Annotated in this window: 54 protein-coding genes, 6 tRNA genes, 2 rRNA genes and 6 pseudogenes (2 of these 68 cut by a window edge); 42 read left to right on the plus strand and 26 right to left on the minus strand. The window is 41.1% G+C overall.

The features are described 5' to 3' along the window. The 7 genes and pseudogenes from OO773_RS04385 to OO773_RS04415 all read left to right on the plus strand — a co-directional run. On the plus strand, positions 1-599 hold the final stretch of the coding sequence (locus OO773_RS04385; RefSeq protein WP_264828718.1) for a PBECR3 domain-containing polyvalent protein. 5,137 nt of this gene lie to the left of the window's left edge; the window shows 599 of its 5,736 coding nt (coding positions 5,138-5,736); the start codon falls outside the window, past its left edge; the stop codon is at positions 597-599. A 90-nt stretch (positions 600-689) separates the two neighbouring features. Next, complete coding sequence (locus tag OO773_RS04390; protein ID WP_034375311.1) at positions 690-938, plus strand: hypothetical protein; 249 nt, start codon at positions 690-692, stop codon at positions 936-938. A gap of 520 nt (positions 939-1,458) precedes the next feature. Continuing rightward, positions 1,459-3,267: pseudogene (locus tag OO773_RS04395) on the plus strand (portal protein). Positions 3,268-3,455: 188 nt separating this feature from the next. Beyond that, positions 3,456-3,683 (plus strand): hypothetical protein, encoded by a 228-nt coding sequence (locus tag OO773_RS04400; protein ID WP_034375309.1) that lies wholly within the window; start codon positions 3,456-3,458, stop codon positions 3,681-3,683. A 203-nt stretch (positions 3,684-3,886) separates the two neighbouring features. Continuing rightward, positions 3,887-4,060: a hypothetical protein gene (locus OO773_RS04405; RefSeq protein ID WP_264828719.1), complete on the plus strand. Its 174-nt coding sequence runs from the start codon at positions 3,887-3,889 to the stop codon at positions 4,058-4,060. Between the two features lie 59 nt (positions 4,061-4,119). After that, positions 4,120-4,458 carry a hypothetical protein gene (locus OO773_RS04410; protein ID WP_264828720.1) on the plus strand — a complete coding sequence of 113 codons (339 nt, stop codon included), beginning with the start codon at positions 4,120-4,122 and terminating at the stop codon, positions 4,456-4,458. Positions 4,459-4,462: 4 nt separating this feature from the next. Further along, positions 4,463-6,073, plus strand: coding sequence for a hypothetical protein (locus tag OO773_RS04415; RefSeq protein ID WP_073117130.1), 1,611 nt, complete (start codon positions 4,463-4,465; stop codon positions 6,071-6,073). Between the two features lie 395 nt (positions 6,074-6,468). Here OO773_RS04415 and OO773_RS04420 read toward each other — a convergent pair. After that, a pseudogene (locus tag OO773_RS04420) lies at positions 6,469-6,987 on the minus strand (RNA-guided endonuclease InsQ/TnpB family protein); the annotation flags it as partial. Positions 6,988-7,051: 64 nt separating this feature from the next. On the opposite strand from OO773_RS04420, the gene tnpA reads away from it, so the two are divergent. Beyond that, positions 7,052-7,480 (plus strand): IS200/IS605 family transposase, encoded by a 429-nt coding sequence (tnpA, locus tag OO773_RS04425; protein ID WP_034376438.1) that lies wholly within the window; start codon positions 7,052-7,054, stop codon positions 7,478-7,480. 19 nt (positions 7,481-7,499) lie between these two features. Here tnpA and OO773_RS04430 read toward each other — a convergent pair whose 3' ends face one another. Next, the gene (locus OO773_RS04430; RefSeq protein ID WP_081255409.1) at positions 7,500-7,844 is read right to left on the minus strand and encodes a helix-turn-helix domain-containing protein; all 345 of its coding nucleotides are present in this window, start codon (positions 7,842-7,844) and stop codon (positions 7,500-7,502) included. A gap of 207 nt (positions 7,845-8,051) precedes the next feature. Between OO773_RS04430 and OO773_RS04435 the strand changes: the two genes are divergently transcribed. From OO773_RS04435 to OO773_RS04495, 12 genes and pseudogenes are all read left to right on the plus strand, one after another. Continuing rightward, positions 8,052-8,129, plus strand: a tRNA-Pro gene (locus tag OO773_RS04435). Positions 8,130-8,142: 13 nt separating this feature from the next. Then, positions 8,143-8,219 (plus strand) — tRNA-His (locus OO773_RS04440). A gap of 41 nt (positions 8,220-8,260) precedes the next feature. Next, positions 8,261-8,337: transfer RNA gene (locus OO773_RS04445), tRNA-Arg, on the plus strand. Position 8,338: 1 nt separating this feature from the next. Then, a tRNA-Arg gene (locus OO773_RS04450) sits at positions 8,339-8,415 on the plus strand. Positions 8,416-8,493: 78 nt separating this feature from the next. Next, positions 8,494-12,045 carry a proline dehydrogenase family protein gene (locus OO773_RS04455; protein WP_073115700.1) on the plus strand — a complete coding sequence of 1,184 codons (3,552 nt, stop codon included), beginning with the start codon at positions 8,494-8,496 and terminating at the stop codon, positions 12,043-12,045. Next, on the plus strand, positions 12,035-13,510 hold the full coding sequence (putP, locus tag OO773_RS04460; protein ID WP_006564900.1) for a sodium/proline symporter PutP: 1,476 nt from the start codon (positions 12,035-12,037) through the stop codon (positions 13,508-13,510). Before OO773_RS04455 ends, putP begins: the two co-directional genes overlap by 11 nt. A 40-nt stretch (positions 13,511-13,550) precedes the next feature. Beyond that, positions 13,551-13,751, plus strand: coding sequence for a hypothetical protein (locus OO773_RS04465; protein WP_034375776.1), 201 nt, complete (start codon positions 13,551-13,553; stop codon positions 13,749-13,751). 458 nt (positions 13,752-14,209) lie between these two features. Beyond that, positions 14,210-17,094 (plus strand): 23S ribosomal RNA (locus tag OO773_RS04470). Between the two features lie 398 nt (positions 17,095-17,492). Next, positions 17,493-17,608, plus strand: a 5S ribosomal RNA gene (rrf, locus tag OO773_RS04475). Between the two features lie 153 nt (positions 17,609-17,761). Further along, positions 17,762-18,253: a hypothetical protein gene (locus tag OO773_RS04480; RefSeq protein WP_006564688.1), complete on the plus strand. Its 492-nt coding sequence runs from the start codon at positions 17,762-17,764 to the stop codon at positions 18,251-18,253. A gap of 161 nt (positions 18,254-18,414) precedes the next feature. After that, positions 18,415-19,412: pseudogene (locus OO773_RS09975) on the plus strand (adenine-specific methyltransferase EcoRI family protein); the annotation flags it as partial. Between the two features lie 97 nt (positions 19,413-19,509). Further along, the gene (locus OO773_RS04495; RefSeq protein ID WP_264828723.1) at positions 19,510-19,686 is read left to right on the plus strand and encodes a hypothetical protein; all 177 of its coding nucleotides are present in this window, start codon (positions 19,510-19,512) and stop codon (positions 19,684-19,686) included. Positions 19,687-19,892: 206 nt separating this feature from the next. Here OO773_RS04495 and OO773_RS04500 read toward each other — a convergent pair whose 3' ends face one another. From OO773_RS04500 to OO773_RS04525, 6 genes are all read right to left on the minus strand, one after another. After that, complete coding sequence (locus tag OO773_RS04500; RefSeq protein ID WP_264828724.1) at positions 19,893-20,048, minus strand: hypothetical protein; 156 nt, start codon at positions 20,046-20,048, stop codon at positions 19,893-19,895. Between the two features lie 65 nt (positions 20,049-20,113). Then, on the minus strand, positions 20,114-20,575 hold the full coding sequence (locus OO773_RS04505; protein WP_264828725.1) for a glycosyltransferase family 9 protein: 462 nt from the start codon (positions 20,573-20,575) through the stop codon (positions 20,114-20,116). Next, the gene (locus OO773_RS04510; protein WP_158656532.1) at positions 20,520-20,858 is read right to left on the minus strand and encodes a hypothetical protein; all 339 of its coding nucleotides are present in this window, start codon (positions 20,856-20,858) and stop codon (positions 20,520-20,522) included. Before OO773_RS04510 ends, OO773_RS04505 begins: the two co-directional genes overlap by 56 nt. Before the next feature lie 141 nt (positions 20,859-20,999). Next, the gene (locus OO773_RS04515) at positions 21,000-21,248 is read right to left on the minus strand and encodes a hypothetical protein (RefSeq protein WP_073117145.1); all 249 of its coding nucleotides are present in this window, start codon (positions 21,246-21,248) and stop codon (positions 21,000-21,002) included. 78 nt (positions 21,249-21,326) lie between these two features. Continuing rightward, a tRNA-Ala gene (locus OO773_RS04520) sits at positions 21,327-21,402 on the minus strand. Positions 21,403-21,408: 6 nt separating this feature from the next. Then, a tRNA-Ile gene (locus OO773_RS04525) sits at positions 21,409-21,485 on the minus strand. A 146-nt stretch (positions 21,486-21,631) separates the two neighbouring features. Between OO773_RS04525 and OO773_RS04530 the strand changes: the two are divergent. The 12 genes and pseudogenes from OO773_RS04530 (at position 21,632) to OO773_RS04585 (ending at position 31,124) form a co-directional block, all read left to right on the plus strand. Further along, positions 21,632-22,585 (plus strand): annotated as a pseudogene (locus OO773_RS04530) (alginate lyase family protein). A 67-nt stretch (positions 22,586-22,652) separates the two neighbouring features. Beyond that, positions 22,653-23,366, plus strand: a complete 714-nt coding sequence (locus tag OO773_RS04535; RefSeq protein ID WP_196757931.1) for a TIGR00366 family protein — start codon at positions 22,653-22,655, stop codon at positions 23,364-23,366. Beyond that, on the plus strand, positions 23,293-23,982 hold the full coding sequence (locus OO773_RS04540; RefSeq protein ID WP_196757930.1) for a TIGR00366 family protein: 690 nt from the start codon (positions 23,293-23,295) through the stop codon (positions 23,980-23,982). The genes OO773_RS04535 and OO773_RS04540 overlap by 74 nt, the downstream gene beginning before the upstream one ends. An 89-nt stretch (positions 23,983-24,071) precedes the next feature. After that, positions 24,072-24,680 carry a DUF3943 domain-containing protein gene (locus OO773_RS04545; protein WP_006564135.1) on the plus strand — a complete coding sequence of 203 codons (609 nt, stop codon included), beginning with the start codon at positions 24,072-24,074 and terminating at the stop codon, positions 24,678-24,680. A gap of 34 nt (positions 24,681-24,714) precedes the next feature. After that, positions 24,715-25,299, plus strand: a complete 585-nt coding sequence (gene ribA, locus OO773_RS04550; protein ID WP_006564136.1) for a GTP cyclohydrolase II — start codon at positions 24,715-24,717, stop codon at positions 25,297-25,299. A 7-nt stretch (positions 25,300-25,306) separates the two neighbouring features. Beyond that, entirely contained in the window at positions 25,307-26,500 is a 1,194-nt protein-coding gene (locus OO773_RS04555) for a molybdopterin molybdotransferase MoeA (protein WP_040499138.1), read from the plus strand. A 10-nt stretch (positions 26,501-26,510) separates the two neighbouring features. Further along, positions 26,511-26,732, plus strand: coding sequence for a MoaD/ThiS family protein (locus OO773_RS04560; protein WP_006564137.1), 222 nt, complete (start codon positions 26,511-26,513; stop codon positions 26,730-26,732). Then, on the plus strand, positions 26,733-27,173 hold the full coding sequence (locus OO773_RS04565) for a molybdopterin synthase catalytic subunit (RefSeq protein ID WP_006564138.1): 441 nt from the start codon (positions 26,733-26,735) through the stop codon (positions 27,171-27,173). It abuts the gene before it with no gap. After that, on the plus strand, positions 27,170-27,700 hold the full coding sequence (gene mog, locus OO773_RS04570) for a molybdopterin adenylyltransferase (RefSeq protein ID WP_006564139.1): 531 nt from the start codon (positions 27,170-27,172) through the stop codon (positions 27,698-27,700). Before OO773_RS04565 ends, mog begins: the two co-directional genes overlap by 4 nt. Continuing rightward, on the plus strand, positions 27,700-28,173 hold the full coding sequence (gene moaC / locus OO773_RS04575) for a cyclic pyranopterin monophosphate synthase MoaC (RefSeq protein WP_006564140.1): 474 nt from the start codon (positions 27,700-27,702) through the stop codon (positions 28,171-28,173). The genes mog and moaC overlap by 1 nt, the downstream gene beginning before the upstream one ends. A 17-nt stretch (positions 28,174-28,190) precedes the next feature. Next, positions 28,191-28,997: an HpaA family protein gene (locus OO773_RS04580; protein WP_006564141.1), complete on the plus strand. Its 807-nt coding sequence runs from the start codon at positions 28,191-28,193 to the stop codon at positions 28,995-28,997. Positions 28,998-29,000: 3 nt separating this feature from the next. Continuing rightward, positions 29,001-31,124 (plus strand): LTA synthase family protein, encoded by a 2,124-nt coding sequence (locus OO773_RS04585; RefSeq protein ID WP_006564142.1) that lies wholly within the window; start codon positions 29,001-29,003, stop codon positions 31,122-31,124. Here the strand turns inward: OO773_RS04585 and flgL are convergent. Next, positions 31,111-33,642, minus strand: coding sequence for a flagellar hook-associated protein FlgL (flgL, locus tag OO773_RS04590; protein ID WP_006564143.1), 2,532 nt, complete (start codon positions 33,640-33,642; stop codon positions 31,111-31,113). The genes OO773_RS04585 and flgL overlap by 14 nt on opposite strands. 118 nt (positions 33,643-33,760) lie before the next feature. On the opposite strand from flgL, the gene rplU reads away from it, so the two are divergent. From rplU to obgE, 8 genes and pseudogenes are all read left to right on the plus strand, one after another. Then, on the plus strand, positions 33,761-34,075 hold the full coding sequence (gene rplU / locus OO773_RS04595) for a 50S ribosomal protein L21 (protein ID WP_034375692.1): 315 nt from the start codon (positions 33,761-33,763) through the stop codon (positions 34,073-34,075). A 9-nt stretch (positions 34,076-34,084) separates the two neighbouring features. Then, a complete protein-coding gene (rpmA, locus tag OO773_RS04600) occupies positions 34,085-34,360 on the plus strand; it encodes a 50S ribosomal protein L27 (protein WP_006564145.1) in 276 nt (91 codons plus the stop codon). Then, on the plus strand, positions 34,357-35,925 hold the full coding sequence (locus OO773_RS04605; RefSeq protein ID WP_006564146.1) for an ABC transporter substrate-binding protein: 1,569 nt from the start codon (positions 34,357-34,359) through the stop codon (positions 35,923-35,925). Before rpmA ends, OO773_RS04605 begins: the two co-directional genes overlap by 4 nt. A 1-nt stretch (position 35,926) precedes the next feature. After that, positions 35,927-36,931, plus strand: a complete 1,005-nt coding sequence (locus tag OO773_RS04610) for an ABC transporter permease (protein WP_006564147.1) — start codon at positions 35,927-35,929, stop codon at positions 36,929-36,931. Then, on the plus strand, positions 36,931-37,788 hold the full coding sequence (locus tag OO773_RS04615) for an ABC transporter permease (protein ID WP_006564148.1): 858 nt from the start codon (positions 36,931-36,933) through the stop codon (positions 37,786-37,788). The genes OO773_RS04610 and OO773_RS04615 overlap by 1 nt, the downstream gene beginning before the upstream one ends. Beyond that, positions 37,785-38,642: an ABC transporter ATP-binding protein gene (locus OO773_RS04620; protein WP_050780160.1), complete on the plus strand. Its 858-nt coding sequence runs from the start codon at positions 37,785-37,787 to the stop codon at positions 38,640-38,642. Before OO773_RS04615 ends, OO773_RS04620 begins: the two co-directional genes overlap by 4 nt. Further along, entirely contained in the window at positions 38,636-39,406 is a 771-nt protein-coding gene (locus OO773_RS04625) for an ATP-binding cassette domain-containing protein (RefSeq protein WP_006564150.1), read from the plus strand. Before OO773_RS04620 ends, OO773_RS04625 begins: the two co-directional genes overlap by 7 nt. Beyond that, a pseudogene (obgE, locus tag OO773_RS04630) lies at positions 39,407-40,327 on the plus strand (GTPase ObgE); the annotation flags it as partial. Positions 40,328-41,174: 847 nt separating this feature from the next. On the opposite strand, the gene OO773_RS04635 reads toward obgE, so the two are convergent. The 13 genes from OO773_RS04635 to OO773_RS04695 form a co-directional block, all read right to left on the minus strand. Beyond that, the gene (locus OO773_RS04635) at positions 41,175-42,215 is read right to left on the minus strand and encodes a phage head morphogenesis protein (RefSeq protein WP_073115565.1); all 1,041 of its coding nucleotides are present in this window, start codon (positions 42,213-42,215) and stop codon (positions 41,175-41,177) included. Beyond that, positions 42,202-43,440 carry a phage portal protein family protein gene (locus tag OO773_RS04640; protein ID WP_370412917.1) on the minus strand — a complete coding sequence of 413 codons (1,239 nt, stop codon included), beginning with the start codon at positions 43,438-43,440 and terminating at the stop codon, positions 42,202-42,204. Before OO773_RS04640 ends, OO773_RS04635 begins: the two co-directional genes overlap by 14 nt. Then, the gene (locus tag OO773_RS04645; protein ID WP_141556972.1) at positions 43,440-43,841 is read right to left on the minus strand and encodes a Mu-like prophage major head subunit gpT family protein; all 402 of its coding nucleotides are present in this window, start codon (positions 43,839-43,841) and stop codon (positions 43,440-43,442) included. The genes OO773_RS04640 and OO773_RS04645 overlap by 1 nt, the downstream gene beginning before the upstream one ends. A gap of 44 nt (positions 43,842-43,885) precedes the next feature. Beyond that, positions 43,886-44,530 carry an ABC transporter ATP-binding protein gene (locus tag OO773_RS04650; protein WP_034375636.1) on the minus strand — a complete coding sequence of 215 codons (645 nt, stop codon included), beginning with the start codon at positions 44,528-44,530 and terminating at the stop codon, positions 43,886-43,888. After that, complete coding sequence (locus OO773_RS04655; protein ID WP_034375634.1) at positions 44,521-45,141, minus strand: ATP-binding cassette domain-containing protein; 621 nt, start codon at positions 45,139-45,141, stop codon at positions 44,521-44,523. The genes OO773_RS04650 and OO773_RS04655 overlap by 10 nt, the downstream gene beginning before the upstream one ends. Continuing rightward, entirely contained in the window at positions 45,134-45,925 is a 792-nt protein-coding gene (locus tag OO773_RS04660) for an ABC transporter permease (RefSeq protein ID WP_040499144.1), read from the minus strand. Before OO773_RS04660 ends, OO773_RS04655 begins: the two co-directional genes overlap by 8 nt. Beyond that, positions 45,913-46,182 (minus strand): ABC transporter permease subunit, encoded by a 270-nt coding sequence (locus OO773_RS04665; protein ID WP_264828446.1) that lies wholly within the window; start codon positions 46,180-46,182, stop codon positions 45,913-45,915. The genes OO773_RS04660 and OO773_RS04665 overlap by 13 nt, the downstream gene beginning before the upstream one ends. Next, complete coding sequence (locus OO773_RS04670; protein WP_264828447.1) at positions 46,179-46,868, minus strand: ABC transporter permease; 690 nt, start codon at positions 46,866-46,868, stop codon at positions 46,179-46,181. Before OO773_RS04670 ends, OO773_RS04665 begins: the two co-directional genes overlap by 4 nt. Continuing rightward, entirely contained in the window at positions 46,868-48,403 is a 1,536-nt protein-coding gene (locus OO773_RS04675; RefSeq protein WP_034375630.1) for an ABC transporter substrate-binding protein, read from the minus strand. Before OO773_RS04675 ends, OO773_RS04670 begins: the two co-directional genes overlap by 1 nt. 144 nt (positions 48,404-48,547) lie before the next feature. Beyond that, positions 48,548-49,687: a glycosyltransferase gene (locus OO773_RS04680; RefSeq protein ID WP_006564173.1), complete on the minus strand. Its 1,140-nt coding sequence runs from the start codon at positions 49,685-49,687 to the stop codon at positions 48,548-48,550. After that, on the minus strand, positions 49,684-50,109 hold the full coding sequence (locus OO773_RS04685) for a PaaI family thioesterase (RefSeq protein WP_264828448.1): 426 nt from the start codon (positions 50,107-50,109) through the stop codon (positions 49,684-49,686). The genes OO773_RS04680 and OO773_RS04685 overlap by 4 nt, the downstream gene beginning before the upstream one ends. A gap of 8 nt (positions 50,110-50,117) precedes the next feature. Further along, entirely contained in the window at positions 50,118-50,915 is a 798-nt protein-coding gene (gene cmoB, locus OO773_RS04690) for a tRNA 5-methoxyuridine(34)/uridine 5-oxyacetic acid(34) synthase CmoB (protein ID WP_006564171.1), read from the minus strand. Then, positions 50,905-51,423, minus strand: coding sequence for a hypothetical protein (locus tag OO773_RS04695; RefSeq protein ID WP_264828449.1), 519 nt, complete (start codon positions 51,421-51,423; stop codon positions 50,905-50,907). Before OO773_RS04695 ends, cmoB begins: the two co-directional genes overlap by 11 nt. A gap of 22 nt (positions 51,424-51,445) precedes the next feature. On the opposite strand from OO773_RS04695, the pseudogene OO773_RS04700 reads away from it, so the two are divergent. Continuing rightward, positions 51,446-51,598: pseudogene (locus tag OO773_RS04700) on the plus strand (class I SAM-dependent methyltransferase); the annotation flags it as partial. Here OO773_RS04700 and OO773_RS04705 read toward each other — a convergent pair. Further along, positions 51,582-51,836 (minus strand): hypothetical protein, encoded by a 255-nt coding sequence (locus OO773_RS04705; RefSeq protein ID WP_264828748.1) that lies wholly within the window; start codon positions 51,834-51,836, stop codon positions 51,582-51,584. The pseudogene OO773_RS04700 and the gene OO773_RS04705 overlap by 17 nt on opposite strands. After that, complete coding sequence (metG, locus tag OO773_RS04710; protein WP_231102930.1) at positions 51,833-53,683, minus strand: methionine--tRNA ligase; 1,851 nt, start codon at positions 53,681-53,683, stop codon at positions 51,833-51,835. The genes OO773_RS04705 and metG overlap by 4 nt, the downstream gene beginning before the upstream one ends. A gap of 62 nt (positions 53,684-53,745) precedes the next feature. Between metG and OO773_RS04715 the strand changes: the two genes are divergently transcribed. Next, positions 53,746-54,912 (plus strand): class I SAM-dependent methyltransferase, encoded by a 1,167-nt coding sequence (locus tag OO773_RS04715; RefSeq protein ID WP_006564168.1) that lies wholly within the window; start codon positions 53,746-53,748, stop codon positions 54,910-54,912. A 450-nt stretch (positions 54,913-55,362) separates the two neighbouring features. Here the strand turns inward: OO773_RS04715 and OO773_RS04720 are convergent, their stop codons facing one another. Continuing rightward, positions 55,363-56,568, minus strand: a complete 1,206-nt coding sequence (locus OO773_RS04720; RefSeq protein ID WP_176485279.1) for an acetate kinase — start codon at positions 56,566-56,568, stop codon at positions 55,363-55,365. Next, positions 56,568-57,671, minus strand: partial view of a phosphate acetyltransferase gene (gene pta / locus OO773_RS04725; RefSeq protein ID WP_073115568.1) — the 3' portion only. The gene runs 393 nt beyond the window's last position; 1,104 of the gene's 1,497 nt are visible here — the last part of the coding sequence; the start codon falls outside the window, past its right edge — the gene reads right to left on this strand; its stop codon occupies positions 56,568-56,570. The genes OO773_RS04720 and pta overlap by 1 nt, the downstream gene beginning before the upstream one ends.

The following is a 57,671-nucleotide window of genomic DNA, read 5'->3' on the forward strand; positions in this document are numbered from 1 at the left end:
CAGGAATACATTTTACAAACAATGCAGACCCCAGCCAGCCTAAGCGTTATATGCTTGAGGAGTTTAAAGTTAGGGAAGTCAAAGAGAAACCCGCATTAAGTAGAAGTGAGGGAAAGACTTCCACTACTAAATCAGAAAATCAAGAAATCCCCCATAATAAAGCCTTTGGTACAAACTTTAAAGAGTTTTACCATGATCCTAAAGGGGCAATTGCTAAACTCATAGAGGTTAAAGAAGGCCAAGTTGCAGGGGCATTTTATAGAGAGGATTTAGGCGATATAGATTTGGTGTGGGGGGAAATTAGAGATCAAGGTGGTAAGCTTAAAGGGCATGGACTAGCTAAGATCGTAGAAAAACACCTTGATGACTTTAAAGGGTTTGAGGGGAATAGTGCACTTGAGAAGTTAGGTAGGGGGTTGGAGGAAATAGTAGAAAATGGAAAAGTAGTTATGCAAGAAAACCAAAGAGCTACGATTGTATGGCACGAAGGGAAACACTTATACAAAGTGGGACTTAAAAATAATTGGATGGGCAAACCAACTAAAAATAGATGGATTGTAACCGCCTATCAAGATAACAAGGTGAAGGAGAAGCCTTAAAGATTATCCACTCCAAAGGCTTTACTAGTAACGAGACTCTGTTACTAAACTCCAAAAGAAACATTACCATAACACCCCTTAAATCCTAACATGAATATCAAACTTACCACCACCCTAACCTTGTTACTCACCGCCTGCACCCCCCGCGTTATCTACCAAAAGGTTTATATCCCCACTAAGTGTAATATTATTAAGCCAGAGAGACCGCCTAAAAGTTTGCACTTTATAGATTATCTGAAAGAGTTGTTGATCTACACTGAAAGGCTAGAAAAAGATTTAGAGTTTTGCACAAAAGAGATTAAGCCCACACCTACAAACCCCGCACAAGTGGCACAATAACCATATCTAAACCATTAGAGAGCTAAAAAAGAGAAAAGGGGCAGAGTGTTGGAGGGGCTTAAATGGGGCTTAAATAAGAGAGATTTAAGCTTATAGAATTAGGCTTAGCTAGCTTGAGTGTGATAGGCTAAAGTTAAAAACACATAACTATGGACACTTGCTACAAGTGAGGCGCATTAATTAGCCTAGAGCTCCACACCGCCCAACAAATGCCCATAACAACGCGGGTTTAAAGGTGTGTGAGAGCTCTACTAGGTGAAATAACACCCTTAGAAAGCCCCTAAAATAGGGGGTTGGGCTAGGCTAGAGCTCTTGCAAGACCTACAAGTGGGCGCTAGAGCCCCGCATTCACTCCCTACAATTCACAAATCCTAACCCTTTAAAGATTTTACAAACTTTGCTAATCTAGCTAAATCCGTTGCTGATTATTCCTTTGTAGAACGGATCTTGTGGCGGGTAACCCTAAACCTTCTAAATGGCACTTAGAAACACACTCTCCCGCCACAAGTAAAGGTTAAGAATGAAAAGTTACACAGAATTAGAACAAGATTTTAGAACCGATTTTAACCACGCACAAACCAGCATTGAGGAGTTTAAAAAGGCTAAAGCTTATTATCACGGGGAACAACTCCCCCCCGATGTGTTAAATATCATTGAGGAGCGTGGACAGACCCCGATTGTGGAAAATATCTACAAAATGATCATTAACAAGATTTTAGGCTATAAGATAAGTAGCATTCAAGAAGTTAGGCTAACTCCTAGACAAGAACAAGACAAGCCCTTAGCTGATCTGCTAAATGACTTACTCAAATACTTTTCCCAAAAGCGCAACTATGATAAGGAGATTATTAAGCGGGATAGAGATTTGTTAATGGGCGGGTTAGGCGTGATTGGGTTGTGGACAATAGGCGATAGTGAGGGCAATATTGATATTGAAATTAAGGCAATTAGCCCTGAGAGTTTCATTATTGATTATTTTAGCACCGATAGCAATGCCTTAGATGCTAGGCGCATGCATAAGATGTTAGTTGTAGATGAGGAAAGCCTAAAAAGATTATTGCCCGGTGTGGAAGTGGTGTATAACTACAGCCACAAGGAACGGCTAGCTAAGATTATTGAGAGTTGGTATATTGAATTTGAGGAAGCTAGTGGGGAATTAGTTTGGAACAGATATATTTGGGGACTAGAGGGGGGCGTGTATAAAGTTGAATCTAAACCCTTCAAAAATGGCTTAAACCCCTTTGTGGTGGCTAAATATTATGTAGATCAAAATAACAACTATTACGGCTTATTTAGAGACATTAAGCCCATGCAGGAATAACAACATCATATCAACTATGCGGAGAATCGCATGGGAAATATGATGGGGAGCTTTAAGGCGATGTTTGAGGAGGATAGCGTACTTAACATTGATGAGTTCGTAGAAAACATGGCTCTAGATAATGCTATTGTAAGAGTGCGCCCCGGAGCGCTAAAAGACGGCAAAATCCAATTTATGAATAATCAAGCCGACATAGCCGCGCTAAGTGCTAAGGCTGAACAAAAACGCAACCTTTTAAAGATACTAGCGGGGCTAAATGATGAAAGTTTAGGCATGGCTATAAATAGACAAAGTGGAGTGGCCATAGCCCAGCGCCGCGAGAGTGGGCTTATGGGATTGCAAAACTTTTTAAAAGTCAGTGATGACATGGATAAGCTGATCTATGAATTAGCGGTGTCTTTAATTAGCCACTACTTTACTAAAAAGCAAGTCTTTAGAATTGTAGATAAGAAAGTTGGCGATCGCTACTTTGGCATTAATGATAACCCTACTAACATGATCAGGCCTTGTAAGTTCGATCTTATCTACAAAACCCAACTCAAAATAGAAAGTAAAGATGAAAGATTTAGCCAATGGAATGAGTTACTCAAAATGCTTAGTGGTATTAGACCTGATCTAGTTCCTAACTTATTGCCGCTTGTGCTAAATGATTTAGATAGCCCGATAGTGGCTGATGTTGAGGAGGTGATAGCTCAGGCTCAAGAGGCACAGCAACAACAAGCAGAGGCACAAGCGCCTTATCAGCAACAACTCCAAGCCCTAGAAATGCAAAAGATAGCTGCACAAATTGCGGAGTTACAAGCTAAAGCCCAAAAATACAGCCAACAAGGCGCTTTAGTAGAGGCTCACACGGCTAGCGAGCAGATCAACCAAAATTTAGACTTAGCTAACTTAGCTGCAGCTCAAGATCAAGGCGTTCAAAACCCACAAGTTAGCCCCACAAAGCCCACCCATGCACAAGGGAGTAAATGGCAAAAGTATTTTAGTGCCCAACACCTAGAGTATTAGGCTAAAAAGAGGAAAGGAGCGGCGCAAAAATGCTAAAAAACCTTGAAAATCTTAAAGGTATACTTGATAGTAATAGGATTAAAAAAAGATAGGGAGAAAGAGGGCAATATACTAAGTTAAGGCTATCAAGCGAAACATACCCAAATATTTCACGCTAAACCATTCTACCTTATTAGCTAGGAGTTAACATGCAACCCCATATAGAATTTGACCGCGAGAAAATTAGAAAAGATTTTGGAAGTTTGCCTAAATTTGCTAAGGCTTATGGAATAAGCTTTGGAGTGCTTAGATACCGCCTTGATAACCCCTATTATATCCGTATGTTGGTATCCGATAAGGTATTTAGAGCCTTTGAGCAAATGGAAAAAGATGGCTATGTGCGCATAGTCAAATGGCTACAAAAGCCTAACCCTTGATAGATCGCTTAAATCTTAGCTAAATCCTTATCCAACCTAAACTCAAGGAAGTAGCATGGATAACCTAACACCACACGAACAAGCCCTTTTAGAACAATACGACGACTATTTAGCCTAGCTTCTTTGAATTTGGGTAGCTTGACTTGTTTTTACGATGATGATCAGAGCTTTAGCCAAGATAGCTCACCAAACAAGGATCAATAATGGCTAAAGCGATCTTAGAAACTAGCGGTAAATGTGAAAGCAATACCAGTTATGCACTCATTGAGGCTAACCGCGTCAAAGATATTTTTAAGGGCTCTAGTCTACCTAGCTACAACACGCAACACATCAAGCTCTTTGCTAGTGAGCGCCTTTTGCATGCTAAAATGCTATAGGACAAGCGCTAAATGAGAATGGCGAGCTTGAGGAGCTTAGCCTAGATCAAGCTAAGGCCATGCAAATTAGCAAAGTGATAAGTGCCTTTGAGCTTGAGGTGGCTAGAGTGCAAAAAGAATACATCCCCTTAGATGAAGTGCTAACCTTTGAGTTGCAGTATCAAGAAGCCATGTTAGGCATTACCCAAAATACGCCCTTTATCAATGAATTAGCTAAAGTTAGAGGAGAAAACCGCATTGATCTAATCAATAAGATTAAAGAGAAACACGAGACCTACACTACAAAGTTAGCCACACTGCTAGGGAGCAAAGCTAAGGCCGTTAAGCAAATTGAAAACGCTAGCAACATTGAGGAAGTCATTAAGATCAACTACAGCGCCCCTCAACCAACTACCTAAATAAATGCCTTTAATCTTTGATAGAGGCGATAAGAAGTATAAGGCTTATGTGCGCAACTGGACAGCGCATTATAAAAGGCTTTATTGTGAGACCCGCGATAACTACAACCTAAGAATTGATGATTATACTTGTGAATGTAACGCTATTAGAGTGGCTAAGGCAAAGGCTGATGAACACTTTCAGGTATTTAGCGATGCCTTTAGAGGCGGCAATATCGGCAATATCATAGGCGCATTTATCAGTGCTATTATTGGCATAGGACTAGCGGTATTTACAGGAGGGGCTAGCCTAGTAGCAACTATTGTTAGCACCACTGCAGCTGTAACTAGTGCAGTTACTGCTATTGTGGGTAGTATTGCTATGGGAGTGCTCAATGAACATTCTAAGAATGCTATTAGATACTATCAAAACACCACTAGCAATATTGGCATAGCCACACAGATAGCCAAAAGCCAAACAAGCGCTAAAAATCCCCGTGTCAATGCGCTAATCTATCACCCCTACGAAATTCTAGCCGAAGGCAGTATCTACAAGGACGGAGCTCCGGGCAGTGTTAGCTATATTGGCATTGAGGCCTTTAACCCCATGCGTGGGATATTAGGCACTAAATCTATTAATGTGCTAGGTGAGAAAATTAACAACCGCGCCCATAGGCATATGGCAGGAAATGCCTACTATGACGGGCTAAATTTAGACATGCCAAAAGCCCAACATAACCTTTATAATCCAAAGAATATTGAGTATCTTAAAATTAAGATTGATAGCCGCATTAAGCAACTAGAACAAGGCTTTAAAATCCCAGCAGAGAACTACTTTGGAGCGTTTGATGAAGGAGGAAATCCACTGGGGAGAATGTATGAGGAACATAGCAAAGCTGACATTACACCCATAGTTAATCACATCAATACAGAAAGCTTTATTATCCAAAACCAATACTACCGCGAGGGAAAAAGACTACCACTATTTGAGAAAATGAACCCTCCGGGCAAAGTGCGAATCAGAAGTTTTTACGAATCTAAGGGATTAGTGCATGTTAGCCAATGGCGACAAGATTATGAATTTAGTAGGAAGTATTGGTATTGGTATGATTACGCCATTGATCAAGACGGCTATATCCAATATAAAAAACGCAATGATGAAAGCTATAATGAAGGCCATAAGGTTGGCGCTAAGGTGCTAGCCTTGCTGTGGTATGAACAAAACAGAGAACCTCCAAACATAAGCGAACTAGCCCAACGCTACCTAGACAAAGAGAAACTTAACCTAAGTGTAGATGAGGAATATAGCGCGCAAAGAGCTTATGAGGACTACCTAATAGAATATTGGCACTGCTTTAGCGTATATCTACTAGATGAGACCACTAATTTAAGGCCAAATGATAGCGCTTATAGAGATTGGTATTATTGGAAATATGAGGCGATAGTAGGATTTGATAATAAACGACAGAACTACTATGATACCATTATTCAAGTGCAAAGCTGGGATCAAGTCTTTTTCAACAGCATAGTAGAACAAAATGTATCACTTAATGAAGTGGAGATTAGAAAGCAAAACACCTTTAAAGCCTTTATACGGGCTAAACTAGCGGAGCAAGAAAAAGCCATATTTAACTGAGATCAATAAGAGGCCTAAAGTGTGGCACTTGTAATAAAACCAAGAACTGCTAAACTAGTGAACCAAAAAGATAGGGAGAAAGAGGGCAAGCTTAAAAATAGCTTAAATTAGCTAGATTTAAGGGTTACATAGGTGGCGCTAGCGCGCTTAAAAATATAGCCAAACTAGATTAATACAGCCCACGCAGAGCCACACAAAAGGCCTTGACAATCCCCAACCACTATACATACACTATCAAAGGCCTTAGAATGGCTTTAAAAGTGCTTTAGAGGCTTGACAAGTTGGCTTTAAATAGCTATGATCAAAAGCGTTAAAGTTATAGGTGAGCCGAGCGTGTGCCAATGTGCCAAAGTTAGGCTAAATTGGGAGGTTTAGGGAAAAGGTTAAGCCCCTAAAATGGGGCTTAGGGTGGAATGGGGGGAGGGTGGAAGATAGTATTTATCTGCTACACAAGAGATAAACCCCTGTTTGACGATAGAGTTTGTAGGCAAATGCCTATGAAACTTGGCTTTAATAGCTTCTTTGAATTTGGGTAGCTTGACTTGGTTGTTGCCTAAATCCATCTCTAAGTGTTGCGGGACACAGAAAGACTGCTTAGAATGCTTTTTAGATTTGAATCTAGGATAATCTGCCAGCTTAGAGAAAAACCTATCAAAGGCTGTTGTCAGCTGTCTTAGTGCCATTTGCAAGCTTTGAGAGTTGCATTCACTTAGGTAAGCGTAAGCCTCTTGTTTTTTGAGAGTAGTGAGCGCCTTTTGCATGCTAAAGTAATTTTCTCTAATGCCTTGTGCGTATTGCTTTTGGCGGTATACTAAAAAGTAGTTATAGACCACCCTAGCACAGCCAAAGTGCTTGTGTATCAAGGTTTTTTGCTCTATGGTGGGATAAATTCTAAACTTTATTGCTTTAAGCAATTTCTTACGCCTTAACTTTACACCTGCTTGGAAGGATCAAGAAAGCCGCTTTTTAAAGAGTTTAATGAAAGAAAACCATTACAAACTCAAAGGCTATTTGTCCACAAACAGGAGCAAACATAATCTAAAAGCCCATTTGATTTTAGTGTGTAAATACAGAAAAAAGTTGCTCGTAGGAGATGTGGCTATTTTTATAAAGTCTGTGCTTGAAGAGATAGAGGAAAGTTCAGATTTTATCATCATAGCAATGGAGACAGATAAAGATCATCTACACCTGATGATTCAGTATATCCCTAGGGTGTCTATCAGTTCCATTATCTTGCGGATCAAGCAGATGACTACTTATAGAGTTTGGAGAGAACCAAGATTTATCCCGTTCTTACGCAAGCATTTTTGGAAAGAACAAAAATTTTGGACAGATGGATTTTTTGCCTGTTCCATAGGAGAAGCTAACCCAGAAACCATCAAAAGATACATAGAAAATCAAGGGTAGGGGGCATTCATCCCACCCGCTAAAGACGAGTGGGATTTCTGCCGGAGAGTCTTAAAAAGGATTTGCTCAAAGGCAGAAAAGTCATTTTATCCTTATCCTCCGGGCTATTGCTAGTGCCCACTTTAATATCCCTAAAATAGGGCACCATCACGGTGTCTTTTACCTCTTGGTGGGTGGAGGTGAAAAAGTACAAATCAGTATTGAGGGCGTGGGCTAACTTTTCTAAAGTTTCTAAAGTGATATTGCTTTTGTGCTCATTCTCATAGCGCTTAATGCTTTGTAGACTAATCCCACATTTTAAGGCTAACTCCTCTTGGGTTAAGTTATTGGCACTCCGTAATTGTTTTAGTTTTTCTTTTAGCATAAAAACTCCCTTCTTGTATCTTGCATTTTTGTGTACCTAAATAAAACATACCTAACCCTCTTCATCGTCTCGTTTAGAGGCTTTATGCGGATAATTTATACAAGTGAGTAATTTAAAATATGTTTAAAGTGCCTATCTTTGAGCTATAAAAACCTTAGCTTGACAAGATAACCATATTTAGGATAAAATGCCCCTTTGTGAGAATTTCGGGGCGTAGCGCAGCCTGGTTAGCGCACTTGGTTTGGGACCAAGGGGTCGAAGGTTCAAATCCTTTCGCCCCGACCAGCAAGGTTTTATGGTGGGTGTAGCTCAGTTGGTTAGAGCACCAGATTGTGGTCCTGGGGGTCGTGGGTTCAAGCCCCATCACCCACCCCATTTTGCTTCAACTTCTGCTTATTTCCCCTTTCTTGCATTTTGCGCTTGTAGCTCAATTGGATAGAGCACCAGACTTCGGATCTGGGGGTTAGGGGTTCGACTCCCTTCAAGCGTACCACGCGCTTGTAGCTCAGTTGGATAGAGCAACGGCCTTCTAAGCCGTAGGCCGCAGGTTCGAGTCCTGCCAAGCGTACCAACCCCTTAAACACCATTGATTAACTTAAACACCCTACAATACGGCAGGTTTTTTATTCATTGATTAAACGGAGTTATCATGCCAGCACAGCCTCTTGAGGAAATTATCCGCTCAACTTGTACCCTTGCCCGCACCTTGCAACAACGCATCAGCCAGAAACTCAGCCACACCGAGCGTTCTTTCCATGACAAGATGCAAAAACTCTTAAGCAACCCGTCTAATAAAATTATGTTGATTGAATTACTTGATCGTAGTTTTCGTTGCCAAAACAACCGCGCCCGTTTTGATCTCATTGAACATACATTAAAAGAGCATGGCATCGCAGATTTTTTTAGCGGCTTTGAAAAATTCTTACTTGTGGCCTTTTTGAGTGTGGGTAAAATCGCCCCCTCTATCAGCGTCCCCTTTTTCATTAAAAAACTCCGTAAGGACACAGAAACGCTTGTTTTAGACGAGGAGGGTGCGAGCTTACGCCAAAAAATTGAATCACGGCGCGAGGCGCATATCACGCTTAATATTAATCTCATCGGGGAGGAAGTGCTAGGTGAGATAGAGGCTTCTTATCGCATGCACAAATACCAAGAAGCGATTAAGACTAGTTTTATTGAGTATATCTCCATTAAAATCACCACGATTTTTTCTCAGATCAATATTTTAGACTTTGAACGCTCTAAACAAGAGGTGGTTAAAAGGCTAGATATTCTCTATAGTTTAGCTTTAGAGCAAAAGGAAAAACATGGGCGGGATAAATTTATCAATCTGGACATGGAGGAATATAAAGATTTAGAGCTCACCGTGGCTGCGTTTATGGAATCTATTGCTAAATTTCCTATCAGTGCAGGCATTGTATTACAGGCCTATATCCCTGATTCTTATGAATATCTTAAAAAATTACTAGCCTTTTCTAAAGAGCGGGTTTTAAGCCAACTCCCCCCTATTAAAATCCGCTTTGTTAAAGGCGCGAATATGGAAAATGAGGAAGTGGTCGCGGCGATGAAGGGCTGGGAATTACCCACCTTTAAAAGCAAACAAGACACAGACTCTAACTATAATAAAATGCTTGATTTGATCTTAGAAGATGAGAATTACAAATACATTCATATTGGTATCGCTTCGCATAATCTCTTTGAGATCGCCTATGCCTATACCCGTATCCACACACTCAACGACCCCATAGCACAGGAACATTTTACCTTTGAAATGCTTGAGGGAATGAGTTTACAGGCTAGCTATGAACTTAAAGAAATGCACAAACTCATTTTATACGCCCCCGTTTGTGATGCCAAACATTTTAATAACGCCATTGCCTATCTTGTCCGCCGTTTAGATGAAAACACCGCAGCCGATAATTTTATGAAAGCCTACTTCAATCTCACCGTAGACTCCCCTGCTTGGAAGGATCAAGAAAGCCGCTTTTTAAAGAGTTTAGGGGGTATGGCCACTATCCAAAACATTCCCTACCGCACTCAGGATAGAAACAGCGCACAAAGTGGGCATTCTACTTATCCAGATAATCCTTTTAGAAACGAAAGCGATACGGATTTTATTTTAAAGCCTAACCGGCAATGGGCACAAAAAATCGTGGATAAAACCAGAAATGCACCCATTATAGAACTCTCCCCTGTGATTGGCCGTTCCTACAACGCCCAAGACCTTAAAACCTTAATTATCCAAGATAAAATCGCCCATAAAAAAATCGCCACTGTAGCTTTGGCTAATGAAGCTGTGATCAAAGAAGCGCTTGAATCTGTAGGACAAAGTTCTTTTTCTGAAAAAAGCTTTAGTGAAATCCACGCCCTGTTAAGCCAAACAGCCCAGTATTTTAGAGAGAGGCGAGGCGATTTAATTGGTTTGAGTGCGCTAGAGGTGGGTAAAACCTTTGTAGAGAGCGATGCGGAGGTGAGTGAGGCGATAGACTTTTTAGAATATTACCCCCATAGTTTGCAACAACTCCTCAAACAACACCCCGAAGTGCGATTCCAGCCTAAGGGGGTGGGGGTTGTGGTGGCCCCGTGGAATTTTCCTATTGGTATTTCTGTAGGTACAATTGCTGCGCCTTTAGCGGCGGGTAATCGTGTGATTTATAAGCCTTCTAGTTTAAGCGCTGTGGTGGGGTATCGTTTGTGTGAATGTTTTTGGGATGCGGGGATTCCTCGCGATGCACTTCTTTATCTACCCTGTAGAGGCGAAGATGTGAGTAAACACCTACTTAAAAGTCCTCTCATTAGCTTTGCTGTTTTAACCGGATCAGAAGATACAGCCAAACGCATGTTAGAGGCTAGCCCCACTTTGGCTTTAAGTGCAGAAACGGGCGGGAAAAACGCCACCATTGTAACCAAATTTGCCGATCGCGATCAAGCAATCCGCAATGTCATTCATTCAGCCTTTAGTAACTCCGGCCAAAAATGCTCGGCTACTTCGCTTTTGATCTTAGAAGAGGAAGTTTACAACGATATAGACTTTAAAAAGACTTTAATAGACGCGGCTAAGTCTATGAGTGTGGGCGATCCTTTGGAGTTGTACCACAAAATAGGCACTTTAGCCGATCTACCTAGCCTTAAAGTTAAAAAAGCACTTGATCATATTGAAGATCACGAGGAGTGGGCTATTAAACCTGTTATTCTGAATGATAACCCCTATTTAATGCCCCCTTGTATCAAATATGGCACTCGCTTAGGCGATTACACCCACACCACCGAGCTTTTTATCCCCTATCTTTCTGTGATGAAAGCCAAAGATTTAAAAGAAGCTGTAGAAATAGCTAATGCTACAGGTTATGGGCTTACAGGGGCTTTAGAATCTTTAGATGAGAGGGAGTGGGAATATTATGTTAATCACATTGAAGTAGGCAATATCTATATCAACAAACCCACCACAGGGGCTATTGTGTTACGCCAACCCTTTGGCGGGATTAAAAAATCTGCCGTAGGTTTGGGGCGCAAAGTAGGGATTTATAATTATGTAACCCAATTTGTGCGCATTGAGGAAATCCCCGATCTCATCACCCAAAGCGCCACTACTCCCTTTTTACAAGCCCTTGAGTCTTTTAATGCCCAGAACAACCATAGTTTTAAGGAAGCTGTACAACTAGCGCGCAACTACGCCTACTACGAACAAGAGGAGTTTAGCCAAAAGCGCGACTTTGTACAAATTAGAGGCGAGGAAAATTGGTTTTCATACACCAAAGTTTCTAGCATTGGTTATCGTGTATGCCCTACAGATAGCCCTTTAGAACTCTTTAGCGTTTTAATGGCTGCAGCGGTGTGTGGCATTCCACTTACAATTAGTACAGCCAGCCAAACAGAAAACCCACATTTTGAAAAACTTCTAGCCTGTTTAGAATGCCTCAAACACCACTTTAGCCCTACAATTTGCTATGAAAGTTTGGAGGATTTTAGCGCTAAATTAGAAAGCTTTGGGCGGATACGCTACTTTAGCGAGTCATTAGACCCTCTTTATGAGGCCGCCAGCGCTTTAGCCATTGTGCTAGCTACAGCTAAGCCTCTTAGATGTGGGCGCTTTGAATTGCTCAATTACCATTTAGAAAAATCGGTGAGTATTTCTTATCACCGCTATGGCAATCTAGGCGCAAGAGGCTTAAAAATGCAAAAGTCGGCCCATGCAGATTAATTATCAGGTTTTTACCGTCTTTGTTCTCTACTCTGTTTTAATGCTAGCCATTGGTTTTTATTTTTATAAAAAGAATGAAACCACAGAGGATTACTTTTTAGGCGATCGTTCTATGGGACCAGTTGTCAGCGCACTAAGTGCGGGGGCAAGCGATATGAGTGGTTGGCTTTTAATGGGCTTGCCCGGGGCTTTGTATGTAAGCGGATTGATCAATAGCCATATTGCCATTGGTTTAACAATCGGGGCATGTATTAACTGGATTTTAATCGCTAAACGACTCAGGGTTTATACAAGCGTAATTGCTAATTCTATTACTATCCCGGATTATTTTGAAACCCGCTTCAGCGATGATAAACACATTTTACGGCTTTTATCGGCTATTGTAATTTTGATCTTCTTTACCTTTTATGTTTCCTCTGGGCTAGTGAGTGGGGCTAAGCTTTTTGAAGCTACCTTTGGAGTGAAATACAACCATGCCCTCATTACCGGGACGCTTATCATTGTAACTTATACCTTTTTGGGCGGTTATAAGGCGGTGTGCTGGACAGATCTCCTTCAAGGACTTTTGATGATGGGGGCCTTAGTAGCCGTGCCTTGCATGATGCTTTATCACTTAGGCGGATTTGGTCATAGCTTTGATCTTATCGCACAGGTTAAACCAAATAATCTTACCTTTTTAGAGGGTACTTCTCTAGTAACCATTATCTCTAGTTTGGCTTGGGGTTTGGGTTATTTTGGTCAGCCCCATATTTTAGTGCGTTTCATGTCTATTCGTTCTATTAAAGAAATCCCCCAAGCCACAGCAGTAGGTATCTCGTGGATGGCAATTAGTTTGATTGGTTCTTGCTTAATTGGTTTACTTGGTGTGGCCTATGTAGCCAAATTCCATTTAAGCTTAGATGATCCAGAAAAGATTTTTATCCACATGAGCGCTACCCTCTTTAACCCATGGATTAGCGGGGTACTTTTAAGCGCCATTTTAGCTGCAGTGATGAGTACGGCTAGCTCGCAATTATTGGTGAGCTCTTCTACCATTGCTGAGGATTTTTACTCTAAGATTTTTAACAAGCAAGCCCCCGTTCAAGCCGTGATGTTGGTTAGTCGCGCAGCAGTCTTAGCCGTAGCCTGTATTGCCTTTCTTATCTCTACCGATCGCAACGCTAGCGTACTTAAAATCGTATCTTATGCGTGGGCGGGCTTTGGCGCTAGCTTTGGCACTGTGATTTTATTTTCCCTCTTCTGGGCACGCATGACAAGAATAGGGGCGATTATGGGAATGATTTTTGGCGCAAGCACGGTGATTTTATACGATAAATTTGGGAAGGTTTATTTAGACATCTATGAAATTGTACCCGGGTTTATCGCCAGTTCCCTAGCCATTGTGATTTTTAGCCTACTAAGTTCTGTGCGCCCGGGCACAAAAGATGCTTTTGATTTAGTGGTGCAAGAAATCAATAAGGAATAAAATTTGAAACTCCATTTCCACCACTTCACAAGGATGCTCCATGAAAGCAGAAAATAACACCCAAAACATTGATGAACTCTTTGAGGAATTTGAAGAAATCAAAGATGATTTAAGCCATGTAGAGGAACAGCTTGCACAGATTGCAAGTGAACTCAAAGAGATAGGCCATGATTTAGACACACTGGATAATCTGTTAAACCAAGATAATCCCCAACAAGGTAATTCTCAAGGTAATTCTTAAACTTAATAACCCTATTATAGTAGCCAACACTAAAAATCTTAAAGATCAAAATAGTAAGCCACAATAGCGAGCCACTCACCCTAGCTACCACAAATGCTTTAACCCTAATAATATCCAAAAAGCTTTATACCCAACAAACCTTCCTAAACATTTCAGCATGCCTTAAGTTTATCAACGATAAAATCAGCTTTTGCTTCTAAGAAAGCTAGCATTTTAAAGGGTTTTAGGGTTAAGTTTTAACGAGAATAAGCCTTATAGATTGTGTTAAGTTGCAAAGATTGAGGTTTTGATCGCTTTTCTCTTTTTCCTTTAAAGATTGGTTTTTAAGTTGTCTTTAATTATTTGGTTTTTTATTGTTAATAGCCTATGTAAAGGGTAAACTACAAAGCCAAAAGAATTACACTCAATAAGGCGGTGAGCTGATGCAACACTTTAGCGGATATGTTAAAGTGGCAAGCAGATAAGCTTTCCCTGAAGCTCGCATGAAGACTACATGTTTGATAGGGTGGGTGTGTAAGTTGCGATAAGCTACGAGGAGCTGTCAAGGAGCTTTGATTCGTAGATCTCCGAATGGGGCAACCCAGCTTATGGCAACATAAGCTACTCTATTTAATAGAGGGCGAACCTAGCGAAGTGAAACATCTTAGTAGCTAGAGGAAAAGAAATCAAGTGAGATTCCCTAAGTAGTGGCGAGCGAAAGGGGAAAAGGGCAAACCGCGTGCTTGCATGCGGGGTTGAGGACTACAAGATTCTAAGAAAAATTAAAGCAGAAGTGCTTGGAAAAGCATGCCATAGAAAGTGATAGCCTTGTATGCGAAAAGTTTTTTCAAAGATAGTAGAATCCAGAGTAGGTCAGGACACGAGAAATCCGGGCTGAAGCTGGGGAGACCACTCTCCAACCCTAAATACTCCTCTTTGACCGATAGCGCACAAGTACCGTGAGGGAAAGGTGAAAAGAACCGTGGGTAACGGAGTGAAATAGAACCTGAAACCATCTACTTACAATCATTCAGAGCCCTATGATTTATCAGGGTGATGGACTGCCTTTTGCATAATGATCCTGCGAGTTGTGGTGTCTGGCAAGGTTAAGTGAAAACGAGCCGTAGCGAAAGCGAGTCTGAATAGGGCGTTTTAGTCAGATGCTGCAGACCCGAAGCCAAGTGATCTATCCATGGCCAAGTTGAAGTAAGTGTAATAGCTTATGGAGGACTGAACCCGTGCCCATTGAAACGGGCTGGGATGAGCTGTGGATAGGGGTGAAAGGCCAAACAAACTTGGTGATAGCTGGTTCTCTTCGAAATATATTTAGGTATAGCCTCAAGTGGTAGCAAGAGGGGGTAGAGCTCTGATTGGACTAGGGCTGCTCGCCGCAGTACCAAACCCTGTCAAACTGCAAATACCTCTTGTTCTAGCTTGGGAGTCAGGCGGTGGGTGATAAAATCAATCGTCAAGAGGGAAACAACCCAGACTACCAACTAAGGTCCCCAAGTTCTATTCTGAGTGGAAAAAGATGTGTGGTTACTCAAACAACCAGGAGGTTGGCTTAGAAGCAGCCATCCTTTAAAGAAAGCGTAACAGCTCACTGGTCTAGTGATCATGCGCTGAAAATATAACGGGGCTAAGATAGACACCGAAGTTGTAGATTGCACTTTTGTGCAGTGGTAGAAGAGCGTTCTGTGCAGCGTTGAAGGCATACCGGTAAGGAGTGTTGGAGCGCACAGAAGTGAGCATGCAGGAATGAGTAGCGATAAGATGCGTAAGAATCGCATCCGCCGTAAATCTAAGGTTTCCTACGCGATGTTCGTCATCGTAGGGTTAGTCGGGTCCTAAGCCAAGTCTGAAAAGGGTAGGCGATGGCAAATAGGTTAATATTCCTATACCAATTAGGGTGTGCGATGGGAGGACGCATGAAGTTAGGTGAGCCAGCGGATGGAAGTGCTGGTCTAAGGGTCATAGATTAGGAGAGAGGCAAATCCGCTCCTGTATTCAAAACCTAAATAGGCTCCTGGAGATCTTCGGATCAAAGGGAGAATCACTGATACTTTGTGCCAAGAAAAGTCTCTAAGTTTAGCTCTAATTGTCCGTACCGCAAACCGACACAGGTAGATGAGATGAGTATTCTAAGGCGCGTGGATGAACTCTCTTTAAGGAACTCTGCAAACTGACACCGTAAGTTCGCGATAAGGTGTGCCTACGCAAGTAGGTCTCAGCAAAGAGTCCCTCCCGACTGTTTACCAAAAACACAGCACTTTGCTAACTCGTAAGAGGAAGTATAAGGTGTGACGCCTGCCCGGTGCTCGAAGGTTAATTGATGGGGTTAGCAGTGATGCAAAGCTCTTGATCGAAGCCCGAGTAAACGGCGGCCGTAACTATAACGGTCCTAAGGTAGCGAAATTCCTTGTCGGTTAAATACCGACCTGCATGAATGGCGTAACGAGATGGGAGCTGTCTCAAAGAGAGGTCCAGTGAAATTGTAGTGGAGGTGAAAATTCCTCCTACCCGCAGCAAGACGGAAAGACCCCGTGGACCTTTACTATAGCTTAGCACTGCTAATGGGAATGCCATGCGCAGGATAGGTGGGAGGCTTTGAAGCAGATACTTTGGTGTCTGTGGAGCCATCCTTGAGATACCACCCTTGGCGTTTTTGTTAGCTAACTGGCTAGAGTTATCCTCTAGCAGGACAATGTTTGGTGGGTAGTTTGACTGGGGCGGTCGCCTCCTAAAGAGTAACGGAGGCTTACAAAGGTTAGCTCATGGCGGTTGGAAATCGCCAGTTGCGTGTAATGGCATAAGCTAGCTTAACTGCAAGAGAGACAACTCAAGCAGAGACGAAAGTCGGTCATAGTGATCCGGTGGTTTCGTGTGGAAGAGCCATCGCTCAAAGGATAAAAGGTACCCCGGGGATAACAGGCTGATCTCCCCCAAGAGCTCACATCGACGGGGAGGTTTGGCACCTCGATGTCGGCTCATCGCATCCTGGGGCTGGAGCAGGTCCCAAGGGTATGGCTGTTCGCCATTTAAAGCGGTACGCGAGCTGGGTTCAGAACGTCGTGAGACAGTTCGGTCCCTATCTGCTGTGGGCGTAGGAAAGCTGAGGAGAGCTGTCTTTAGTACGAGAGGACCGAGATGGACATGCCACTGGTGCACCAGTTGTTCTGCCAAGAGCACCGCTGGGTAGCTACGCATGGTTGTGATAAGAGCTGAAAGCATCTAAGCTCGAAGCCAACTCCAAGATAAGCTTTCCCTGAAGCTCGCATGAAGACTACATGTTTGATAGGGTGGGTGTGTAAGTGCAGCAATGCACTCAGCTAACCACTACTAATAGAGCGTTTGGCTTGTTTGCATGCTAGGTTACACCGCCTTATTGAGTGTAAGACTTTGTAGAGACTTTACATGGCTATTTAAGTGTGGCTTTTTAAGGCTTAAGGCTTTAAGCTTGTTAGCTTTCTGTGTAGCTTTTTTAATAAAGCTTTGGCTTTTTCTATAGCTTTTTTAAGCATAATTTAAGCAACATCTGCTTAGAGAAATTGCCTAAATTAGAAAAAGCTTAAAGTTTTAGCTATTTAGGCTTTTGTGTATAGCAAAGTTGCAGGGAAGGTAAAGCTTACTTTTTGCAAAAGCTTATTAACTTGCAAGAGCTTTAAGAGGAAAGCTATACTAGTAAAGTTTTACTAAAGAAAAAGCTACACTGAAGAAAGCTTTGCTACAAAAAAGCTTCGCTGAGAAAGCTACGCTTTTTTCTCCCGTGTCCCTAGTAGAGAGGAAATACCCAGCTCCATCCCGAACCTGGAAGTCAAGCTCTCTAACGCCGATGATACTGCTCTTTGCAAGAGTGGGAAAGTAGGGTGATGCGGGGGATTTTAATCCACTTAACCTTATCATCAAATTCATTTTTTCTTTCTTTTAAACGATTCTTTTGTAATTCCCTTTTGTGTTGCATTTATGTTTTAAGCCATTGTGTAGGATAATCCCTAGTCTTTATGTTCAAATGCAAAGATTAGGAGGTTTTTATGTTTTGGCACATGCAAATGCATCCAGGAGGAACGCCTGGACAACTATGGAAAGAGCGTGAAATTTTAGAAAAATATAGTTTCATTGGCTTGCATGGTCTGACAGAAAATTGGAAGAATAAGAGAGCATTTGTATTCATCAGAGATTTTCTCAATGCAATGCGAGTTAATGACATTGTGGCGGTAAGAAAAGGCAATAAACTCATCGCCTTAACGCAGGTCATCGGCACAGCATATGATATTAGAAAAGACAGAAGCTTATGCATGGTTGAAAAGGAAGACGACCTGGTAAGCTGGATTACCTACAGAAGACCTGTTAAAATTTTAGATATAATACATGAGGAGATGAAAGTCGGTCTAAAACCCCCAAGATTGCAAGATACTTTAACCAAATGCACAGCAGATGCACCAATCTCACAAATCATTACAGCGTGGTATGAAAAGGTACAAGACTCTTTAAAAGCCAAAGGTAAGGAGATTGTTTTAGTTTAAAAATATCCTATGCCTGCTCTTTGCAAGAGTGGGAAAGTAGGGTGATGCGGGGGATTGTTAAAAAACTAATAGCTATTTATACTCATTAATCTATCAATCTATCAGTGCTTCGTGTGTGTTAAAATGCTAAAGAACTTTTTCTTTAAACCTTTAGGAAGCGCATGAAACAATATCTCTACATAGTCCAATCCAACCTAGAAAAGAGCAAGTGTAAAATAGGTATTACAAATAATTTAGAGAGGCGGCTGAAAGAATATAACCACATCACAGGTAAGTCAAGTGAGCAGACCTATAGCTATCTTTTTACATGTGAGGTTGCTAACATGCGCGTAATTGAGCAAGATATGAAAAACGCGTTTGCACATTTAAGAGAGCAGAATAATAGAGAGATTTATTTTTTTAACCCAAGTCTTTTTGAAACCTATGTTAGCTTTATTAGCGCGCATGCACATTTTATCGCTAAGGTTAGTAGCAAGCCACCCAAGCAAAAACAAGAAGTCAAGCCCATCACCACGCCTAGTTAAATTTAAATCAAGTAACATAACCCCAGTGATTTTCACTTGAACAAGAAAGTTAAAGGCAAGTTAGTGAGAAAACTTATTTTACCTGTAGAAAAAGAGTTAGCAAACTATCCTTTAAAAATATGGCAAGATAAAGTTGTGTTTTGTAACTGCGATGATGCTATAGGAGAGAGGAGAGACTATACAGATTCATCTGCTTTTGCCCTGTATTTTTTAAGGCATTTCTTTAGATTAAAGCTTAAAAAACTCATTTGCACCCATTATGGTAGCCAACAGGATTTATTTAATGCAGGAGTGAAAGGTTATATTTTCACCAAAGAGGGAGCGCATGAAATAAAGCACACCCCACCTAACTATAGAGGTGGTTTTGAAGAAAAGGAGTCGCTAAGAATCTTAAATGAGGAAGCCGACATAGTTTGTACCAACCCACCCTTTTCGCGTGCTATTGAATATTGGCAGATTCTTATTAAAAGTAAAAAGAAGTTTATCATTCTATCTAGCATTACTAACTGCGTTAATACGGCTTTTATCTTGAATACTAACCATATTTTTATGGGGAAGGGTATACCCGTGTGGATTGGTTTCTTACCCCTAAACGCCAGTTAGTGCGCGCAGAAGTGCATTTTTTACTAAAGAGTGGATATTAACAGCTATAGATAATAATGGGGTGATTGAAAGTGCCATCAGCGGGAGTGATACAAATAACTACCATTTGATGATAGCGGGACTTTACTCGTGGATAATAGCTATATCCCTAACGACTACGATTTACCCTTTGCAGTGTCAACCAATCCTATTTTAAATGGTGTGTTAGAGTGTGGGTTTAAAATTGCAAAACTAACGCAGTATATGCCCTATATTGGAGGCAAGTCAAAGTTTAAACGCATGCTAATCCAAAAAGTAAGCTCATGAAATTTTTCCTAAAAGACTTTTTTAATTCTAGCGCGGTTAGCCTTGTGAGCGTAAATAACAAAACAACACCTAGCAAATCCTAAAAATTAAACGAGGCTAAGGCGCAGAGTGAAGGGCGGTGGTAGGAGAGAGTGTTATTTTGAGATAGCGCTTGGGGTTTAAAGCTACCGGTTAGTGGGTAAATTGTTTAAAGGGATTTTTAATGGTTAAATGGCTGGTTGTAGCGCTACAAAATTACTTCCCTCTCCTTTTATTTTTGCTATTCTTTTAACCGCTATTGCGCTTTTAGGGGCTTTTTTGAGTTTATAATGGATAGAAGTACTAGCTTTAAGAGCCACCACCCTACCTAACCAACCTCCCATCCACAGCTTTCATTTTTTCAGCTACTTTCTCAGAAAATCCAGGGCAGTAGATTCTTAGATCTAGTCTATGTTGCTAATAAGGCTTCCATTTTAGGATGGTAGATCACATGGTAATTAGCTTGTATATATTCTGGATAGGGGACAAACTGGACGAGAGCATTGGCGTTAGGGATTATAAAAATTGGACCTAAGCCTAAAGCTACAGCATAGTGAGGTATTGCTGTTTCTACAGAAACAATAAAAGAGGCTTTAGAGAGGACATGTAAAAGTTCTATAAAGGCGGTTTTTCCTACAAGATTAATAGCCTTAGGGAAACCTAACATGATCTCTTGTGCCTCATCTATCTCTTCCTTTGAACCACAAAGTACAATTTGAAAATCTGGTGAGATTTTTAAGGCAAGTTCTACCCAAGATTTAAAAGACCATTTTCTTTGAGGCTCAAAAGCCCCTAGAAAAAACACCCCATAAGGTTCACAAGAGAGAGAGAGAGAGAGAGAGAGGAATTTTGGGGTAAGTGGGGAGATCAAGGTGGTATTTAATATCTGTAAGGGGCTTTTTAAGAAGCTGGCTAAAGAACTCTCTATTACGATCGAATTCAAAGAGCCTTTCTAGTCTAGCCTCTAGAAAAGTCGTATAAACCCTATCGAGCCTGTGTATAGAAGTATTTTGATACCAATCCGTTGAAATTCTTGATCCAAGTGATCCGATCTTGGTGGAGGCATTAATCCAGCACACAATTTGATCGTCTCTTTCTTGAGTGCGGCCATATATAGGTGAGATCACAATTTCATAACTCTGTTGTGCCAACATATACAACACCTTAAGAGTATAAAGAGGGTGGCGTAGCAAAGAGTACTTTAGAAAATTTGCAGAGATCAATTTATCCACATATGCGCGATCGCAAGCTTCTACTAATTCTGGGAAATTTGCATGGCATAAAAAAGTGATTTCTTAGTCTGGATAGCCCTCCCTCAAAGGCTTTAAAAAATTTCTCATAAGACAATAATCACCCAGTCTATCAACCCGTATAAGAAGTAGGGTTTTAGGACGGATTTCTTGTGGTTTATAGCGACGATAAAACAAAAGTAGAGCATGCAGGCTACAAAAAAGTTTTTCCTCGATGCCGGGCTTCAAATAACCATGCCACAAGGTATCCACAACCCTTCGCCAGCATTCATGCAAAACACGAAAAACAGACATGAACGAACTCCATTAAAAATTACCCAATTAAAAAGCCCTAATTTTGGTAAGAAAAATACCAATAACAAGCTTTGGATTTGGTGGAGGATAGCGGGTTCGAACCGCTGGCCTCCTGCGTGCAAAGCAGGCGCTCTCCCAACTGAGCTAATCCCCCAAAAAGTGGTGGGCTTAAGAGGACTTGAACCTCTGACCTCACCCTTATCAGGGGTGCGCTCTAACCACCTGAGCTATAAGCCCGTATAAGCCCATAAAAGCTGGAATTCTACTTTGTTATTTCTAAAAGTTTGCTTTTTAAATTTGAATCAAGTAACATAACCCCAGTGATTTTCACTTGAAAAGCACGCATAAAGGCAAGTTAGTGAGAAAACTTATTTTACCTCTATATACTAGACTGTATCCACGCACAACCGGGGTTTTTTAAAGATTTTAAAGCGACAAATTTAGCCCAAAAACTCAACTTAGCTTCAAAACTTACAGAAAATCCACACCCTTGTGCGCATTTAAAGCTCGGTCTCACTACACAGCAACTGGAGTTGGGGAGCCAGATAAATGCACTAAAGAATTTAAAAAATCAGCCACGCTTTCTTATGATTTAGCGCTTGGTTTTCTAGTAACTCAAAATAAAGAATTATGGTTTAAAAGCTAGAGAGTTTTTGCAAAGCTGGGCTCAAGAACCTAAAAGTGCAGATACACTACAAGCTCAAGACAACATTAACTTTTACATGCCCTATATGAACATGGCCTATTTGTTTATCAAAAAAGAATTGCCTAGCCCCCGATATGAAGAGTTTGTAAGAGAGATGTTAAATTATTCGCAATCCAATTTGAATACTAACCATGGCGCATGGGGAATCTTATTTGATGTAAGTTTTGCACTTGCATTAGGCGATCATGCACTCTTACAAAGAAGTGCGCGCAGGTGGCAAGAGTGGGTACTAACAGCTATAGATAATAATGGGGTGATTGAAAGTGCCATCAGCGGGAGTGATACAAATAACTACCATGGCGGACACACAAAGGGTATTAAAGGCATTGCCTATAGTAATTTTGCTTTGCTCCCTATTAGTGTTGTAGCTGAATTACTCTTTGAAAATGGGATAGATTTATGGCAAAGTCAAGCGGGGCATAGATTAGCCATTGCCTACAACAAAATAGCAACATGGATACTAAACCCCCAAACCTTCCCCTATTTCCAACCTAATTTAGTAGGCGTCCATAACAATGCCTATTTCATTATTTTAGCCAGACATTACAATAGCCCTAGCGCTAATACACTTTTAAAGCAAGGGGATTTACACGCCGATGGTTTTAGACTTAAACTTAGAACGGTGAAATAAAAGTTTGAGATAGCGCTTGGGGTTTAAAGCTACCGGTTAGTGGGTAAATTGTTTAAAGGGATTTTTAATGGTTAAATGGCTGGTTGTAGCGCTACAAAATTACTTCCCCTCTCCTTTTATTTTTGCTATTCTTTTAACCGCTATTGCGCTTTTAGGGGCTTTTTTGAGTACGGGGCTAAGTCTTGCGTTATTGCTAGATAAATGGGGAGAGAGTTTGTTTTTGCTGCTTAAATTTTCTATGCAAATGCTTTTATTACTAGCAACCGGTATTGCTCTAGCAAAATCCCCTTGGATTAAAAAAGGCCTTAACTTTCTCATCTCTGGCATTAAAACCCCTAAAATGGCCATTTGGAGCATTACTTTTATTTCTCTTTTGTGCTGTTATTTAAGTTGGGGGTTTGGGCTAATTGTGGGGGCGATTTTGTCTAAGACTTTAGCCCGTCAGGTTAGAGGTGTAGATTATCCCCTACTGGTAGCTAGCGCCTACTCAGGCTTTTTAATCTGGCATGGAGGGCTATCAGGAAGCATTCCTCTTAAACTAGCCACAAACGACGGGGATTTAGAAAAATTAAGCGCAGGAATCCTCCATGCCCCTATCCCTCTTAGCCATACCCTCTTTGCGCCTTTTAATTTAACAATGGTAATTCTCTTACTTGTAGGGCTGCCTTTAATTAACATGTCTATGCATCCTAAAAACCCCACCACCCTTGATCCAAACCTTCTTAAAGAGCAACCCTCCCTCTTTATCTCTACCCACTTCTTTTGTAGATCGCCCAGATGATAGCCCTCTTTTAGGTTTATTTTTAGGCTTTTTAGGTGTAATTTATCTGATCATCACCTTTATTAACAAGGGTTTTTCTCTTAATCTTAATACCCTAATCTTGCTCTTTTTATTTCTAGGATTATTAGCCCACGCAAGCCAGCAGCGCTATTTTAAAACTATGGAACAAGACCTCAAGGCCACAACCGGTATTGTTTTACTCTTCCCTCTTTATGCAGGCATTATCGGAATCATGGGCGTGAAAAATGTTGCAGGTGTGAGTTTTGCTAGCACTTTGGCTAACTCTTTAGCCCACTTTGCCTCCAAAGAAAACTTTGCCATTTTAAGTTATTTAAGTGCAGGATTGCTCAATATTTTTATCCCCAGTGGGGGTGGGCAATTTGCTGTACAAGGCCCTATTTTAATCCCTAGTGGGGTGGCTTTGGGGGTGGATCCGGCCATTACTAGCATGGCCATTGCTTGGGGAGATGCGTGGACAAATATGATCCAACCCTTCTTTGCGCTGCCTCTTTTAGGATTGGCTGGTTTAGATGTTCGTAGCATTATCGGGTATTTATTGGTGGGCTTTGTATATGCAGGGCTTGTTAGCATGGGTAGTTTGTACTTTCTAACATAGCTTGACTTAAGTTTTTTTGTGCAAGAATTACTTTTTTTGGAGGATTTGATGCGACCGCTAAGTTATTTGTATTACCACCCTATTAGCTAATGGATCAAGATATTCATTTTTTTGTACCTAGTAGCCGTTTGCGCTATCTAGCCTTAAGCGTGGGGCTTTTAGGGATTGCTTTTGTACTAGGCATTATAGGAATGTATTTAATGCCAGAGAGTGTTACCCACTGGACTAAGGAAAAATTTGGCTTTTTAAGTTGGCTTGAAAATGTCAGTCTAGGACCGCATTTTGATGATGATCTTTTTATCTTTAATTGGGTTATGCACCCTTATTTTGGGGGCATTTATTACATGCAAGCACGCACAGCCGGCTATCGCTTTCCAACCGGAGTTTTCTTTACTTTTTTAGTCTCTACCTTTTTTTGGGAATTTGGCCTAGAGGCTTTTGTTGAAATCCCGAGTATCCAAGACCTCATCTGTACACCAACACTAGGTCCTTTAGTCGGAGAAATTTTCTACCACACCAGCAAGCGCTTACAAAATCAGGAAAGAAAATATTTAATCACTAAATTTTTAACGGGGTTAGCCCTATTTGCAATGGATTTTATCGGGTTTGTGATTCGCAATTTTGGCTTAGCAAAGGCCTGTGGCATCTATAATAAAAACGCCCCTGCTGTTTACCATAATACCACCGCAGAATGCTAAAATAAACCCCTATTTTTATATAAGCGAGGTGTCTATGCATCTTCAAGTTTCTAGCCAAGCTAAACTTCCAACACCCTTTGGAGAATTTTGTATCCAATCTTTTAGAGAAGATAAAAATGGATCTGCTGTTGATCATTTAGTACTCTTTACACCCACCCTTTCTGGAATGCCTCTTGTACGCGTACATTCAGAATGTTTAACAGGAGATGTGTTCTCTTCACAAAAATGCGACTGCGGGGGCGAGCTTAAAATGGCTATGGAGCGCATTGCAAGCAGTGGTAAACAGGGGGGCATGGTTATTTATCTACGCCAAGAGGGGCGGGGCATTGGTCTATTTAATAAAATCAACGCTTATGCCCTGCAAGATCAAGGCTATGACACCATAGAGGCCAATCAGGCCATTGGCTTTAAAGATGATGAGCGCGACTATGGCATTGTACAAGACATTTTGCAGTACTATGGCATCCACAAGATCCAACTACTCACCAATAACCCTAAAAAAGTAGAGGCTATCGGGGCTTTTGTACAAGTAGAAAGGTGCAGTATTTTAGTAGAAAGTAATTGCTACAACCATCAGTATTTGCAAACCAAGAAAAATAAAATGGGGCATTTGCTATGAGGTGTGTATGCTAAGTTTTGCCGAAGCACTTGAGGCAATCCAAACAGCTTTTTTAAGCCCGCTAGGTCTTGAAAAGGTCTTTTTCTCAGAGGCTTTAGGGCGGGTACTAGCTACAGACATTTACGCTCCCACAAACAACCCTAATCACCCCACATCTAGCATGGATGGCTATGCTTTCAGGCAAGCAGATTTCTCTACCCTGCAAGAGGAAGGTTTGATTGTTCAAGCTATTAACCCGGCTAATTTAGAGCCCCCTTTAACACTTCAACCCAAACACGCAATTAAAACCTTCACGGGGGCTAAAATGCCCTTTAATAGCGATTCTTTGGTGATTGTAGAGGAAGTAGAGCTTAGAGGTGATAAAATTTTTCTAAAAGAGCAAAGCGGGTTTTATAATTGGATTAGACCCGTAGGTTTTCACCAGCAAAAAGGAGAACTTCTACTCAAAAAAGGCTCTGTGATTAATCCTTATGCCTTAGGCTTGCTTGCAGACATCAACCAAGTTTTTATAGAAGTGTATAAAAAACCTAGAGTGGGGATTTTAAGCGGAGGGGAGGAAATTATAGAGGTGGGGGCATCTGGCGAGGGGGTTCGCAGTGTGAATAACCATATGATTAAAGCTATGGTAGAGAAAATGGGAGGGGAGGGGGTGCTTTATGCGTTATTACCGGATAATCAAGAGAGCATAGAGCAGGCTATTTATAACGCCTTTAGAGATTGCGACATGGTTATAACCACCGGGGGAATGAGTAAAGGCGATTTAGATCACACCCAACATGCTATAGCTAATATCAGCGAAATAGCTTTCAAATATGCAAGAATTAAACCGGGTAAACCTGTGGCTTATGGTATTTATGCCAAAGATGGCACGCATAAGCCCCTTTTAGCGTTGCCGGGTAACCCTCCCTCAGCGGCGCTAACTTTCTATCTCTTTGGGCATGCAATCTGGGTGCATTTCTTTGAAAAGCCCTACACTCCCCCCTTTATACAGGCTATCTTAGAGCAAGATTTAGAGAAAAAAGAGGCACGCATGGAATTTAAAACCTGCCATGTGCATTTAAAAGAGGGAGTCTATTACGCTAGCATACCCAAACGCTCCCATTTGCATGAAAGTGAAAGCGCGCTTTTGGTTTTAGAGGAGGGGGGTCGCTTGTATAAACAAGGCGAGGCTGTACCCCTTTTATTGCACCATATCTTTTAAAGGAGTTAACATGGTTTATGTGAAATTTTTAGGCCCGATTAAAGAAGAAACTTTTGAAGTAGAAGCGAGTAATTTAGAGGGTTTAAGACAGATTTTACACGAAAAACAAAATTTGCACTCTTGGCTTTCTGTGAGCGCGGTTGCTATTAATGGAGAGCTAATAGAGGATATCCACACCCCCTTAAGAGCGGGCGATGAAGTGGTGTTTCTCCCACCCGTTTGTGGGGGTTAAATGTTAGAAATTATAGCCGGAGCTCTAAATACAGAGGCGCTTTATAAAAGTTGGCAATCTTTATGCTCTAAGCAAAACTGCGGGGCGCTGTGTGTTTTTACGGGGGTAGTACGCGCTGAGGGGGAAAATTTTAAGGGATTGAGCTTTGATATTTACCCACCCCTATTAACTAACTGGTTTAACCAATGGGAGCAAAAGGCTAAGGCTTTAGGCGTGCAGCTGTGCATGGCTCACTCTAGCGGAGATGTATTCATAGGGCAAAGTTCTTATATGACCGGTCTAATAGCAGCGCATCGCAAAAGTGCCTTAGAGCTTTATGCAGATTTTATAGAGGATTTTAAGCATAACGCCCCCATTTGGAAATACGATCTCATAGGCGAGAAGCGGGTTTATGCTAGCCAAAGAAGCCACCCGCTTAGAGGCAGTGGGCTTTTAGCATGATTAATATAAAAATCGGGGTGGTGGTGGCTAGCGATAGGGCTTCTGCTGGATTGTATGCAGATGAGAGCGGAAAAGCCATTGAGCAAGTTTTAAGCGAATATCTTTTAAATCCGCTAGAATTTGTCTACCGCCTTTTACCAGATGAGCAAGATTTATTAGAGCAAACTTTAATAGAACTTAGCGACAGGGCAAGTTGTGCACTCATTGTTACAACGGGGGGTACGGGTCCGGCTCTGCGCGATGTAACCCCTGAGGCCACAGAGGCCATTTGCTCTAAGATGTTGCCCGGATTTGGAGAGCTTATGCGCGCTACGAGTTTAAAATATGTCCCTACAGCCATTTTATCCAGACAAAGCGCGGGGATTAGAGGCTCTAGTCTCATTCTTAACCTACCTGGAAAACCTAAAAGCATCCGCGAATGTTTGGAAGCGGTTTTTCCGGCTATTCCTTATTGTATTGATTTAATCGGTGGCCCATTTTTGGAGGCTAATACACAAAATATCCAAGTTTTCCGCCCTAAAAAGTAATGCCACTAAGCCATTTAGACGCACATAACCACCCCACTATGGTAGATGTAGGGGGCAAGCAAATTACAGAGCGCAAAGCCATAGCTAGCGGAAAAATTAGCATGCAAGCACAGGCTTACAAGGCCATTGTGCAAAAAAATATCGCTAAAGGTCCTGTTTTACAAACCGCTATCATTGCAGCGATTATGGGGGCTAAGCAAACAAGTCATCTTATCCCTCTTTGCCACCCACTTAATCTTAGCAATGTAGAGGTTAGAGTTATAGAATGTGAAAGTGAATGCGCCTTTGTGTTGGAGGTTGAGGTCAAATACAGAGGGCAGACGGGGGTGGAGATGGAGGCTTTAGTAGGCGTCTCTATCGGGCTTTTGACTATTTATGACATGGCTAAGGCCATAGATAAAAGCATGGTAATAGATTCTATCAAGCTTTTAAGCAAAGAGGGAGGCAAGAGCGGATCGTATCTACGATCTTAAAAGCTTTCTAATCCAAGATCAAGTATACTAGAAGTTTTCAGAGGTGTATTCAAATAATAAGGAGAATCGTGCAACTTAAAACATGGCTAATAGGAATGGCTATTATCACTCTTTTTGCAGGCTGTGGGCCAAATATTATCACAACTAATAATGTCCCTTTGCGGCTAGCTTATCAGTCTAAATCTCCTCAGGCTAGAGCCACTAATCAAGAGATCATTTTACTCAAACCCACATTGCGCTATAGCGATAACATTGCTAAAGAGTATGCAAACCAGTTTAAAAAACAAATCATGCTTAAAATCCAAGCGATACTCAATAATCGGGGTTATAAAACTTCTATTTTAGATGTGAGCGATAAAGATGATCTTTCCTTTGCCCAGAAAAAAGAAAGCTATTTGGGGTTGAAGTTAAGTGGGGAAGTTGTTTTGCGCCCCGATCCTAAAACCACTGAACAGAAAAAATCTAGTCCTGGTTTGATTTTTTCTACTGGTATGGATGTTACAAAGGGCGTTCTCCTCTCTATGGGCTATATCAAAGTCGTCTTTATTGAACCAAGTAGCGGGGAGGCTATTGATTCGTTTATGATAGATTTGAGTGAATTAGACATCAAACAGCCCTTTATCCGTTCTAGCAGATCCGAACACACAGGGGGGCTTTTAGGCTCTTTATATAAGGGAAAAGACGACTCTAATGATGCGGTAAAAACATCTCTTAATAAGATTTTTGCAGAGGTAATGGAAAGAATTGACACCAAAGTAACCCGGGAAAGAATCCGATCCTATGCTAGAGATATTGCAGATTTAAAGGCACAACACAAGTATTAGTTCGTGTTTTCTCCTTTTTCTTCTAAACTTTCTTTAGGCCAGAGGTTTTTACGCCTCTTGCTAAACTCTCTTTTTTTTAGCCTCTTTTTAAGCCTGCTCTTTGTGCTCATGCGGTTAGGGTTTTTTCTCTACACAGGGATTTATAAAGACGCTTTAGTGGGTAAAATCCCCTGGGATCAAGTGGGTCAGGTTTTTTTAGATGGCTTTAAATACGATAACCGCGTGGTGGCTGCCTTTTCTTTGATCTTTTTGCTCTTGCAACTTTTGCGATCTAAATCCACCCCAAATCTTTACGCCCTTTTTGCTATCTCACTCTCTTTGTTTTTACAGGTGGCTAATATCACCTTTTATAGCATTTATGGAGATGCTTTTGATACTAATCTATTAGATGCCTTTAACCAAACCTTTCAAATTCTTTGGAGCATGGCTATTAGTGGGGAGTACAGCATAGGGAGCAAAATCCTTATCTGGCTTTTGTGTAGCGCTCTTTGCTACTATCTTTATTTAAAAACCATGAGAGGGGCTCATATTTGCTTTCAAATCTTGCAGGATTTGCCCCTCAAACCTAGCCTAGCTGTTGTTTTTCTAAGTTTTTCTCTTTGGACTCTCTATGGCATTAATTCTCGTTTAGCCCTTACCGGTATCTCGCTTGATCTGCATATCCAACCCGTAGATAACCTTTTTTTGCGCAAAATCACCCCCGGGGCTTTTCGCAATCTCTGTCTAGTTTTTCGCGACTATAGAAAAAGCCGGTCTATTCGCTTTTCTGATTTCACCTCCAAAACTCTTTTACAAGCCAGCATTGATTATTTCCATTTACCCAAAGATACAAAACTTCCCCTAGATTTGCGCCAACTTCTCAAACACACCAGCCAAAACCCCTTAAAGCCTAGTATCACCCATGTTTTTTATATCGTTTCTGAATCGCTCTCTAGCTGGCACTTTGATCCACAGTTTGATGCCATTGGTCTAGTGAGCAATCTAAAGAGTCTCCGAGATGACAAACATGGCTTTATTCTCCCGCTCTTTTTAGAAAATGGTAGACGCACGGTAAAAAGCTTAGATGTGCAAATCACCGGGCTTTTTAACATCAATGATACAAATTTTGTCAGAATGGGTGTAAAAATCCCCCCCTTGCCTACTGCTATTGGTAATCAAATGAAGGCGCTAGGTTTTCACAATGTGTTTTACTATGGAGGCAGTGGGATTTGGAATCGCCTAGATAGTTTTACTAAAACACAGGGTTTTGACAAGCTTATTTTTAACACCCCCTTACTTGAATACGCTAAAGACGATCCTAATAAGGGTAAACCTTACGATCCTAAAGCCTATCCTGAGCCAATTGAAAGCAACTGGGGCGTACATGACAATATCCTTTTTGATTATATTTTAGAAAAAACCCCGGTCAATCAAAAAACCTTTAGTATGATGATGACTTTAAGCAACCACCCTACGCGCAATGTCAATCTTAAAGCCTTTATGGTGCCTGTGTTTCAGATTGAAGATTTTGTTAAAAAATTTCCTAAACAGGTTAATATGCCCAATGCTAATTTTTTAGGCCATATCTATTGGTATGATCAAATCCTCGTCAATTTCATTAAAAAAGCCAGTGTTAAATTCCCTAACTCACTTTTTGTCATCACCGGCGATCACTTTGATCGCAGTTTTGAATACGCTAAGGATAATATTTACTGGACAAAAAGCGTACCCCTTATTCTTTATGCCCCAAGCCTCACACCCAAAGAGATCGCCTGCATTGGATCGCATATAGACATTGCACCTACTATTATGGAGCTTGTCGCACCTAAAGGCCACCCCTATGTGAGTTTTGGCAAACCTCTTTTTAGCAATAATCCCACTTCTTCTCTTGATTGTAACTCTGATTCTAATTTTGCTTTAGGTTTTGAGGCCATTGCTAGCCCCTCACAAACCCCGGGGCTTAATTTTATTTATCAAGAGGGTAGGCCTCTATTTTATCTTGCAGGTCAAAAGCGCCTTAAAAAATCGCCCCTGCCAGCAGATCTAAGACGGGCTAAAAACCTCATGGAAAAAGATAAAATCGCCAATGGCCTAAGCTGGTACTTCTTATTCAAAGGCCCACTTTTGCAAGATATTAAAGGTAATTAGTCAAACTCATTTGGTTAATCTTGCTAGCAGAGGCCAAAGAGGCGTTGTAGTTGTTGCGTAGTTGGGCAAATTTATTATAAGTCTGCGCCACATCTGTACCCACTGTATCCGCACGAATCGAGTCTACTTGGGTTTTAAGTACTTCATTGCGGCGCATGACATTAGAAAAGCTGCGGCTATGAGCCCCATTAGATGCGATGACTTTTTCAATGTGATCGCCAAGATGATCCACTAAAGCGATCCCATTTTGTATGCCAGCGTTGCGTATCTCTTTACCATAACCCGGCAAAGCATCGGGGCGATCAATACCCTCACGCACCGCTTCAATCACGCTATCTAATTGTTTGAAAAAGTGGATATGGGGGGTGTCTATAATGAGGGCGTTATTAGCATTAAGGCGGATATTTGGGGTGTCTCTTTTAAGGCTTTCGGAGCTAAAGTCATCAGCCTTTGAATCAAAAAACATAAATTGCATCGGGGTGGTGGCATGGATTTTATCACGGATATTAATTTGCCCTCTATCGTTAAGCCTAACATCTACCCTTTCATCAGCCTGCTTTAAAAGAGAAAGAAAGGCCTGTTTACTTTCTTGTGAGGGGGTGTTGTTTTGTGCTTGTGTGTATTCTTGCGGATCGCCATTGCTATAATTAAGAGCCAGACTGATAGCATCCATTAATTGGCGGTAGGTAAAATCATTGGGCTTAGTCAAGGTGGGGGTTTTTTGGGTGCGATCATAAAGCGGGATTTTATAAGCTGGGCCCCCTTCTTTATTGGGTAATTCTAAAAATGCCCCTTGTGAGGTTAAATGCAACTTAGCTATAAGAGGAATACCATTATTATCTTTCATCTGCATCACATAAGTTTGATCTAAAATATTAGCGCCCATTACAGAGGCAAGGGTAGTAGAACCTGTGGCATAGTCCATACTCTTTGGTACAATCTGGGAAACATTGCTGTATAAAAGCGCGCCTTGTTTAGCAAAATAGGTTTTTTGATAAGCGCTAGCATAATCTGTGGGTAGGGCTTGTGTGGGCAAGCCTTTATCATCTAAACTTGTGATCTTAACACTCAATCCTCTAGGCCCATCAAAGGGAGGGGTTTTGCTATCATGGCTTTTATTGTGCACATTGTGATCAATAAGGCGCAAATGCCCATCGCTAGAAATTTCTACATCTAACTTTCCGCCAAAATGAGATTTAATCCCATCCATTAAATCCTGTACACTTGATCCTTTAACCGGCAAAAAGAAAGGTTCTAGTGGGGTATTATCCACACTGCCATCTTCTTGATTAGGCCGTGTCCCTTCTATTTTTAAAACCACAGCAGAAGGATCTAAAATCGCACTTAAGGGGGTGTTGCGGGTAGCGGGAATATTATCCTGCGTGATAAGGGCGCTTTTAAAATCTAGCATGCGGTGATCATAGAGATTAGGCACGCCTTGAATCTCAGAAAGCCCTCTATCCGTAACAAAGGCGCTTTTGACATATTTACTAACACGGGCATTACTTTTACGCAAATCATCTAAGTTATCTACATTTTCCTCACTAGAGAGCATGTGAAAATCTAGGGTGGCATTTCCCGGGGTGAGATCGCGAATCTGTATTTCTCCCCGAGCATTTAAAGAGACATCTACCACTTGATTAGTAGAGGTGTTGCCATAAGCCCGCCCGATTTGATCGAGCAAATCTTGAACTTTAGTAGCGCTATCTTTGTTAGAATAAGCCTTATCCAAAGAAAACTTAGCCTTAAAAGCACTGCCATCGGGGCGAACCCCTTGCAAATAGAAATACTCGGGTTTGTCATTGCTTGGGTTGTTATCATTATCGCCAATTAGATCGCGTAATGTATCCTGAGCGGTGATATAGACCTCTTGGGGGTTTTGGGTTTTATTAAAAGAGTCCATTATGTCGGGGTGTAATTTGCTTTGGTTAAATTTTTTGATATTAGCGATGATGCTTGTTTGTTTGTCCGCATCTTTACCCAAAAAGAGATTAGTCCCACTGATATTGTAGGGGACAAGATTATGCGAGCCAACTAAAGCGTTGAGGTTTTCATCATTGCCATAGTAATTGCCCGCTGCATCAAAGGGGGGGCGATCGACCTTGCTACCTCCAAAGAGATATTCCCCCCCAATAGAAGTATTAGCCACATTGATCATATGATTTTTTAGTTTTTCTAAATCTAGGGCAATGGCTTGTCTGGATGTGGTGGAGTGTACATCGCTAGCTGCTTGGATAAGCTTAACTTTAAATTGTTGCATTGTACTAGAGAGCTCACCTAGAGCTTTATCGGTATTAAGTGTAGCGGTGTAGGCGCTTTTGGCGACATCATGGGCTTGATCAAGGGTGTTGGTTTCAAAACCGTATTTAAGATTTTGGTTATTCACTTGGCTATTTTGATAACCATACTCTGATTTTAACCCTGAGGCGATTTTATTATTCGCCGTGTTGAGTTTGTTTTGGAGCGCGTTTTGGTAATAATTAATCTGGTTATAGCGGTTACTATCAGTAATGCGCATCAAACCCCCTTAAAAAATCTACTAGGATTACATGCAAGATGTATACCATTACTAAAGGTTAACTTTTAGGTTTGCTATGTTAAAATGGCGCTTTTTATCTCAAATTTTAGGTGGGTTTATGGTTTATGCAGTTTTTAAGAATGGAGGCAAGCAGTATAAAGTACAAGAGGGCGATATTGTGTTGCTGGATAAAATGGGCTTAGAGTCTAAGGCAGAGGTTAAGCTAGAAGAAGTTTTAGCCGTGTGTAAAGAGGGGGGTATGGTTTATGGCGCGCCTTTTATAGAGGGGGCGCACATTGAGGCAGAGGTGATTAATGAAGGGCGGGGTAAAAAGGTGGTGATCTTTAAAAAACGCCGCCGCAAAGATAGTAAAACCAAACGCGGTTTTCGTAGAGACTTTACCCGTCTTAAAATCACTAAAATTTTTGCATAAAGGATCAAGATGGCACACAAGAAAGGTCAGGGCAGTACCCAGAATAATCGCGACTCTGCAGGCCGCCGTTTAGGGGTTAAAAAATTTGGATCAGAATTTGTACGCGCCGGTAATATTTTAGTGCGCCAGAGGGGCACTAAAGTACATCCGGGTAAAAATGTGGGCGTGGGTAAGGATCATACCCTTTTTGCTTTAATTGATGGTGTCGTGTACTTCCAACACAAAGATAAGTACCGCAAAAAAGTTTCTGTACTTCCTGAAGTCAAAGAGGTTTTTACGCCTTGAAAACGCGCCTTCTTCCCTGTTTGTTTCTAGCTGTATCGTTTCTTTTTGGGGTAGAAGGCGGGACTTTAATTTATGCCAGAGGGGCGGATAGCTCGGGAATGGATCCGGCTTTAGTTGTAGATGGCGAAAGTTATGCCGCTACCGCTAATATTTATGAAACTCTGGTGCGTTTTAAATATGGTAGCACAGAGATCGAACCTTCTTTGGCTAGTAGTTGGGAGATTTCTAAAGACGGGCTTGTTTATACTTTTCACCTGCGTAAAGGGGTTTATTTCCACACCACTAAATACTGGAATCAAAAAGTAGAATTAAGCGCTAAAGATGTGATCTTTTCCTTTGAGCGCCAAATGGGTACTATCCCCTATTACAAGGGGGGTAAATCTTATGGCTACTGGGCGAGTATGGGCATGTCTTCTATCATTGATAAAATAGAAGCCCTTGATAAATACACAGTCCGTTTTACTCTCAAACACCCCGAAGCGCCTTTTTTAGCAGATTTGGGCATGGATTTTTTAAGCGTACTTAGCGCTGATTATGCCGCCCATTTAAAAAGCCTGCACAAAGAGGACGCCCTCACCCGCAAGCCCATAGGCACGGGACCTTTCAAGTTTTCTACTTGGTTTAGAGATGATAAAATCGTTTTGCTCAAAAATAAAGAATATTGGGGCACACCCGCGCATTTAGATCGCGTGGTGTTGCGCGTGATTGCTAATCCTTCCGTGCGCGCCTTAGCTTTGCAAAGAGGCGAAGTGTCTTTAATTAACATGCCCCACCGTAACGAAATCCCTCGTTTAGAACGCCTGCCTAATATCTCCGTAGATAAAAAACCCGCTCTCTTTGTAACTTGGATGAGTTTAAACATGCAAAAAAAGCCCTTTGATAACCGCCTGGTGCGACTGGCTATCAACCATGCAATTAACACCAAAGACTATATTAAAATCGTGTATGAAAATTACGCTAAAGTAGCAATTAACCCTATCCCCCCTGAAATGTGGAGTTATAACACAAAGATCAAACCCTATGGCTACGATCTTAAAAAAGCTAAGGAATTGCTCACAAAGGCAGGCTATCCAAATGGATTTAGCACGACGCTTTTTACAGCCTCTAAATACAATAAAAAAGCCGCTGAGTTTGTACAATCCCAGCTAGCCAAAATTGGTATCCAAGTTAAAATTGAATTTTTTGAGTGGGGGACTTATTTAAAAAAGATCGCCATGGGGGAACATTTAATGGCCTTTAGTGGCTGGATGGCAGACACTCCGGATCCAGATAATTTTCTTTATATTTTATGGAGCAAAGAGGCAGCCTCTAAGATTCCCACCCGCAACAGCTGTTTTTATAAGAGTGAAACTTATTCTAAATTAGTTACGAAGGCTAAATATCTCTCCGATCAAGCCAAGCGCGCGGTTTTATATGAAAAAGCCCAAGAGATTTTCCACAACGATGCCCCTTGGGTACCCCTTGCCTACCCTTATAATGTGGTGGCAAGACTTTCTAATGTTTTAGGCTACCATGTAGAAGGGGTGCAAAACAACCGCTTTGCTTATGTGTATTTTGGGAAATAACATGCTAGCTTTTTTACTCAAACGGATTTTATGGACTATCCCCACTTTATTCGGGGTCTCAATCTTGGTTTTTTCTATGGTGCATTTAGTACCCGGTGATCCAGCTTTAATGATTTTAGGCGAACATGCCAATAAAGAGGCGCTAGAGGCCTTGCGTGAGCAAATGGGGCTTAATAAACCGCTTTTAGAGCAGTATTTTAGCTACATGGGACATATTTTACACGGGGATTTGGGTACTTCCTTAGTTTCTGGTGAAAGCGTACTAGAGGCCTTTTTACAGCGTTTTCCGGCTACTTTAGAACTTTCTCTAAGCGCTTTATTGCTTTCTATTGTCGTAGGGATCACTGTAGGTATGATTGCAGCCACTAAACGCTATAGCCTCTTTGATCATGTAAGCATGGGTGCAGCCTTAGCCGGGGTATCCATGCCTGTTTTTTGGTTAGGTTTGATGCTTATTTATGTCTTTAGCGTGAAATTAGGCTGGTTTCCTGTTTTTGGAAGACTCAATGACGCCTATGATTTAGAGGGCCCCACTGGGTTTTATCTAATTGATAGCTTACTAGCGCTTAATTTTCCCGCCTTTTTAGACACCCTGCGCCACCTAGTGTTACCAAGCATCGCCCTAGCCACTATCCCCACTGCCATTATTGCCCGCATGACGCGCTCAAGCATGCTAGAGGTTTTACAAGAAGATTATATCCGCACCGCACAGGCCAAAGGTTGCTCAGCCCTGCGGGTAGTGTTTGTCCATGCCTTAAGAAATGCCCTTATTCCAGTTACTACTGTTATTGGCTTAATGTTAGCCGGCCTTTTAGCCGGAAGTATTTTAACTGAAACCACCTTCTCATGGCCGGGGGTAGGGCGCTGGATGGTTAATGCTCTTAACCAACGCGATTTTCCCATTATCCAATCCTCAAGCCTCATTGTGGCGGTGATCTTTATCGGGACAAATTTGATTGTAGATATTCTTTACGGGTTTATCAATCCTAAAATCCGGCTGGCTTAATGGAACGCTTTTATATCTTTTGGGAAAATTTTAGGCAGAACAAGGCAGCTCTTTTTGGACTTGTTTTGTTAGTTATACTGGTGTTTTGTACAATCTTTGCGCCCGCTTTAGCCCCCTACGATCCAAGTTTACAAAACCCCCAAGCGCGGCTTTTAGAACCTTTTTTTACGCAGAGTGGGAGTAAAGCACACTATCTAGGCACAGACGATCTAGGCCGTGATATTCTCTCTCGTTTGATCTTTGGGGCGCGTATTTCGCTGATTATCGGGGTAGTATCTGTAGGGATTGCCCTTATCTTTGGGGTGATCTTTGGGCTTGTAGCGGGTTATGTAGGCGGATTAACAGACATGATTATCATGCGCTTTATGGATTTAATGCTCTCCTTGCCCTCTATTTTACTTATCATCATCGTAGTAGCAATTTTAGGCCCCTCTTTGACAAATGCCATGCTAGCCATTGGCATTGTGGGTATTCCAAGTTTTGCCCGCATTATACGGGGTAGTGTGCTCCTTGAAAAAGAAAAAGAGTATACCCTAGCCTCTGTGTTTAATGGCGCTTCTCATTTGCGCCTTATGTTTATTGTGATTTTGCCAAACTGCACCGCCCCGCTTATTGTGCAGGCTACTATGGGCTTTGCGGGGGCAATTTTAGAGGCAGCAGGTTTGAGCTTTTTAGGTTTAGGGGCACAGCCACCTACCCCAGAATGGGGCGCGATGCTCATGGACGCTTTACAATACATCACCACCTCCCCTTGGGTTTTGCTTTTCCCGGGCTGTGCGATCTTTTTTACGGTAATGGGTTTTAATTTATTAGGAGATGGGATCATGGACGCTTTAGATCCTAAAAAATCCACATGAACGCGCTTTTAGAAGTAGAGGATCTTAAAACTTACTTTTCTAGCCGCACCGGTCTGATTAAAGCTGTAGACGGGGTGAGTTTTAGCATTCAAGTAGGACAAACTGTGTGCCTTGTTGGAGAAAGTGGGAGCGGAAAAAGCATGAGCGCGTGGTCTATTATGGGATTAATTAGGCCTCCGGGTAAAATTGTGGGCGGTAAAATTCTTTTTAAGGGGCAAAATCTGCTGGCCTACTCAGATAAGCAGATGCAAAGATTACGGGGTAGAGAAATAGGCATGGTCTTTCAAGAGCCCATGACAAGCCTTAATCCTAGTTATACTATTGGTTTTCAAATCAGCGAGGTGTTTAAAATCCACCAAAGCAAACTCAGCAGCGCACAGATCAAACAAAAAAGCCTAGAACTTTTAAATAGCGTTGGATTAGATGCGAGCAAATATAACGCCTATCCCTTTAAACTTAGCGGAGGCCAGCGCCAGCGAGTGGTGATTGCTATGGCTATGGCTTGTAAACCTTCCTTGTTAATTGCCGATGAACCCACCACCGCGCTAGATGTTACAATTCAAGCACAGATTTTAGAGTTGATGCAAGATTTACAAAAACAACAGCACATGGCTATGCTCTTTATCACCCATGATTTAGGCGTAGTCGCGCAGTTTGCTGATGTAGTGGTGGTGCTTTATAAGGGCGAAGTGGTAGAAAAAGCGCGTGCCTCTGATTTATTTAACAATCCCAAACATCCCTACACACAGGCGCTATTAGAGGCCATTCCAAAGCCGGGCAAACGCAAGGTACGCCTTAAAAGTGTAGATGAAAACACGAATTATTTAGATTTTGCTAGGGAAATCCGTTGCTAGAGGTTAAAAATCTTTATAAATCTTACGGCGAACTTGTTGTGCTTAAGGGAGTGAGCTTTGCTATCCAGCCTCAAGAGATTTTAAGTTTGGTAGGAGAAAGTGGCTGTGGCAAAAGCACGGTGGCTAAAATTTTAGTGGGCATAGAAAAACCTAGCAAGGGAGAGCTACTCTTTGAAAAGAAGAGCATGCAACAATTTAGCGCTAAAGATTGGAAAGCCTATCGCCAAAGTGTGCAAATGATCTTTCAAGACCCCTATTCAAGCCTTAATCCACGCTGGAAAGTTGAGGATATTATCGCTGAACCTTTGCTATTAAACACCAAGCTAAATAAAACAGAACGACAAAAACAGGTTTTAGAGATGATGAATCAAACCGGGCTTAAACCTGAGTGGGCTAAGCGCTACCCCCACCAGTTTTCAGGGGGGCAAAGACAGCGCATAGGCATTGCTAGGGCTCTTATGCTTAAACCGCGTATTTTAATTTGTGATGAACCTGTTTCGGCTTTAGATGTCTCTATTCAAGCACAAATTCTTAATTTACTTTTAGATTTACAGGCGCATTTAGGGTTGAGCTATCTTTTTATTAGCCATGATTTAGGGGTGGTGGAGCACATTAGCGATCGGATTTTAGTCATGGAAAAGGGGCTCATTGTTGAGGAGGGGACGGTACAAGCCGTAATTGATACACCCAAACACCCCTACACACAAAAACTGTTAAGCGCTATCCCCCACCTAGAAAAAACCCAACACTTCCAAGAGGGCTAAATGTTTGTAGATTGGGTAGAAATTAGTGTCTCCTCAGGCAAGGGAGGGGCGGGTTGCGTGAGCTTTAGGCGGGAAAAATTTGTCATGCAAGGAGGACCAGATGGAGGCGATGGAGGCGATGGAGGCGATGTAATCTTTAGTATAGATTCTAATAGCGATACTCTTAGCGCCTTTAGAGGCAAAAAACATTACAAAGCACAAAATGGCGCTCCCGGTGGGCCTAAAAATTGTAGTGGCAAAAGGGGGGAGGATTTGATTTTGCGTGTACCTCCGGGGACGCAAATTTTTGAAGGGGAAAAACTTCTTTGTGATTTAATAGAGGCGGGAAATGTTGTTTTACTTAAAGGGGGCAAGGGCGGGCTTGGCAATATGCGCTTTAAAAATGCGATCAAACAACGGCCTACTTACGCCCAAAAGGGGCTAGCTGGAAAGACGCTTTCTTTACGCCTAGAACTCAAACTTATCGCCCATGTGGGTTTGGTGGGCTTTCCAAATGCGGGGAAATCTACTTTAATTAGCGCAATCTCTAATGCTAAACCCAAAATCGCGCCCTATGCCTTCACAACTTTAATTCCCCATTTAGGAGTGGTGCGCGTGGGGGAGTTTAAAGAGTTTGTTATGGCAGATATTCCCGGGATTATAGAGGGAGCAAGCGAGGGCAAGGGTTTAGGCCTAGATTTTTTGCGCCATTTAGAGCGGACGCGCTTTTTGCTCTTTGTTTTAGATAGTACTTTTAATGTGCAAGAGCAATATGAAAAGTTGCGCCAAGAGCTTACCAAGTTTTCTAAAGAACTTGCCCAAAAAGAATTTGCAGTTGTGATCAATAAAATAGACGTGATGCCTGCAATGCCTCTTGAGATTTTAGAGGCGCGTTTTATTCTACCAATTTCGGCAGTTACGGGGGAGAGTATTAAATCTCTTCTCCTGGGCGTTTTTCTAATTGCCCATCGTAATGGACATAATGATGTGGGATTAGTTTAAAATTAATTCCACCTTCGCTAAACCCGCTTAATATAAGGCGTGATTTGTAAAAATGACGATCCTACTTGAAATGATAGCTATACGCCGTGGATAAGAGCGCGGGTGCACACCGTGAGGGTGTGAACGGTGCCCCTCTAGTTCTTTTTGGGTAGGGCGTTTCACTTCATTTTAAAATCATCGCTTTTAAAAATTAGGTCTTTTGAATTCATTAGCTTTTTTAGCGGTCTAGCCTTTGAACTGTGTAATAAGCTTTTTAGCCAGTTTGTGCCCGCATTCACGCCAATTGCTAACCGATACCACCGCCCAAACTTGACAAATAAGCTTGTATTAAGTTGGTACATCATAGTATAAGAACCCTACTTGATGAAAATAGACATATGTGCCTTAGAGGTCGCGAATGCGCATTTCGTGTTGCGTTAGGCGTGCGCAACTACCTTTTCACTGGTAGGGGAAGTTAAGATCATGATAAATTATATTTTTGTTATCTAGATTTTTTACCAATTTGTTTCTTGCGCTAGTCCACACAAGTGAACTAAACCAAGTTTCATCGCGTGAAGTGCCCAAATGCTAAAGACATTTGGGCTTCCTAGGCTGATGTTGCCCGTAGGGAGAGTTTGGTTCTCACTCTGTGTCCCTATAGTAGGGATTTTACAGAGTTTGAGCTCCAACGCATTCCCTACAGGTCTCACACATCATATCTCCAAAGGCGTAACTTCCGACACTTCCTGCCGTAGATACGAATGTATGGGGACATTATACCACAAATTAGTGGCATTCATCCCACCCGCTAAAGACGAGTGGGATTTCTGCCAAAGAGTTTTAAAATTTTCAAAACGATTTTATACCACCGCCCAAACTTCACGCCAATAACAATATTATTTTTAAAGACTGGGTCTTTAGCAATTAAGGCCGGTTGTTCTAAGATGTCTTGTACTAAGTAGTAGTCAAATAGATCGGTATGGGCGTGCTTTTGCAAGTGACTAACCATTTGCGCGCCCTGTAGTTTGACAACCGAACTACTAGCGCCCACAATCTTAGTAATCTCTGGGCTTAATGTGGCAAAATCCATAACCCTATTAACTTCTTTTGTCAATCCCACCAATTCTTTAAACCGCCTTTTTTTATCCTCAATGGCCTTTAGCACACCTACAAGCTTTTCTTTAGCCATATTATTGCCCGCGTAACTTTCTAACTTAGCCTTAAAAAAGTTTTGTAGGTATTTGTAGGTATTTGGCTCAAAAGCAATTTTAGAATCAACTACAGGCAAGTTACTTGGGGCTTTTTCTAATATCTCAATATTAGTACCCCTACTCTCATTAAAAGCCTTTAGCCCGCGTTTACTCACCATGTGCAATTGACACCTACAGCCCCAATCTAGTGGCGGGGTGTGGGTATTCCAATAAGGGTCTTTGCGCGGAAGGCATACTTGATCAAAAGCTAAATGACGCGCCGCGCTATCATGCATGCTCTCAAAAATATAATACCAGCCATCGCCATTCTCACTATTTGGATCACCCGGTGTATTTTCAAATTGCAACATCTTAGCCCGCGTGTGGCTATAAATCTTGTTGTATTCAAAAATACGGCTCAAGCGTTTTTTACCTAAATTTTCTATTAAGCTAGGGTTTGCTTTTAAAAATTCATGTAGCGTTTGCTTATTAGCAATAGCCTTTTCTATCGCGTTTTGAACATCAATAGTTGTATCAATACTGCCTACTTTACTGAGGGCAAATACTCTTAGGTGATCCTCAAACTTAAAATTAGCCGGGTCTTTGATTAGCGTAGGTTTGCGCGCCATTAACGCGGCGATACTTTCAAGATAGGGCATTGTAGGTGTCTATCAAGTAATCTTGTGTGCTATCGCTATGAAAAAGGTTTTCAATTTGCTTTTCAATCTCTAAAGGCAAACGCGGAGGCTTTTTCTCAATGGCTTTTTCAATCGTATTTGTTTGCTCAATTAAACCGCCATTTAATGGCTGTTGAATACGGCTTAAAGGCACATTGAAGGCCTTTTGTAAAATCTCTAAATCTACTTGCAAGCCCATATCATAAAGGGCTTTATAGACTTGTACTTGTCTTGCCTCATCAACTTCAGTATTTGTATCAAGGCTCAAAACAAATGGTGGGATTTGATCTAAATATAATTTAAAAACCTCTTTGAGCGCCTCATTTAGCGCCACTGAGATAAAACGCGCGTCAAATTCTAAAAAAGATCGGCCTACATTTTCATGTACCGTGCCTAGCGCTTGTGTGCCTTTTTCTACGGCATTACCGGCTAAAACTTGGCCATTAATGACCTTACTAATGCATTCATCGCAATATCTCACAAAACTTAAAAAGGCATCTTTGTCTACTGAACCGGTTAACAAGTCTATTTGATCATCACTCCCAAACACACCCACAGAAGCCGATCGCAAATCCTCTAAGTTATCTAATAATCTTTCTACGCTATTTTTTTCTAGATCGGGGCTTTTGGCCACTAGGGGTGGAATACTTAAGTTTTCTAAATAACTCATGTATTTACCCAGCGCTAGGTATTTAAGTGCACAGATAGAAACCACACGATAAGCGCTAGAATCATACAAATTTAGATCACAAACGCTAAGAATGTCGGGGCGGTTATCTAAATAGATTTTATCACCGCCTATAAAAATGAATGGGCGTTTTTCTAATTGCCCATCGTAATGGACATAATGATGTGGGATTAGTTTAAAATTAATTCCACCTTCGCTAAACCCCTTAATAAAATAAGCACAACCAAAAAAAAGCGCGCTAGTGCAGTCAAAAACAAACTGATAAAACCCTTTCTTTTGGATATGCTTAAAGGCATTTTGTGCCGGCTCGCTTTCACATTCTAAAATTAGCGGGAGTTTAGCCACTTGCAAACGCCGCTTAAACACCTCGCTACTAATCTGGGCATCAAAGCGCAAAAAGTAGCGAAAGACTTTTACTAATTCCTCATAGCGCTCAGATTGTAGCGCCCATTTGACAAACTCGTAATCTATAAAGTTTGGGATTTGGTGGGCTAAAGCTCCGGCTAAATTCAAGCCCACTATTTTGCCTCTTTTGTTTTGTTTGGTAGTTCATTGCAATAGGCTAACTGCCACAAACCATAACCCGCGTTATCCTCACTATCAATGCCGTACAGGAACTCTCTACGCATAAAATTATTTTGATTGGTGGGCTGATCTAGCGCGCTAAATTCTACCAGCTTATTGGTTTGTAAGATAATGGGTTTAATGGTTTTTGTTGTATCTAGCAAAATCCAGCGATCGGCATTTAGATAGGGGCACACTAGATACTCCATTAAGTTATAGCAAATATTAGCCGCCCCGTTTGCCAGTGTAGGGGCTTTGAGTAATTGCATGGCCGCGCTTTCAAGGCTAGGCGGAATAACCAGCAAATTAGGAACAATGTTAAGCGGTCGCCCGTCCTCATTTGTATAGCACATCATAGCGGTGCGGCTTTCTAACAAACCCTACATTTAACACCCCCATCTCAACCAACCCGTAACTTGCCTGCTTCAATGATAAAATGTCTTTTAAAGTATTTTTGTGCGATGGCTCTGTCATGGGTGATACAGATCATACTTGTTTTAGTTGTAAGTTGATAATCTAGTAATACTTCCATAATCTCGTATTTTAAACGCTTATCTAGTGCGCTGGTGATTTCATCTAAAAGTAAAATTTGGGGCTTAACTAGCATGGCTCTGGCTATGCCTAATCTTTGGCGCTCCCCTCCGCTTAATTCTCTGGGAAACTTGTCTAAAAGAGAGGGTTTAAGCCGCGCATTTTGTAAAATTTGGGGTAAATCTTTCTGTGTTTTAAAACGCCTAGCCACACTTTCTAAGAGGTCTTTAACTTTTTTGGCTGGATTAAGCGCATTTAATTGATCTTGGAAAACATACTGGATGCGTTGTCTTAAGTGTTTTTCAGGCATATGTAAAATATCTTCTTGCTGGTAGGTGATTTTGCCTTGATCAAAACTTTCTAAATGCGCGATGCATTTAGCCAGCGTACTTTTCCCGCTCCCACTTGAGCCTAAGAGTGCAGCACTCTCCTCACTTTCTAGGTACAAATGAATATCTTTTAAAATACAATACTCCCCATAGGATTTATATAAACCCATTACTTCTAATCCCATGTAAAATACCCCTTTTTATCCCCAAAATAAGTAATTGCGCCACTTTCTAAAACAAGTACCTGTTCACATAAACGATAGGCCACCTCCTCATCATGGGTAATGGTGATCTTTTGAATCTTTAATTCTAAGAGTAATTGCACCACGCTTTGGGTATTAAGACGATCTAAAGAACTGGTTACCTCATCTAATAAGAGGATTTGAGACTCTAAAGTAAGATTAAGCGCGATTTGTACGCGGCTAGCCATGCCACGACTCAGCTCATAAGGATAAAGCCCCCATACTTTAGAAGGAATATTTAGACTCTCAAAAATAGGTATAGCTTTGTCTAATTTGTCTTTAAGAACCATTTTGAAGGTGTCTAGTATTTTTAAATAAGGGAAAAAACAGCTAATGCAATCTTGAAAGACATAGCCCGCACGCCCCTGCACTTCAAGCGCGCTATAACTGATTTTAAGATTAGGGCTTAAAAGCCCACAAAGGGCTTTACAAAGCGTACTTTTCCCACTCCCACTACTCCCCAAAATAGCCAAATTAGCCCCTGTTTCAAAACTAATATCATGCAGAATTTGGCTAGTTGGGGTGTAGATATTTAAATGTGCCACTTTAACCATGTTCTTGTATTTTTTCTCCTAATAACATCAAACCAAACACAATAACAAAAACAGCTAAGCCCGGGGTAAGTAGCAACCACCAAGTACCCGTAAAAATCGCCTCAGAGGCTTCATTAAGCATATTGCCCAAACTCGCCTCCCCCACTCTAAGCCCCAAACCAAAAAAACTAAGTAGGGCTTCTGTGCTAATGGCATGGGCACAGGTGTTAATAAAGAGTACAAACACGCTATTTTTAGCTACAGGTAAGATTTGTGTAAACATAAGCGCTAAACGAGTCGCCCCTAAGGCTTTTTCATTTAAGATAAATTCTTGGGTGCTGATATTGCTAAAGCTATCATGGATAACCTTACCAGCACTCCCCCAAGCAAAAAATGCCACCAATAGACTTAGTCCTAACAAATTAAACCCGCGTTGGTTAAAGGCGCTAAAAAGTAAGATGAGTAAAAGATTGGGTAGGGCTAAAAACCCATCTAAAAAGCGTAATAACAAAGAGGCTAGCCATTTGGGAGCATTAAGGCTAACAAAAGCAAAACCTAAAGCAAGACACATAGCACCTAGTGCGCTTAAAAGGCCAATGTAAACAGAATTTCTAAGAGCAAAGAGTAGCCTAGAAAATTCATCGCGCCCTAAAAAATCTGTGCCCAAAAGGTAGGTAGAACTAGGGGGGAGTTTGAGTTGGGTTAAATTGATTTCAGTGGGTGCAAAGGGAGCACATAGGGGCAATAGTGTTAACCCGGCGATCAAAAGCGCGCCAAAAAGAAAAATCTTTTTCAAGAACGCCATCTTGGATTTAAAAGTTTGGCGCTAATCTCTACGATGAGGTTAAATACAACCACTACAAGGGTGCTAAGTAAAATAATGCCTAAGGCTAGAGGGTAATCTTTATTGAGTAAGGCATTAATTGTCGTACTGCCTAGTCCTCCAATAGAAAACACGCTTTCTACAATGTAAGTCCCTCCTAAAATCCCAGCTGCATTAGCCCCAAAGTAACTTAGAATAGGTAAAAGGCTATAGCGCAACACTAATTTAAATTGGATCATTCTTTCACTAACCCCCATGCGCGATAACTCATAATAAAGGGTTCTTTGAGAGTGTCTAATATAACGCTACGCACTAAACGGGTATAAATGGCTAAATGCGAAAGGGTTAGAACTGCTATGGGGAGTACTAGGTGGTGAATCAATCCTTTAAAACTAGGTTCTTCTCCTAAATCATAGATTCCAGAACTAGGAAAGAGTCCTAAAAATACGCTAAAAATCATGATAAAGACCAAGCCTAGCCAGAAACTAGGGACACTGAAAAACCCTAAGGTGATGATCATGATTGCCTTATCCCATAGTGAGTTTTTAAATAGCGCGCTAAAAACTCCCAAAATAAGGGCTAGAATGAAACTTAAAATAAAACTTGTTAAGCCTAAAATTAAAGTGTAGGGCAAGCGCTCTTTAATGATTTTTATTACGCTTTCTCCACTAGCAAAACTCACCCCCAAATCTCCGCGTAAAACCCGCCCCAACCATTCCACATAACGCACCAAAAGCGGGCGATTTAAACTTAAATTAGCCATCATTTGTTGCTTTATAGCCGGATTAGCCGCTTGGATACTATCCCCATAAACACCAGAGATCACGCTCCCGCTAGAAAAATCTAACATCACAAAGATCACAAAACTAAAAACAAGTAAGAGTAAAAAAGCCCCTATAAAACGCTTAGTGGCAAAGCGCCACACTAATTCTTACTCCACTCAGCAACATCATAAGTAAAACGCGCCCCGTGATGCCCTAGAATAGTAGGTTTAATGCCATGGACATTAGCGCGGTAGGCTAAAGGGTAGCGCAAATACACTAAGAAGGCAAAGGGAGGGTCAGCATATAGCGCATTAATGAATTTGGCATACCAAAACTTGCGCTGTTCTAGCTTGTTTGTAGTGCGGGCTTTAAGTAGAGCTTCATCAACTTTTAAATCGCTGTAATGGTTGTAATTCCAGCCATTTTCATTGGTGCTGACATCCATTTTAGAACTAAAAACGCGATAAGTCTGCACATCTGGATCAAGCGGGCTTCCCCAGCCAATAATAAAGCTATCTACCTTGTCTATATCAAAGGCGCCGTGATTTTTAGCAATTACATTGGCTTTAATCCCAATTTTGGCTAATTCGCTTTGTAAAATACTAGCTAGGGCTATCCTAAGTGGATCGCTATTAAAGGCATAAATATCAAACTCTAAGGCTTTGTTATTTTTATAGTAAAACTTCCCTTGTAACTTCCACCCATTTTTAACCAAAATTTCTTGAGCCTTTTGAGGGTTGTAGGTGTAGGTCTTAGCATCTGTATCATTAGCCCAACTAGCTTGGATAGGATTATTGGCCACAAAACCATAGCCGTGTAAAATCTTAGTGGCAATTAAATTTCTATCAATGGCGTAGTTAATCGCCTGCCTAATTGCTAGAGACTTTAAAAGAGGGTTATGAAAATTAAACATCAAAGCGCGGTAATCTGCGCTCTTCATATCCATAATCTTAATATTTTTATCATGTTCTAAACCCTTTAGCAAATTGGGCTCTACTAAAGCCACATCTAAAGAGCCGTTTTTAATCTCATAAGTGCGCACATTGTAATTAGGCACAATTTTTAAGATGACCTTAGTTGTTTTTGGCCGTCCACGATAAAAGTTAGGGTTGGCTTTAAAACTAATATAACTCCCCTTTTGCCACCTCACAAATTCAAAAGGCCCTGTGCCAATGGGGTGCTGGTTAAAAGCATTGGTGCTTAAATCCTTGCCCTCTAAAAGGTGTTTGGGCAATATTCCCATGCTTAATGCGTCTAAAAGCGCAGGAAAAGGGGTTTTAAGTGTAATTTTTAAGGTATAGGGGTTTAGCACTTCTACGCGTTTTACCTCCTCAAAATTGGCGCGTGCGGGTGCATTGAGTTTTTGATTTAGAGCTTGTTCTATGCTAAATTTTACATCTGCGGCGCTAAATTTATACCCGTCATGCCATAAAACATCTTCTCTTAAATGAAAAATCCAAGTGAGTCCATCAGGGCTTACTTCCCAGCTCTTAGCCAAATCCGGCTCAATTTTCATGTCAGGTGAAAAGCGTGTGAGTCCGCTAAAGACAAAATCTAAGGCACTATCATGATCGGTGTCAAAAAGCGGATTAATACGGGTTGTTTCGTTTTCAATGCCAATAATAAGGGTATCTTTAGGGGTACTAGCAAAGACTTGAGCAATAAAAAGAGTGGCCAAGAAAAGCCGTTTGATCATCACTCTCCTTTGGGTGCTAAATTGATCATCTCTTTATGTTTTTCTAAAAAAGAATCTGTGAATACTGTGCACAAGGTTCTAAGCGTTTATTAGTATAAAAAGGTTTGGGAAATGCTCCTAAGCGATTTAGTTCTACTGGTAGATTTATCTTTTCTCCTTATAAATCTCTCTAAAATCAGCAATAGCCTCTGTGTACATATCTAAAGCTTGCTTAATAGAATCATCTAAACGGTAGTTTTGTGTGGCTTGAGTGTATCTTTTTTCTGCTAATGCGCGCTCCTCTGGGTGTTCTAGCCAGTAATCTATTTTTTGGGCTAAATCTTTGGCATCGTTAGATTTAAACAGCGATCGCTCATCTAGGGCAAATTGATTTGTCGCGCTGATTTTGCTATCAGAAATCACAGGCACCACCCCGCAGCTCATCGCTTCTAAACAAGCAATCGCCTCCCCTTCCACATCTGCAGCATGCACATATAAATCGCATTGATACAGCAGCGTTATTAAATCCTGTGGCTCTAAAAAGCCAAAATCTACCGGATATACTAAGCCTTGTGCGCATTTTTGTAGTTTGGCTAGATTAGGCCCAATGCCTTTTAAATGCAATTGAATCTGTTGGCTAAAACGACTCAAACGTACCGCTTCTATGAGTACCTGTTGGTTTTTTTCATTAGAGTAGCGCCCTACCATGATGATGTGAAATAGATCATCGGTTTTAGTATTATGGGAGCGTTTGGTATAGAGTGGATCAAAGCCATTGCTAATTACATATTTTTTACCCCCATAGCCATGCCTCTCTAGTTCATTTTTAATCAAAGGGGAGGGGCAGTGGATATGATAGAGATATTGGTAGTAATTCTTTTTAAACCACCAAAAGATCAAGCGATTAAGCCAGTTTAAATTTTGGAGTTTAATATTGTAGGTAATATGCTCGGGTTGCAGATGAAACGCCCCCACATAGGGGATTTTAAGCTCTCTTGCCACCTTGATTGCTGTTTTTTCTAAGTCAAAGGGTAAAAATACATGCACAATGTCTACCCCCTCAAAAGCTTTTTTTAAAATCCTTTCATCGGGTTTGCCAAAGATCATGTGTTGTTTGCGTGCAATTTCTGTAACCAGCGGAATATAGCGCTCTTTGAGAGCAAAAAAACCCTCACCTTGTATAAAGGGCGCTACTACCCGTACTTCATGCCCGCGCTCCTTAAGCGCCTTATAAAAGCGATAGCAGGTCATAGAAGTCCCGTTGCTTTTATCCTCAAAACTATCCACCACTAAGGCAATGATCACGACTCTTCCTTAAAATTAAACTTGAAGGGGCGTTTTTCAAAGACTAAAATCTCAAAATCTCCCTCAAAAACTTTAATTTCCATAAATTCCCCTTCCACGCGAATTGAGCATTTTTTAGAACTTGCGTGTACCACTATGGCGTTAAAATAGACTTCTTGTTTAAGCTCAATGGGGGCGAGTAAATTAAAAACACTAGAAGAAATTAAGCTATTTTTCTTATTAAGTGCGCACAAAGCCGCAAAGCTAGCCGCACTCACAATAAAGCCCGCATGTACAACATCTTCCTCACAGAGCATAAACTCCTTAGGGGTGAAACAAACTGTGGCCTTATTAGGGCTAAAAGAGACTAAATCCGCACAGAGGGTTTGATCTAATTTAGAACAAACAAATAATCCTTCCTCTAACATAGGTGTTTCTGTCATCACTATCCTTATTTGTGTAAAATAAAATACCCCCTACAAGGAGCAGGGTAGCCCTCTATGCTCTTGCTAGCATCTTTAGGGTCTAAAAAAGATTCTAAACTTAGGCCTTCAATCCATGGGGTTTTGCGTTGTTCTAATAAAGTGGTGGGTTTAGTTGCTAGAAGTTTAAATTCTTGAAAGCCTGCTTTAAAAGCCCAATTTTGCAAAGCTTTGATACTAGGGATAAAATAGACATTACTCATTTTGGCATAAGTTTTTGGGCAGAGAGCAATTTCTAGCGGACTTTCAAAAATGAGCGTATCAAGTACAAGAGTGCCGCCTTTTTTTAAACCCATGTAAAGAGATTTTAAAGCGCTGTAGGGGTCTTTTCTATGATAAAGCACACCCAAACAAAAGATCACATCAAAGCGTCTAAGGTAAGTGCGCAAATCCTCCACGCCTAAGCTTTCATAGGTGATAGGGAGTTGTAATAGATGATTTAGAAAACTAAACTGTTGCTTGTAAAGTGAACTTGGATCAAAACCTGTTAGGCTTTGTGGGTTTTGTTTGTACATACAAAACAAATAATAGCCATTATTACAACCCACATCAGCTACATCTAAACCACACAAATTAACATTTTTAATTAAATCCCACTTGATATAGCTTTTCCATTCGCTATCAATGCAAAACTCTTTTTTACCTTGCTTAAAATAAAAAGGCCCTTTGCGCCAAGGTCTTAATTGCCAAGCCTTTGTTTGGAGTTGATCAAGGCTAAAATGGGGATCTAATTCTATATTAACCCCTTGATCAATGCTATAGCGCATCAAATAGACTTTTCTTATAGGGTTTGTAGAGTAAATCTGTTATTTCTACCTCTCCTATAATGAAGGCTAGATGATAGATTTGTGAGGTGAGTAGAGTTTTAAGCTCATGAAGGGTTTTATAGAGAATATGGGGCATGTCTAGTTCTTCTTGTGTGAAAATAATTTGTTTAAGCCATGGGGCTTTTCTTTGCGCATAGATTGCCAAATTGATCATCTCTTTATGTTTTTCTAAAAAAAGAATCTGTGAATACTGTGCACAAGGTTCTAAGCGTTTATTAGTATAAAAAGGTTTGGGAAATGCTCCTAAGCGATTTAGTTCTACTGGTATATTTAATGCCTGACACACCTGTAAAACTTTAGCAAGCTCAGGCAAATAAAGCCCTGCAAGTTTGAGATGATAGCGCCTATTTTTATATAAAATCGTGCTAGCTAATAACTGTTCTTGTAGAATTTGGTAGGGGAGGGTATCTACAAGTTTTAGGCTATTGGCTAAAAAAGATTCTTGCATGATTAGTGCACTTATAGTGGTTTCTTGCGCTTATTTTAAAAAAGAAGAAGATAGCCTGCAACAAGCACAAATCCAAAAACTCGATCATACCCTTAAAAAACTAGACCTTAAACAAGGCGAAAAGCTTTTAGATGTGGGTTGTGGCTGGGGTTATCTTTCTATCTATTTAGCGCGTCTTGTAAGTTTTGCACATAAATCCAAGCAATTTCTAAATCACTGGGGTTTTTCTGATTAGTTAGTACCCCATAAGCCCCTAGTTTAATAGCCAAATCAAGATAGCTAGGCTCTAAAGCAATAAAGAGCGCGCCTTTTTTAACCCGCTCAATGGTATGGGTGATATGGCTAAATGTGTGCACCACCGGGTTACTTTGTAATGTTCCTCTTGTGATGGATAAAACCTCATCTACATTCACTCAATATGGGCTCCATTGTTTATATGCCCAATGGGTGCGATGAGTTTAAGATGATTCACACCACCAGCTGTTAAAATCATGCCCTCAGACTCTAAGCCTAACATTTTTTTAGGTTCTAAATTTACCAAAGCACATACTTGTTTGCCTATTAGTTCTTCGGGTTTGTAGTATTTAGCAATACCTGAGAGAATTTGGCGTGTTTCTAAACCAAAATCAACCTGTAAACACAGCAATTTAGAGCTTTTAGGTACTTTCTCAGCTTTAATAACCGTGCCCACTCTAATCTCTAATTTAGAAAAATCCTCTATTTTAAGGCGCTTTTGTTCTTGTTTAATAGAAGTTTCTAACTCTATTTTAGGAAAGAGCGCTTCTATTTTGTGTAGTGTTAATGGTGGCAATAAATAATGGCTTTGTTTAAAGGTTAAAAAATTCTGTGAATTTAAGTTAACTCCAAAGATAGCCGCTAATTTTGTCGCGCTTTCTGGCATTACTGGATAGAGATAAAATGTGCTTTTAGCCAAAATAGTAGCTATCAAAGAGAGCAAAGCCATAGTTTTTTTAGGTTGTGTTTTAACCATATTCCATGGCTGCTCTTGTGCAATGGTGGCATTGCACACTTCAAAGATTTTCCATAAATCTTCTAAATAACGGTGGGGTTGCATCTCTTGCATGCTCTGATCTAAAGAATTAAGCAAATCTTGGAGTTGTTGGTACAAAAAAGCATAATGGGTTAAAACACCTTCACTCTCTAGCTTGCCACCAAAATACTGGCTAGCCATGCCTAGCACTCTTTGTACTAAATTGCCCAAAGTATTACTCAAATCTGCATTAGATCGCCGTATTAAAGCCTGCAAACTAAAATCCCCATCTTGGCCTAAGGGTACTTCGCGCAATAAAAAATAGCGCAGCGTTTCTGTTCCATAAGTTTTTGCTAGATCTTGTGCATCTAGCACATTGCCAAGACTCTTACTCATCTTTACCCCATCAATTGTCCACCAGCCATGTACGCAAAGCCTTTCAAATAAGGGGAGTTCTAAACTCATTAAAAACGCCACCCAATAAATTGCATGGAAGCGCAAAATATCCTTACCCACAACATGGATTGTGTGTTTAAAACACTCTAAATTAGCCCCCTTGCCATAGCCTAAAGCGCTCACATAATTAAGCAACGCATCTAGCCATACATAAACAACATGCTTACTTTCTTTTAAACTACTAGGCAGAGCAATCCCCCACTCAAAACTCGTACGGGTAATAGAGAGATCATAAAGCCCCTGTTCAATAAAGCGCAACACTTCATTGCGTCTAAAGAGAGGATAAATGGCCTTAGGGTGGGTGTGATAAAAATCTAATAAGCGATCTTGATAATTACTGAGTTTAAAGAAATAGCTCTCCTCCTCAACTAAAGTACTCTCGCGGTTGCAATCAGGGCAATGCGTGGTGGTTACAAAACTCTCACAACTCACACAATAAGACCCCTGATACATTCCTTTATAAATATCTCCTTTTTGATACATTTTCTCAAAGGCTTTTTGTACGGCCTCTTTATGTTGGCTATCTGTAGTACGCACAAAATGGTTATAATCAATCTTAAAATAATCCCACTGATTCTTAAAAAGACGGCTAACATTAGAGGCGTATTCAAGTGGGCTTAAATTATGTTTTAAAGCACTTTGTGCGATCTTTTGGCCATGCTCATCTGTGCCGGTGAGTAGAAAAACTTCCTCTCCTTGCAAGCTATAGTATTTTTTAAGCATGTCGGCAATAAAAGTTGTGTAAGCATGCCCTAAATGGGGCTTATCATTGACATAATAAATAGGAGTAGAGATCAATTTAAAATTTTGCATAGACAACACCTTTTTAAGCCTAAAGCGCCTATAATAGCACAAAACCATAAACTAGGGCATGCATGCTATCTAAGATGTTTCTAAAGTCCATGTTTAAAAAATGGAAAAATGGGGATTATCGGGTAGTTTTTTGGGATAAAGAGGTGTATCAAAACGGTACAAAGACACCACAAGTTACTATCAATATCAAACGGCCATTTAAGATGAGTGATATTAAAAAAGACATGTCTTTAACCGTCGCAGAGGCTTATATGGACGGTCTAGTTGAAATTGAGGGGTCAATGGATGAGCTGATGCGGGTTTTGTATCTACAGACCAATTATACACACCTACACAAACACGATAATGCCATGCCCGTACAACAAGCAAGTAAAGAGAGCTCTAATATTAAAAGCCATTATGATCTAGGCAATGATTTTTATGCTTTATGGTTAGATGAAACCTTGAGTTATTCTTGCGCTTATTTTAAAAAAGAAGAAGATAGCCTGCAACAAGCACAAATCCAAAAACTCGATCATACCCTTAAAAAACTAGACCTTAAACAAGGCGAAAAGCTTTTAGATGTGGGTTGTGGCTGGGGTTATCTTTCTATTAGAGCCGCTCAAGAATACAATGTGGAGGTCATGGGCATTACAATCTCTAATGAGCAATTTAAGGCCGCTAGTAAACGGGTTAAGGATATGGGATTAGAGGATCGGGTTACCATTAAACTTTTAAACTACCAAGATTTAGATGGCATGCGTTACCGGTTTGATAAAGTTGTGAGTGTGGGCATGTTTGAGCATGTGGGTAAGGATAATTTGCCTTTTTATTTTAAGAAAATCAAGGAAGTTTTAAAAGTAGGGGGCATGTTTTTATTGCACTCTATTTTATGTTGTTTTGAGGGCACAACAAATAGCTGGATTGATAAGTACATTTTCCCGGGCGGGTATTTGCCCTCTTTACGGGAGGTGATCTCTGTTGTGAGTGAAAGCGATTTTCACTTAGTTTTAGCCGAAAGTTTGCGCCTGCACTATGCTAAGACCCTAGATATTTGGTATCAAAACTTTTTAAACCAACAAGAGAAGATCACTAAAATGTATGATGCCCGTTTTGTGCGCATGTGGTCGCTTTATTTAAGAAGTTGTGCCTCTGCTTTTAGAGTGGGTAGTGTGGATCTGTACCAACTTTTATTAACTAATAGCGTGGATAACACCATTCCATTAACCCATGCCTATATCTATAGTTAAACACAGCGCAACTAAAATTAAAAGACAGGAGTGAAGCGCCCAATGCTAAAGACATTTGGACTTGCTTAGCTGATGTTGCCGGAGAGTTTGGTTTTCACTCTGTATCCCTATGATAGGGATTTTGCAGAGTTTGAACATCCAAAAAGCTTCGCTTGCAGGTTAAATCGCATCAATCTGGGGCGTAACTTTTTAGCACTCCCTGCCATGAGAGGGGATGTATGTGGGTGTTGCACTACAAAATAGTAGAAAAGCTAGCTGTCATCTCACCGCTAAAAATGAGTGGGATTTCTGCAGAAAATGATTAAAGCTTAAAAGTTTTGTAGCCCAAGCAACAACCTAAATGTAGCGCTTTTGCCACTTTTTAAATAGTGAAGTACCCAAATACTAAAGACTTTAATCTTTTAAAGCCGGTTCAACTTCACTTAAAAAACCTATAGTTTCTGCTTAAAACTATAGACAATGGTACTTATACTTAGAAACCACTTGCACTGTATCCTGAGCAATGGCTAATTCCTCATTGGTGGGTACGCGTAAAATTGGCAGTTTATGCGCCTCACTTAAAAGCGCAATGCCCGGTCTAGGATTAGCATTGATTTTCTGATCTAAATAAAACCCAAAGTTTTCTAATCCTGTGCACACTAAAGCCCGTAATCTCGCGCAGTTTTCCCCCACACCTCCGGTAAAAATCAACGCATCAAGCCGCCCTAAAGCAAAGGCATAAGCCCCGATATATTTTTTAATGCGGTAGGCATAAATTTCAAAGGCTAGTTTAGCCCGCTCATCTCCGGCCTCAATGCGCGCATCAATAGCTCGCATGTCATTATCCCCACAAAGCCCTCTAAGCCCACTTTGTTTATTTAACATGCTAATTACCTCCTTAAGGCTCTTTTGGCTCACCTGTGCGATATATTCTACTAAAGCCGGATCTAAATCCCCTGAGCGCGTGCCCATTACCAAGCCCTCTAGCGGGGTTAATCCCATAGAAGTATCCACACTTTTTCCCTCTTTAATCGCGCACACACTCGCCCCATTGCCTAAGTGTAAAGAAATCGCGTTAAATTCTAAATAAGGAATGTGTAAAAACCTAGCCGCCTCTTTAGCCACAAAATGATGGGAAGTTCCATGGAAACCATAGCGCCGTATGCGATGCTCCTCATAAAGAGAGTAGGGCAAAGCGTATAAGTGGGCATGCTTAGGCATGCTTTGGTGAAAAGCCGTATCAAACACCGCCACTTGAGGCAAATTAGGTACTTGTTCTTGCAAGGCTTTAATCCCAGCTATATGGGCTGGATTGTGCAAAGGTGCTAGGGGGCAAAGCTTTTCTAAATGCCCCATAACTTCAGAGGTGATTAGCGTAGGTTCTATAAATAAATCCCCCCCTTGCACAATTCTATGCCCCACCCCATCTACATAGGCTAAACTACGCAAAACCCCCATGCTTTGCAATCTATCCTGCATTTGCAATAAGCCCTCAGCGTGGTTGCTGATGTGTAAGCCCTCTGTTTTGTGTATATGTCCGCTAGTACTAATGCTAATATGGCTTTGCTTTTCTCCAATTTGTTCAACAATGCCCTTAGCAAGCACCATGTGTTTTTCCATATTAAGAAGTTGGAACTTGATAGAGGAACTCCCAACATTAAGTACAAGAATACGCATTAATTCCCCTGTGCCTGAATGGCTGTCATGATAATTGTATTGATCACATCTTCTACTAAACAACCGCGACTCAAATCATTAACCGGTTTTTTAAGACCCTGTAAAACCGGTCCAATGGCTAAAGTTTGGGCACATCTCTGTACGGCTTTATAGGCGATATTACCCGCATCTAGATCGGGGAAAATAAGCGTATTGGCCTGTCCGGCGACTAAACTTCCGGGCATTTTTCTAGCACCCACAGCAGGAACGACACTAGCATCAAATTGTAGGGGACCATCAATGAGTAAGGTAGTGTCTGTTTTTTTAGCTATTTGCAGGGCTTGGGCTACTTTATCCACATCTGCGCCTTTGCCTGAAGCGCCACTAGAATAAGAAAGCAAAGCCACTTTAGGCTCAAAGCCAAAATTTTTAGCCGTTTTGGCCGAAGTGATAGCAATTTGGGCTAACTCCTCACTGTTAGGGTTAGGGTTGATCGCACAATCTCCAAAAATATAAACTTTTGTATGTAAACACATGAAAAACACACTAGAGACAAGGCTATTACCCGGGGCTAATTTGATGATTTGTAAGGCTGGGCGCACGGTATCAGCTGTGGTGTGGGTGGCTCCAGAAACCATGCCATCGGCATGGCCCATGTGTACAAGAAGTGTTCCAAAATAAGTAGGGGTTTTGACTAAATCTTTTGCCTGCTCTAGGCTAAGACCCTTGGCACGGCGCAGGGCAAAGAGGGTTTGGGCAAATTCCTCTAAATACTCTGAATTGTTCGGATCAATAACAGGGGTTTCTTTAAGATCAAGGTTTAATTTTTGAGCCTCCGTATTAACCCGCTCTTTTTCCCCCAATAAAATTAGCTTGGCCGCTTGCATTTGTAAAATGGCATGGGCGGCTTTAAGAATGCGTACATCACCACTCTCAGGGAGTACAATTGTTTTTACATTTTCTTTAGCGCGCTTTAGAATTTGGTGTTGGAAGGCCAAGGGGCTTAAACAAGTTGTATGGATGGTTTCTAGAGTTCTAAGAATTAATGCTTCTTGAGGGTTGTTAAGATCAATCACATAGGGTTCTGTGATAGGCGTATCTAAAGGTTTTTGTATTAGGCTTAA

This window comes from Helicobacter suis HS1 (assembly GCF_026000295.1).
GTDB lineage: Bacteria > Campylobacterota > Campylobacteria > Campylobacterales > Helicobacteraceae > Helicobacter > Helicobacter suis.

Bases quoted from the DNA above. Each gene is read 5' to 3' on its own strand.
- OO773_RS04390 (WP_034375311.1), top strand. From the start codon at position 690: ATGAATATCAAACTTACCACCACCCTAACCTTGTTACTCACCGCCTGC.
- OO773_RS04400 (WP_034375309.1), top strand. From the start codon at position 3,456: ATGCAACCCCATATAGAATTTGACCGCGAGAAAATTAGAAAAGATTTT.
- OO773_RS04405 (WP_264828719.1), top strand. From the start codon at position 3,887: ATGGCTAAAGCGATCTTAGAAACTAGCGGTAAATGTGAAAGCAATACC.
- OO773_RS04410 (WP_264828720.1), top strand. From the start codon at position 4,120: ATGCAAATTAGCAAAGTGATAAGTGCCTTTGAGCTTGAGGTGGCTAGA.
- OO773_RS04415 (WP_073117130.1), top strand. From the start codon at position 4,463: ATGCCTTTAATCTTTGATAGAGGCGATAAGAAGTATAAGGCTTATGTG.
- tnpA (WP_034376438.1), top strand. From the start codon at position 7,052: ATGAAAGAAAACCATTACAAACTCAAAGGCTATTTGTCCACAAACAGG.
- OO773_RS04430 (WP_081255409.1), bottom strand. From the start codon at position 7,844: ATGCTAAAAGAAAAACTAAAACAATTACGGAGTGCCAATAACTTAACC.
- OO773_RS04455 (WP_073115700.1), top strand. From the start codon at position 8,494: ATGCCAGCACAGCCTCTTGAGGAAATTATCCGCTCAACTTGTACCCTT.
- putP (WP_006564900.1), top strand. From the start codon at position 12,035: ATGCAGATTAATTATCAGGTTTTTACCGTCTTTGTTCTCTACTCTGTT.
- OO773_RS04465 (WP_034375776.1), top strand. From the start codon at position 13,551: ATGAAAGCAGAAAATAACACCCAAAACATTGATGAACTCTTTGAGGAA.
- OO773_RS04480 (WP_006564688.1), top strand. From the start codon at position 17,762: ATGTTTTGGCACATGCAAATGCATCCAGGAGGAACGCCTGGACAACTA.
- OO773_RS04500 (WP_264828724.1), bottom strand. From the start codon at position 20,048: ATGGGAGGTTGGTTAGGTAGGGTGGTGGCTCTTAAAGCTAGTACTTCT.
- OO773_RS04510 (WP_158656532.1), bottom strand. From the start codon at position 20,858: ATGTTGGCACAACAGAGTTATGAAATTGTGATCTCACCTATATATGGC.
- OO773_RS04515 (WP_073117145.1), bottom strand. From the start codon at position 21,248: ATGTCTGTTTTTCGTGTTTTGCATGAATGCTGGCGAAGGGTTGTGGAT.
- OO773_RS04535 (WP_196757931.1), top strand. From the start codon at position 22,653: ATGGTTAAATGGCTGGTTGTAGCGCTACAAAATTACTTCCCCTCTCCT.
- OO773_RS04545 (WP_006564135.1), top strand. From the start codon at position 24,072: ATGGATCAAGATATTCATTTTTTTGTACCTAGTAGCCGTTTGCGCTAT.
- ribA (WP_006564136.1), top strand. From the start codon at position 24,715: ATGCATCTTCAAGTTTCTAGCCAAGCTAAACTTCCAACACCCTTTGGA.
- OO773_RS04555 (WP_040499138.1), top strand. From the start codon at position 25,307: ATGCTAAGTTTTGCCGAAGCACTTGAGGCAATCCAAACAGCTTTTTTA.
- OO773_RS04560 (WP_006564137.1), top strand. From the start codon at position 26,511: ATGGTTTATGTGAAATTTTTAGGCCCGATTAAAGAAGAAACTTTTGAA.
- OO773_RS04565 (WP_006564138.1), top strand. From the start codon at position 26,733: ATGTTAGAAATTATAGCCGGAGCTCTAAATACAGAGGCGCTTTATAAA.
- mog (WP_006564139.1), top strand. From the start codon at position 27,170: ATGATTAATATAAAAATCGGGGTGGTGGTGGCTAGCGATAGGGCTTCT.
- moaC (WP_006564140.1), top strand. From the start codon at position 27,700: ATGCCACTAAGCCATTTAGACGCACATAACCACCCCACTATGGTAGAT.
- flgL (WP_006564143.1), bottom strand. From the start codon at position 33,642: ATGCGCATTACTGATAGTAACCGCTATAACCAGATTAATTATTACCAA.
- rplU (WP_034375692.1), top strand. From the start codon at position 33,761: ATGGTTTATGCAGTTTTTAAGAATGGAGGCAAGCAGTATAAAGTACAA.
- rpmA (WP_006564145.1), top strand. From the start codon at position 34,085: ATGGCACACAAGAAAGGTCAGGGCAGTACCCAGAATAATCGCGACTCT.
- OO773_RS04610 (WP_006564147.1), top strand. From the start codon at position 35,927: ATGCTAGCTTTTTTACTCAAACGGATTTTATGGACTATCCCCACTTTA.
- OO773_RS04615 (WP_006564148.1), top strand. From the start codon at position 36,931: ATGGAACGCTTTTATATCTTTTGGGAAAATTTTAGGCAGAACAAGGCA.
- OO773_RS04620 (WP_050780160.1), top strand. From the start codon at position 37,785: ATGAACGCGCTTTTAGAAGTAGAGGATCTTAAAACTTACTTTTCTAGC.
- OO773_RS04635 (WP_073115565.1), bottom strand. From the start codon at position 42,215: ATGCCCTATCTTGAAAGTATCGCCGCGTTAATGGCGCGCAAACCTACG.
- OO773_RS04645 (WP_141556972.1), bottom strand. From the start codon at position 43,841: ATGATGTGCTATACAAATGAGGACGGGCGACCGCTTAACATTGTTCCT.
- OO773_RS04650 (WP_034375636.1), bottom strand. From the start codon at position 44,530: ATGGGATTAGAAGTAATGGGTTTATATAAATCCTATGGGGAGTATTGT.
- OO773_RS04655 (WP_034375634.1), bottom strand. From the start codon at position 45,141: ATGGTTAAAGTGGCACATTTAAATATCTACACCCCAACTAGCCAAATT.
- OO773_RS04660 (WP_040499144.1), bottom strand. From the start codon at position 45,925: ATGGCGTTCTTGAAAAAGATTTTTCTTTTTGGCGCGCTTTTGATCGCC.
- OO773_RS04665 (WP_264828446.1), bottom strand. From the start codon at position 46,182: ATGATCCAATTTAAATTAGTGTTGCGCTATAGCCTTTTACCTATTCTA.
- OO773_RS04675 (WP_034375630.1), bottom strand. From the start codon at position 48,403: ATGATCAAACGGCTTTTCTTGGCCACTCTTTTTATTGCTCAAGTCTTT.
- OO773_RS04685 (WP_264828448.1), bottom strand. From the start codon at position 50,109: ATGACAGAAACACCTATGTTAGAGGAAGGATTATTTGTTTGTTCTAAA.
- cmoB (WP_006564171.1), bottom strand. From the start codon at position 50,915: ATGCGCTATAGCATTGATCAAGGGGTTAATATAGAATTAGATCCCCAT.
- OO773_RS04695 (WP_264828449.1), bottom strand. From the start codon at position 51,423: ATGCAAGAATCTTTTTTAGCCAATAGCCTAAAACTTGTAGATACCCTC.
- metG (WP_231102930.1), bottom strand. From the start codon at position 53,683: ATGCAAAATTTTAAATTGATCTCTACTCCTATTTATTATGTCAATGAT.
- OO773_RS04715 (WP_006564168.1), top strand. From the start codon at position 53,746: ATGCTATCTAAGATGTTTCTAAAGTCCATGTTTAAAAAATGGAAAAAT.
- OO773_RS04720 (WP_176485279.1), bottom strand. From the start codon at position 56,568: ATGCGTATTCTTGTACTTAATGTTGGGAGTTCCTCTATCAAGTTCCAA.